Annotated in this window: 54 protein-coding genes, 2 tRNA genes and 1 pseudogene (2 of these 57 cut by a window edge); 31 read left to right on the top strand and 26 right to left on the bottom strand. The window is 33.4% G+C overall.

Annotation, left to right across the window (positions count from 1 at the left end; all coding sequences use genetic code 11):
* The 6 genes from I6760_RS03735 to I6760_RS12820 all read left to right on the top strand — a co-directional run.
* On the top strand, positions 1–603 hold the 3' portion of the coding sequence (locus I6760_RS03735; RefSeq protein WP_231036076.1) for a cation diffusion facilitator family transporter. It extends 318 nt beyond the left edge of the window; 603 of the gene's 921 nt are visible here — the last part of the coding sequence; its start codon lies off the left edge, out of view; it ends in the stop codon at positions 601–603.
* Between the two features lie 13 nt (positions 604–616).
* Positions 617–826, top strand: coding sequence for a DUF951 domain-containing protein (locus tag I6760_RS03730; RefSeq protein WP_196593152.1), 210 nt, complete (start codon positions 617–619; stop codon positions 824–826).
* 96 nt (positions 827–922) lie between these two features.
* Positions 923–1010, top strand: a tRNA-Ser gene (locus I6760_RS03725).
* 155 nt (positions 1011–1165) lie between these two features.
* Positions 1166–2383, top strand: coding sequence for an SIR2 family protein (locus tag I6760_RS03720; protein ID WP_196593151.1), 1218 nt, complete (start codon positions 1166–1168; stop codon positions 2381–2383).
* Positions 2370–4070, top strand: coding sequence for an ATP-binding protein (locus I6760_RS03715; protein WP_196593150.1), 1701 nt, complete (start codon positions 2370–2372; stop codon positions 4068–4070). The genes I6760_RS03720 and I6760_RS03715 overlap by 14 nt, the downstream gene beginning before the upstream one ends.
* A 268-nt stretch (positions 4071–4338) precedes the next feature.
* Entirely contained in the window at positions 4339–4470 is a 132-nt protein-coding gene (locus I6760_RS12820; RefSeq protein ID WP_269140272.1) for a hypothetical protein, read from the top strand.
* A gap of 294 nt (positions 4471–4764) precedes the next feature.
* Here I6760_RS12820 and I6760_RS03710 read toward each other — a convergent pair whose 3' ends face one another.
* The 7 genes and pseudogenes from I6760_RS03710 to I6760_RS03680 form a co-directional block, all read right to left on the bottom strand.
* On the bottom strand, positions 4765–5580 hold the full coding sequence (locus tag I6760_RS03710; RefSeq protein WP_269140288.1) for an IS3 family transposase: 816 nt from the start codon (positions 5578–5580) through the stop codon (positions 4765–4767).
* Between the two features lie 25 nt (positions 5581–5605).
* Complete coding sequence (locus tag I6760_RS03705; RefSeq protein WP_196593149.1) at positions 5606–5893, bottom strand: transposase; 288 nt, start codon at positions 5891–5893, stop codon at positions 5606–5608.
* A 64-nt stretch (positions 5894–5957) separates the two neighbouring features.
* Positions 5958–6386: pseudogene (locus I6760_RS03700) on the bottom strand (IS66 family transposase); the annotation flags it as partial.
* A gap of 24 nt (positions 6387–6410) precedes the next feature.
* Positions 6411–8351 (bottom strand): hypothetical protein, encoded by a 1941-nt coding sequence (locus tag I6760_RS03695; protein WP_196593147.1) that lies wholly within the window; start codon positions 8349–8351, stop codon positions 6411–6413.
* Between the two features lie 14 nt (positions 8352–8365).
* Complete coding sequence (locus tag I6760_RS03690) at positions 8366–9304, bottom strand: hypothetical protein (protein ID WP_196593146.1); 939 nt, start codon at positions 9302–9304, stop codon at positions 8366–8368.
* 14 nt (positions 9305–9318) lie between these two features.
* Positions 9319–9720 (bottom strand): hypothetical protein, encoded by a 402-nt coding sequence (locus I6760_RS03685; RefSeq protein ID WP_196593145.1) that lies wholly within the window; start codon positions 9718–9720, stop codon positions 9319–9321.
* A 21-nt stretch (positions 9721–9741) separates the two neighbouring features.
* A complete protein-coding gene (locus tag I6760_RS03680) occupies positions 9742–11841 on the bottom strand; it encodes a hypothetical protein (RefSeq protein WP_196593144.1) in 2100 nt (699 codons plus the stop codon).
* A 161-nt stretch (positions 11842–12002) separates the two neighbouring features.
* Between I6760_RS03680 and I6760_RS03675 the strand changes: the two genes are divergently transcribed.
* The 15 genes from I6760_RS03675 to I6760_RS03605 all read left to right on the top strand — a co-directional run bounded on the left by I6760_RS03675 (position 12003) and on the right by I6760_RS03605 (position 25139).
* Positions 12003–12266 (top strand): hypothetical protein, encoded by a 264-nt coding sequence (locus tag I6760_RS03675; RefSeq protein ID WP_196593143.1) that lies wholly within the window; start codon positions 12003–12005, stop codon positions 12264–12266.
* A 149-nt stretch (positions 12267–12415) separates the two neighbouring features.
* Positions 12416–12763 carry a transposase gene (locus I6760_RS03670; RefSeq protein ID WP_196592626.1) on the top strand — a complete coding sequence of 116 codons (348 nt, stop codon included), beginning with the start codon at positions 12416–12418 and terminating at the stop codon, positions 12761–12763.
* Entirely contained in the window at positions 12753–13190 is a 438-nt protein-coding gene (locus tag I6760_RS03665; RefSeq protein ID WP_196593142.1) for a DDE-type integrase/transposase/recombinase, read from the top strand. The genes I6760_RS03670 and I6760_RS03665 overlap by 11 nt, the downstream gene beginning before the upstream one ends.
* Positions 13191–13202: 12 nt before the next feature.
* Positions 13203–13541 (top strand): DDE-type integrase/transposase/recombinase, encoded by a 339-nt coding sequence (locus tag I6760_RS03660; RefSeq protein ID WP_196593141.1) that lies wholly within the window; start codon positions 13203–13205, stop codon positions 13539–13541.
* An 81-nt stretch (positions 13542–13622) separates the two neighbouring features.
* A tRNA-Ser gene (locus I6760_RS03655) sits at positions 13623–13715 on the top strand.
* 620 nt (positions 13716–14335) lie between these two features.
* Positions 14336–17287: a sigma 54-interacting transcriptional regulator gene (locus I6760_RS03650; protein WP_196593140.1), complete on the top strand. Its 2952-nt coding sequence runs from the start codon at positions 14336–14338 to the stop codon at positions 17285–17287.
* The gene (locus I6760_RS03645; RefSeq protein WP_196594749.1) at positions 17268–17735 is read left to right on the top strand and encodes a PTS sugar transporter subunit IIA; all 468 of its coding nucleotides are present in this window, start codon (positions 17268–17270) and stop codon (positions 17733–17735) included. Before I6760_RS03650 ends, I6760_RS03645 begins: the two co-directional genes overlap by 20 nt.
* A gap of 6 nt (positions 17736–17741) precedes the next feature.
* A complete protein-coding gene (locus I6760_RS03640) occupies positions 17742–18023 on the top strand; it encodes a PTS sugar transporter subunit IIB (RefSeq protein ID WP_196593139.1) in 282 nt (93 codons plus the stop codon).
* Between the two features lie 40 nt (positions 18024–18063).
* On the top strand, positions 18064–19326 hold the full coding sequence (locus I6760_RS03635) for a PTS galactitol transporter subunit IIC (RefSeq protein WP_196593138.1): 1263 nt from the start codon (positions 18064–18066) through the stop codon (positions 19324–19326).
* 88 nt (positions 19327–19414) lie between these two features.
* Positions 19415–20449 carry a zinc-binding dehydrogenase gene (locus tag I6760_RS03630; protein ID WP_196593137.1) on the top strand — a complete coding sequence of 345 codons (1035 nt, stop codon included), beginning with the start codon at positions 19415–19417 and terminating at the stop codon, positions 20447–20449.
* A 27-nt stretch (positions 20450–20476) separates the two neighbouring features.
* Positions 20477–20926, top strand: a complete 450-nt coding sequence (gene rpiB, locus I6760_RS03625; protein WP_196593136.1) for a ribose 5-phosphate isomerase B — start codon at positions 20477–20479, stop codon at positions 20924–20926.
* A 34-nt stretch (positions 20927–20960) separates the two neighbouring features.
* Positions 20961–21656: a ribulose-phosphate 3-epimerase gene (locus tag I6760_RS03620; protein ID WP_231036075.1), complete on the top strand. Its 696-nt coding sequence runs from the start codon at positions 20961–20963 to the stop codon at positions 21654–21656.
* 18 nt (positions 21657–21674) lie between these two features.
* Complete coding sequence (locus I6760_RS03615; RefSeq protein ID WP_196593134.1) at positions 21675–23042, top strand: sn-glycerol-1-phosphate dehydrogenase; 1368 nt, start codon at positions 21675–21677, stop codon at positions 23040–23042.
* A gap of 231 nt (positions 23043–23273) precedes the next feature.
* Positions 23274–23612, top strand: a complete 339-nt coding sequence (locus I6760_RS03610) for a hypothetical protein (RefSeq protein ID WP_196593133.1) — start codon at positions 23274–23276, stop codon at positions 23610–23612.
* Positions 23613–25139, top strand: coding sequence for a diguanylate cyclase domain-containing protein (locus I6760_RS03605; RefSeq protein WP_231036074.1), 1527 nt, complete (start codon positions 23613–23615; stop codon positions 25137–25139). It begins immediately after the preceding gene.
* Between the two features lie 73 nt (positions 25140–25212).
* Here I6760_RS03605 and I6760_RS03600 read toward each other — a convergent pair whose 3' ends face one another.
* Both I6760_RS03600 and I6760_RS03595 read right to left on the bottom strand, forming a co-directional pair.
* Positions 25213–26328 carry a Nif3-like dinuclear metal center hexameric protein gene (locus tag I6760_RS03600; RefSeq protein WP_196593131.1) on the bottom strand — a complete coding sequence of 372 codons (1116 nt, stop codon included), beginning with the start codon at positions 26326–26328 and terminating at the stop codon, positions 25213–25215.
* Positions 26267–27007 (bottom strand): tRNA (adenine(22)-N(1))-methyltransferase, encoded by a 741-nt coding sequence (locus I6760_RS03595; RefSeq protein ID WP_196593130.1) that lies wholly within the window; start codon positions 27005–27007, stop codon positions 26267–26269. The genes I6760_RS03600 and I6760_RS03595 overlap by 62 nt, the downstream gene beginning before the upstream one ends.
* A 192-nt stretch (positions 27008–27199) precedes the next feature.
* On the opposite strand from I6760_RS03595, the gene I6760_RS03590 reads away from it, so the two are divergent.
* On the top strand, positions 27200–29011 hold the full coding sequence (locus I6760_RS03590) for a diguanylate cyclase (protein ID WP_196593129.1): 1812 nt from the start codon (positions 27200–27202) through the stop codon (positions 29009–29011).
* A 139-nt stretch (positions 29012–29150) separates the two neighbouring features.
* On the opposite strand, the gene I6760_RS03585 is transcribed toward I6760_RS03590, so the two are convergent.
* Positions 29151–30077, bottom strand: coding sequence for a LysR family transcriptional regulator (locus I6760_RS03585; RefSeq protein WP_196593128.1), 927 nt, complete (start codon positions 30075–30077; stop codon positions 29151–29153).
* A 207-nt stretch (positions 30078–30284) separates the two neighbouring features.
* Here I6760_RS03585 and I6760_RS03580 point away from each other — a divergent pair, with 207 nt between their 5' ends.
* The 3 genes from I6760_RS03580 to I6760_RS03570 all read left to right on the top strand — a co-directional run bounded on the left by I6760_RS03580 (position 30285) and on the right by I6760_RS03570 (position 34107).
* Complete coding sequence (locus I6760_RS03580) at positions 30285–31106, top strand: MBL fold metallo-hydrolase (RefSeq protein ID WP_196593127.1); 822 nt, start codon at positions 30285–30287, stop codon at positions 31104–31106.
* A 71-nt stretch (positions 31107–31177) separates the two neighbouring features.
* Complete coding sequence (locus I6760_RS03575) at positions 31178–33073, top strand: fructose-1,6-bisphosphatase (protein WP_196593126.1); 1896 nt, start codon at positions 31178–31180, stop codon at positions 33071–33073.
* A 29-nt stretch (positions 33074–33102) separates the two neighbouring features.
* A complete protein-coding gene (locus I6760_RS03570; protein ID WP_196593125.1) occupies positions 33103–34107 on the top strand; it encodes a Gfo/Idh/MocA family protein in 1005 nt (334 codons plus the stop codon).
* Between the two features lie 65 nt (positions 34108–34172).
* Here the strand turns inward: I6760_RS03570 and I6760_RS03565 are convergent, their stop codons facing one another.
* The 16 genes from I6760_RS03565 to I6760_RS03485 all read right to left on the bottom strand — a co-directional run bounded on the left by I6760_RS03565 (position 34173) and on the right by I6760_RS03485 (position 52458).
* On the bottom strand, positions 34173–37217 hold the full coding sequence (locus I6760_RS03565) for an efflux RND transporter permease subunit (protein ID WP_196593124.1): 3045 nt from the start codon (positions 37215–37217) through the stop codon (positions 34173–34175).
* The gene (locus tag I6760_RS03560; protein WP_196593123.1) at positions 37214–38314 is read right to left on the bottom strand and encodes an efflux RND transporter periplasmic adaptor subunit; all 1101 of its coding nucleotides are present in this window, start codon (positions 38312–38314) and stop codon (positions 37214–37216) included. Before I6760_RS03560 ends, I6760_RS03565 begins: the two co-directional genes overlap by 4 nt.
* A 433-nt stretch (positions 38315–38747) precedes the next feature.
* Entirely contained in the window at positions 38748–40097 is a 1350-nt protein-coding gene (locus I6760_RS03555) for an MATE family efflux transporter (protein ID WP_196593122.1), read from the bottom strand.
* A 383-nt stretch (positions 40098–40480) separates the two neighbouring features.
* A complete protein-coding gene (rpsI, locus tag I6760_RS03550; RefSeq protein WP_196593121.1) occupies positions 40481–40873 on the bottom strand; it encodes a 30S ribosomal protein S9 in 393 nt (130 codons plus the stop codon).
* A 25-nt stretch (positions 40874–40898) separates the two neighbouring features.
* Positions 40899–41339, bottom strand: coding sequence for a 50S ribosomal protein L13 (gene rplM / locus I6760_RS03545; RefSeq protein ID WP_196593120.1), 441 nt, complete (start codon positions 41337–41339; stop codon positions 40899–40901).
* A gap of 172 nt (positions 41340–41511) precedes the next feature.
* Positions 41512–42900 carry a glucose-6-phosphate dehydrogenase gene (zwf, locus tag I6760_RS03540; protein WP_231036073.1) on the bottom strand — a complete coding sequence of 463 codons (1389 nt, stop codon included), beginning with the start codon at positions 42898–42900 and terminating at the stop codon, positions 41512–41514.
* Positions 42901–42911: 11 nt separating this feature from the next.
* Complete coding sequence (locus I6760_RS03535) at positions 42912–43874, bottom strand: lactonase family protein (RefSeq protein ID WP_196593118.1); 963 nt, start codon at positions 43872–43874, stop codon at positions 42912–42914.
* Positions 43875–44088: 214 nt separating this feature from the next.
* Positions 44089–44511 (bottom strand): F0F1 ATP synthase subunit epsilon, encoded by a 423-nt coding sequence (locus I6760_RS03530; RefSeq protein ID WP_196593117.1) that lies wholly within the window; start codon positions 44509–44511, stop codon positions 44089–44091.
* 3 nt (positions 44512–44514) lie between these two features.
* Positions 44515–45927 carry a F0F1 ATP synthase subunit beta gene (gene atpD, locus I6760_RS03525; protein WP_196593116.1) on the bottom strand — a complete coding sequence of 471 codons (1413 nt, stop codon included), beginning with the start codon at positions 45925–45927 and terminating at the stop codon, positions 44515–44517.
* 15 nt (positions 45928–45942) lie between these two features.
* Positions 45943–46947: an ATP synthase F1 subunit gamma gene (gene atpG, locus I6760_RS12675; protein ID WP_231036072.1), complete on the bottom strand. Its 1005-nt coding sequence runs from the start codon at positions 46945–46947 to the stop codon at positions 45943–45945.
* Between the two features lie 57 nt (positions 46948–47004).
* Positions 47005–48513: a F0F1 ATP synthase subunit alpha gene (atpA, locus tag I6760_RS03510; RefSeq protein WP_196593115.1), complete on the bottom strand. Its 1509-nt coding sequence runs from the start codon at positions 48511–48513 to the stop codon at positions 47005–47007.
* 19 nt (positions 48514–48532) lie between these two features.
* On the bottom strand, positions 48533–49075 hold the full coding sequence (locus I6760_RS03505) for an ATP synthase F1 subunit delta (RefSeq protein ID WP_196593114.1): 543 nt from the start codon (positions 49073–49075) through the stop codon (positions 48533–48535).
* Positions 49069–49575: a F0F1 ATP synthase subunit B gene (gene atpF / locus I6760_RS03500; protein WP_196593113.1), complete on the bottom strand. Its 507-nt coding sequence runs from the start codon at positions 49573–49575 to the stop codon at positions 49069–49071. The genes I6760_RS03505 and atpF overlap by 7 nt, the downstream gene beginning before the upstream one ends.
* A gap of 42 nt (positions 49576–49617) precedes the next feature.
* Positions 49618–49866 (bottom strand): F0F1 ATP synthase subunit C, encoded by a 249-nt coding sequence (atpE, locus tag I6760_RS03495; RefSeq protein ID WP_196593112.1) that lies wholly within the window; start codon positions 49864–49866, stop codon positions 49618–49620.
* 62 nt (positions 49867–49928) lie between these two features.
* Positions 49929–50603 carry a F0F1 ATP synthase subunit A gene (gene atpB, locus I6760_RS03490; RefSeq protein ID WP_196593111.1) on the bottom strand — a complete coding sequence of 225 codons (675 nt, stop codon included), beginning with the start codon at positions 50601–50603 and terminating at the stop codon, positions 49929–49931.
* An 808-nt stretch (positions 50604–51411) separates the two neighbouring features.
* Positions 51412–52458, bottom strand: coding sequence for a mechanosensitive ion channel family protein (locus I6760_RS03485; RefSeq protein ID WP_196593110.1), 1047 nt, complete (start codon positions 52456–52458; stop codon positions 51412–51414).
* Between the two features lie 211 nt (positions 52459–52669).
* Here I6760_RS03485 and I6760_RS03480 point away from each other — a divergent pair, with 211 nt between their 5' ends.
* From I6760_RS03480 to flgA, 6 genes are all read left to right on the top strand, one after another.
* A complete protein-coding gene (locus I6760_RS03480; RefSeq protein ID WP_196593109.1) occupies positions 52670–53197 on the top strand; it encodes a GNAT family N-acetyltransferase in 528 nt (175 codons plus the stop codon).
* A gap of 208 nt (positions 53198–53405) precedes the next feature.
* Entirely contained in the window at positions 53406–54284 is an 879-nt protein-coding gene (locus I6760_RS03475) for a GGDEF domain-containing protein (RefSeq protein WP_196593108.1), read from the top strand.
* 226 nt (positions 54285–54510) lie between these two features.
* The gene (gene mreB, locus I6760_RS03470; protein ID WP_196593107.1) at positions 54511–55524 is read left to right on the top strand and encodes a rod shape-determining protein; all 1014 of its coding nucleotides are present in this window, start codon (positions 54511–54513) and stop codon (positions 55522–55524) included.
* A gap of 125 nt (positions 55525–55649) precedes the next feature.
* Positions 55650–56486 (top strand): flagellar hook-basal body protein, encoded by an 837-nt coding sequence (locus tag I6760_RS03465; RefSeq protein ID WP_196593106.1) that lies wholly within the window; start codon positions 55650–55652, stop codon positions 56484–56486.
* Positions 56487–56578: 92 nt separating this feature from the next.
* On the top strand, positions 56579–57373 hold the full coding sequence (gene flgG, locus I6760_RS03460) for a flagellar basal-body rod protein FlgG (protein WP_196593105.1): 795 nt from the start codon (positions 56579–56581) through the stop codon (positions 57371–57373).
* 15 nt (positions 57374–57388) lie between these two features.
* Positions 57389–57671: the beginning of a flagellar basal body P-ring formation chaperone FlgA gene (gene flgA / locus I6760_RS03455; RefSeq protein ID WP_196593104.1), read on the top strand. 701 nt of this gene lie beyond the right edge of the window; the window shows 283 of its 984 coding nt (coding positions 1–283); the start codon lies at positions 57389–57391; its stop codon lies off the right edge, out of view.

Below are 57671 nucleotides of genomic sequence, written 5' to 3'. Positions count from 1 at the left end.
CGCGCACCTCACCAGATGCAGTATCTGCAATATGGTATATTAATAATGGCCGTATCGATAGTTATAAATATTTTTGTCTCCAGAAAACTTATTTCTGTAGGGAAGCAGACTGATTCCCAGGCCCTTGAAGCTGATGGACTGCATTTACAGTCAGATGTATGGACATCTGTAGGAGTAATGATAGGTCTTTTTGGTATGCACATCCTTGGCTGGTATTGGCTTGATCCAGTGGTAGCAATACTGGTAGCACTTATTATCTTTCGCGCAGGCTATAAAATGATAGTAAAAAGTACCCGTGATTTGACAGATGCAAGTCTTTCTGCTGAATACGAAAAGAAAATCAGTACAATTTTCATGAAACATAAGGATGTTCTAGGCTATCATAATTTGCGTACACGTTCAGCGGGAGCTTATAAAATGATTGACGCACATATAAGCTTTGATTCTAATATGAAATTAGGGCAAGTACATGCTGTCTGTGATGCAATAGAATTTGAAATAAAAAAAGCAATGGGGCCGACTGTGGATGTTATAATTCATCCAGAGCCTATTGAAAAAGTTGCAGAAGACACTTGTAAAATAGATAAAAAAGAAAATAATTAACGGGGGAAATAACATGGAAAAAGTTAATTATCAAAAAGGCGATATTGTTAAGATGAAAAAGAAACATCCATGTGGCAGCGATCAATGGGAAATACTGCGCGTTGGTATGGATTTTGGCATAAAATGCTGTGGATGTGGTCATTATGTGATGATGCCGCGGCCCAAGTTTGAAAAAATGGCAAAAAAAATTGTCGGAAACGCCAGAACAGAAGATAATTTATGATAACGGTCAGGAAATTTTGTGCTTCCAGTATATATCATATTTGGCAGGTTGAATTTTATTAATAAATATGGTATAATCTTAATGCTTTTTGATGATGGAGAGGTGTCCGAGTGGTCGAAGGTGATTGACTCGAAATCAATTGTACCGCAAGGTACCGTGGGTTCGAATCCCACCCTCTCTGCCATAATGAAATCAAGGCTTTGCGAATTTTCGCAGGGCCTTTTATTTATATAAAATTGTATTAAATGATGTTTTTGACAACATTTTGACAACAAATAAAAATTTAGGTACTATCATTTACAAGTTGATATTTTAATAGTATTAAAGGGAGTTGAGATAATGGAAGAGAAAAATGAAATTAGTGATGAGACACGATTAAAAGATAAATATGTAGAAATATATTATTCCGAAAATTATCATATATCATATAATAATGATAATGTCTATATTAATGGAGAAGAAATTGACGAAGATGAAATAAATAAAAATCCGAAAGAATATGCATATAAAAAAATGAGAGATAAATATGCCGAGGTTTTGTCACGGCAATATGAAAATATAGTTGTTTTGTCTGGATCTGGAACTTCAAAAGGAATAGGTGAGGGAAAAAAAGGAAAAACAATGTACGAATTGTGGACGGCGGTGGAAACAGAAATTGGAAAAGAGAAATTAGAGAAACTTGCGGAAATAATAAAATTTGATAAGAAAAGTACTGATTTAGAAGCATTTTTATCAAAAGCTATATTGTCACAAAAATTTTTGTGCAAAGATGTTATAGAACAATATATACAAAAAATTAAAAAAATTATTCAAAAAGAATGTACCTTAAAATTATCTGATGAGGCACCTCATTTAAAATTTTTAAAAAAATTAACGTCTAGAAAACTTAAATATTCAAGAGCTAAGATTTTTACTTTGAATTACGATTTGTTATTTGAACAAGCAGCATCAAAAGGAGGGTATGTAGTAATTGATGGTTTTTCGTTTACATATCCAAGATCATTTAATGGAATAAATTTTGATTATGATATAGTCACAAGAAATATTAATAGGTCACAGTATGAAGAAAATTTTTTAGCAAAGGTATTCCATTTGTATAAGCCGCATGGATCTCTTGATTGGAAAAAAAATTCTAATGGAGAAATAGTTAAAATAAGTGATGTTGAGGCATCTATAGATACACTAATGATTTATCCTAGTAGTAATAAATATGAAAGTTCATATGAACAACCATATTTTGAAATGATTTCAAGATTTCAACAAGAATTGCGTACTAAAAATGTATTACTATTAGTTATAGGATTTAGTTTTTACGATAAGCATATTAGTGCAATGATAGAAGAAGCTTTAAATGTTAATCAAAGTATAACGATTATGATTGTGGCACCAAACGTTATTGATAAAGACTCATTTCAAGAATATAAAAAGAAGGCATCTAAGATTGGCAATGTATGCCTTATAAATGAAAGATTTGAGGAGTTTGTTGATTATTATCCAGCCTCGGATATTTATAATTATTTTAATAATGAGGAGAATAAAATAAATGATACCATTTAACTCAAATTATTTTATAGGATATGTAAATTATGTCAATCCTCAATATATAAAAGTTCATTTTCCATCATCAATATTATTAAATAAATATATTTTTTCTGGTGAAGAATTTAATGGAGGATTAATTGGTACATTTGTAACAATTGAAGGAGAGAATTACGGATTTATAGGGAAAATTTCAGAGTTAAATTTACCTGAAAAAGAAAGGTTATCTCTTAGTGAAAAAGCTTTTCAAAGTTCAGATTTTCATCCTACTGCTAAAGTTGAAATTTTGCTTTCTTTTGATTATTTTGATAGTAAAAAAGTTCAACGAACATTAAATGCCTTTCCTAGCATTGGTTCAAAAGTATATATTTGTCCTAAACAATTTATTCAACAATATGTTATGAGCTTTGGAGTAAAAAGTGATGACGATAAAATTCTAATAAAATTAGGTAAATTAACATCTAATAGACATACATTGGTAAATATTAGCCAACAAGCTATATTTGGTAGACATTGTGCAATAGTAGGAACCACTGGAGGAGGGAAAAGTTGGAGTGTATCAAAATTAATAGAGTCGATGATGAAAAATCATACAAAGGCAATACTTATAGATCCAACGGGAGAATATAGCGATATAGCAAGCAATGGGGATGCAGATTCTGTTGTCCTTGGAGATGATTGTTATTTTTCGTATAGAAAATTAACAATAGAAGATTTATTTTTTCTTGTACGTCCAGCAGAGAAGATACAGGCACCCAAATTATTAGAAGCAATTAGATCGCTAAAATGTATTGAATTAGGTATTAAAGAGAAGGATGGTATTTCAAGTTTTTGTCAAAATGGATGTCTGATAAAAACAGGTCTAAATAAATTAAGTTATGAACGATATTGTTATGAAAATGATGCTGAAATTGAAAATGGAATTTTATCGTTTGATATTAATAAACTAGAATGGCAGATTAATAATGAATGTGTATGGCCATCCAAAGGTAATAATACAACATTGTATGGGAATCCTAATTCTGCAGATTTAGGAAATTGTATAAGTTTAATAACTCGTATAGGAAGTATTAGACGTACTGGTATATGGGAGTCTGTATTTGGATTTTCAAACGATAAGAAAGATAAAATTGATTTAACAGAAAAAATTGATAATTTTATAGATGATAATAAAAAATTCCTTTTGCGTATTGGATTTGAGAAATTGGGATTTGAATCCCAAGGTAGAGAAATTGCCGCAAATGCTATTGGCAAATATTTATTAGACAAGGCACGGAAAAACAAATTTAAAAAAAATCCGGTGGTACTATTCTTGGATGAGGCACATCAATTTTTAAAAAAGGATGTAACAGACAATTATTTTAATACATCTGCATTATCATCATTTGATCAAATTGCTAAAGAGTGTAGGAAATATGGATTGTTTTTATGTTTAGCAACGCAAATGCCCAGAGATATTCCAGTAGGAACTCTAAGCCAGATGGGAACATTCCTTGTTCATAGATTAATTAATTATAATGATAAAGAAGCAATTAAGCAGGCCTGTTCATCAGCAAATTCGGAATTGTTATCATTTCTCCCTGTATTAGGAGAAGGTGAAGCAATTTTGACAGGAGTAGATTTTCCTATGCCATTAACAATAAAAATTGATAAGCCTAATATTCCCCCAGATTCGAGAACACCAATTTTTAAAAAAATAGATTAATATTTATCATGAAATGAACTTTCTAGTTCGAAAATTATTCACAAAATAAGTCAATACTATTCCTAGAAAATAAAAATTAATACAATTTTGGATTATTATCAATATCATTCCTAGACTACATATACTGGTACTAGTAGGATGTTCAAATGATGAGTATATATAGTATATAAAATTTTTTATTCCAAAACAATTAAAATACATATACCAAAATGCAAAATCAAAATATATTTCAATGTAGTTTATAAAGATAAAAAACACTGATCTTATATTGCTGGCAGATGGATTTAAAAGATCTGATAGAAATAATAATTTTGCAATATATGTTATAGTTTCCAACATTAAAAATATTGATATAATTAAAATTGATATTGAAAGTGCAGTTGCGATTGATGATAAATAAGGTAATTTAAGAACTGTAATAATGTCATAAAAAAATGATGAATAGTTAGTTATAATGAGAAAAATTAGTGGGAGTATGCATTTTGTAATGGTATATTTTTCTATGGTTTCTCGTCGTTTTTCCGTAAGCGATCAATCAAATGGTGTATAGAAAAAATGCCGCTAATCCTGTATTCTACATACAAGGACTAGCGGCATTTTTATAACTTTATAATTATTGTAAAGTGAACCCCTTTGTCAAGACAGATTTTTTATAAAAATAAGTTAGGTTTTTGAAAATTAAATTTTATAAATATCACCTGCCAGATGTGAAATATATTTCCTGTGGGGTATTATAATTCAGGCTTTGATGCAGCCGTTTTTCGTTGTAATATTTCATATATTCATTGATGCCGATACGAGCTTCTCTTGGAGATCTATATTCTCTCGGATACACATTCTCATATTTTACGGTACGCCATAAGCGTTCAATGAAAATATTATCATAGGCACGTCCACGGTGATCCATGCTTATTTTGCAACCAGCATCAATAAAAATCTTAGTGTATCGCGGACTGGTAAAATCACTGCCTTGATCACTGTTCATAATCGTTGGGGTTCCTATCTGTAACGCTTTGCGACTAGTTTCTAGTACGAAACCGATATCCATTGTGTCATCTAACATCCAAGCGATGATGTACCGTGAATACCAGTCAATAATGGCTGTCAGGTACAACCATGAAGAACGAATTGGGATATATGTTATGTCAATGCTCCAGACTTGATCAGGATGTTCTATTGTTAAGCCTTTCAGTAGATACGGATATATGGGATTTTGCGGATTGGGCCGAGAGGTATTCTGCCTAGGATAAATAGCCTGTATGCCCATTTGCTGCATATGTCTCAATACTGCTTTATGATTAATGTGAATACTTTCATAGCGGTTTAACCAGGCGCATATGCGGCGGTATCCAAACTCTGGATGTGCTGTATATATTTCATCAATATGTCGTTTAACTTCCAAATCATCAGTATCCGGTAATCTGTGTCTGTAATATAACGTAGTTCTATTAATGGACAGCAGGCTGGCCTGCTCAGCAATAGAAACATTTGCATTAGACCAATCTACCAGCGATTGCCTGGCAGTCGAAGAAAAATCACAGACCAGATTTTTTTTTCAACCACTCATTTTGAGTAGTTAGTTTGCCAATTTGAGCATAGAGTTCATCAATTTCGGCCTCGTGTTCTTTTTTCTCTTTACGTTTCTGGGCAGCATCGTTTTCAAAAACAGACGCTAATCCAGCGATAGCTTCGTTTTTCCATCTTGAAAGCATGTTTGGATGAATGCCATGTTCTGAAGCAATTTCGTTGAGCGTGCGTTCACCTTTTAAGACTTCAAGAACCAGTTTCGCTTTTTCGTTAGGTGTGTGCGGATTACGTTTCATAAGAATGTCTCCTTCATCTAAAATATTAGTCAATACCTAACTTAAAAACAACTGATTTTTTGTCTTAATTTATGGGTTCATTATATTGACTACAGTTATTTTTTATTTCGTCACTCCATGGCAGATAATTTTCTATCAGCGCAGGATTATGAATAATTGGCTGGTTAGGCAGCTTTTTAAATATGTATTCAAGATATTTATAAGCATCTATTTTATTTGCTTTGCAGGTTTCTATTATGCTGTATACTGCGGCGCTTGCTTTGGCTCCTTTGGGCGAACCGGAAAACAGCCAGTTTTTCCGGCCTATGGTAAATGGACGGATGCTGTTTTCTGCTAGGTTATTGGATATGTCACAATGACCATTTTCTAGGTAGGTCTGCAATTTTTGCTGGTTGTTTAGGGCATAGTTTATTGCTTTGCCTAGTTTGGATTTTGGCAATATTTTATTTTTGTTTATTTTAAGGTATGACCAATAATAGTTTATATATTTTTTATAAATTTAAAAGGTTTCATTAGGTTATAATGCAATTCTTGGGTGGGTATCATAATAAGCGGCAAATTCATCTGTATTTGAATATGGTAGGTCAACATGCATAAAAGATGCCATTTTATATAATCCATCAGTTATATAATTAATATTATTTTCTTCAAAACCAATATTAATGACTTGATTTAATTCAACAAATCCTTGCTGTTGTTTTTTTAATAATTCAATTCCTTGTGTATTGCAAGTTTCAATAGCATAATCAATATCAGTAATTCTTGCATTAAATATTTCAATGATACGATTGCGTCGTTGTGCAGACTTAATACTAAACAAATCGACTCTATCTAATAATATCATAAATGCAGTTGATGCAATTCCAGAAAAAAATGTTGAAAATATGACAGACCATGGTTCTCCAATAGCAAGTTTTGATAATAATGCTTCAATTCCTACTCCAGCAATTGCTAGTACGCTTCCCCCAATAATTTTTATAAGGGCATCACCTTTTTCAGCAGTAGTCATTGATTTACTTTCTTTACCAAAAAGTGTTTTAAAAGATGACATAAATAATTTAATGCCTTCTTTGATAAGTTTTAATACATGCTTAAAAATACCTGTAAAAAGGCTAATGATTCCTTCAACAAAAGAAGAAAGCAAGTTCTTAATAAAATCGATTAAATTGTTTTTTAGGAATGGGAGCATGTTATCTATAACATATTTTTTTACTCGGTTAAATCGGATATAAAAGGCATCAGTAACCGAAGCTACACCTACACCATGGCTCATACCATTGATAGCTATATCTTTTACTTCATAATAAAGTGGTTTTATCATAAATAAAATTGTATTACCAATAGCATAATCTTTGGACTGAGTTGTAGCATTTTTCATTGTAGAGTCCAATATTTTTTGCTGTTTCTTTTTAATTAACCTTGCATCTATGTTTGATCGTTCTTCTCGGGTAAGCGTTCTGCCAAGTCTTTTTTCTTCCGCATCACAAGCTTGTTTTCTAGCAATACGATCTGTGTGTCCTTTACCAGTAATATTATTAAAAACAGTTTTATTTGCAGACCATTCAATGCTTTCCTGAGCATCATTGGCTTTTTTTATCATTCTTTCTTTTGTTTCAGAATCTAGATTGTTTCCCATTTTTTCAATGAATTGCTTATTGGATTTATCATTTTTTGCCGCATTTAATGAGCCAGAGGTAATAGCGAAATTAGAATCATCATTAGCTATTTTCTTGATATCATCATCACTTAATGCATAATTGTTTTTAAATTGTTTTTGTATTGTTGCTAGTGGAACGATATGGTCTGTTTCAGCTTGGAATTCTCGACTATATTCTCCATGACGCTTATCATAATTATTTTTTTTGCCAGTAATATTTATTTTTCCTGTATATTCATCTTCTAAATTTTTATTTTTGCCCGCTTCTTCTATTTTTTTATTGCGATATTTGTTCATTTCATTTTGATTCTCATATTTTTTTCGATTATATGGATCTTTCTCATGAAGATTTCGCGTAAAATTTTCTTTATAGATTTTCTCCGTTAGTTTTGTATCTTCTTGATTTGTTTTAGAGTTATTTTTTATTCCCCCACCAAAATTGCCTACATATTCTGAATTATTAACATGCTCTGTATATCCATCAGTATCACTAATTTGATCAGTAACTTGATATGAAAAATTTTCACAATCATCGATAATTCTTGATGCGGTTAGACCTTTTCGACCTGCTAGACGACCAAAAGAAGTTCCTTGAATTAGACTATCTGCAATTGATAAAAATATCGGTTTAATAATGTTAGTTTCTTTATCTTTATTAGTTGCAAATTCCTGATATACTTCATCAATAATTTGCTGTGCAGATTTAGAATCATACATCTCCATTTTTTGTATAATCTTAGCTGCATTTAATGGGGATGCATTTTCTAATTCTTGCATAGATTGATCAAAATTTTTTTTCACAATACACTTCTCCTTTATGCTGCTGCCAAAATATCATCTATTTCTGTGTATTGTTTCTTTATTGTTTTGGCAATGTTTTCTACAGTTATTTCATTGTGTAAATCTAAAACTTGCATATTAACCATGGCACTTAATATTTTGCTAGTAATATCTAAAGCTTCCAATTCTTTTTGTTGTACTCGGGGCAGATTAGATACTTTCATTTGTGTGCGAACCACTTTATGCATAAAGCTTATATTTCGAACATAAAGATAGTCTAATGCACAAGCTACCCTTTGTAGCAGCATTATATACTTATTTTCCATTGTAGTAAAATAAAACTCTATATTACTTAATGAAGTATTAAGTATATTCAACCTTGATACTTCAGCTTTCATTTTTTTAATATTTTCATCGACTACTATTTCTTGTTCTAGTACAGCATCCAAAGATTCTGAGGCTTTTTTTCTTGTATAAAATCCTAGTGTAAGAATACTTTCAACAGTTGTCTTAAATTTATGATTATCAAAGTCTATCTTAAATAATTTTGATTTATGCTGGATATTTTCTATATTAAGTTTTTTTGCAACATATTCTTCATGTGGAAATATTTGATTTATATCATAATCAGCAAATTGTTTTAATTTATCTGCCATTAAGGGGAAAAGTTGGGTTTTTATATTTACCTTACTTTTGTTAATACATTTAACATGATTTTTAATCTGGTCAATTAATATGGACGAATCATTATCAAAAGCAGCTTTTGCATCTATATATTTTTGTCTTATTTTTTCATATAGTTCTTGTGCTTCTTTTATTTTATCCTTTCCTGTAAATTTATTCCAAACATTAGTTGTTCCTTGTTTTATGGCACTAACTCCTGATTTACATTTATCAATACCTTTTTCAACAATATTTTTTACTGCACTATATGTGTTAGAAAAAAATGAACCTGCACTAGACCAAAATCCCATTATTATCCCCTGCCTTATCTTTTATTAATAAATTCACAAGCCTCTTTTACTAAATCATTAAAATCCTGTGTCCAACGAATCATTTTTTTTATTTCGGAATCACGGAACCCCCATTCTATTCCTAATTTTTTTATCCAATTCTGTTCATTTACATCAATTTCTTCATCAGCATCTAATATCCCAGATAATTCAATAATTATTACTTTCTTTACTCTTTTTGTGCTTCCCTGAAATATTGTTACTAAGCTATCATAAGATTTATCTTTTAATTGATAATTTTGTAAGTTTAATTCTGATTGGTAAGTATTAAATGCTTTTTTTTCGCTTTCTTTGATAATTCCATCTGCATCCATAGCGATTTTAGCTAATTCTAAGAAATTTTTACCTTCAGTTTCATTTAATAAATTCAAAAACATTTTCATCACTCCTTGTGATAGTTAAATTATATTTCCTTGTAAATCAAATTTTGTTATTTTATAAAAATGCTTACCATTTTTCAGTATTGTTTCTTTTCGTTGTGCAATTTGCCCATTGGGATGAAATTCGAGTTCAATAACTGGATGTCCTTCATTATTATAATTTTTACTTTTAGTTTTATGACCATTAGTATCAAACTCTATAATGTAAGTCACTCTATTGTTTTCGATCATTTCACTCATAATTAAATTATTATTTTGATAGGTGTTTTTTACTGTTTTTCCAGTATTATCATCTTTTATAGTTTCTACTCGATTTGGGTCTTTTTTATCCCATTTAGGGATTTCTTGGCTTAATCGTTTTTTGATATTATCGGAAGAGTACTTTGAGATAGTATCACTGTCTATATCATTTTTTGCTGAATGAGTAATATTCATTTCCGGATTTTTAGCAATTGTTATTGTAGAGGTCAGATCTGATAATTTTTTTATTAAAGACTCTAGTTGGTTTTTTTTGTTTTCATTATACTTTGTTATAGAATCATAATTTTCATGCAAAATATCTTGTATGCTATAATAATTTTTTTGATTATTTTCCTGTAGTGTTTTTAACTTAGATTCCAATTCTGTAAAGTTATTTCCAATGTCATGGGAGTGATTTTCAATGTTATGCGTAGTCTCATATATTAATTTTTTAAATCCTTGAGCAAGTTCTGTTATCTGTTTATCAATTTGATTAATATCCTGAATTGATTGTTCAAGATCGTTTTCTATTTTAATTGTATTTTTGTTTATAAGCTTAATAAGTGATTGGTGTGTTATTGGAATGCTATTATTAATTTTTTTTATTTCTATTTCAATAAACTTAAAATTTTTATATAAATCATTCTGTTCTATTTCTAATTTATGTAAAGACTCTTGCAGAGTTGTTTTAACTTCTAAAATAGAAGATTTAGTTATATTGATTAAATTATTAATTTCAGCAGAATTAGCTGATTGTTCTTGTCTGTTAATAATCAATTCATTTTTTAAAGTTTTTGTATTATCAATAGCACTATTCATAATAATATCTTTATTAGCATCTAATTTCTTCTGTATATTCACAATATCATGTGACTGCTTTTGGGATGCGATTTCAACTGTTTTATTTACTTCAAATATTGTAGATTCAGTTTTTGAGAGTGTGTTTAGGAAATATGTTACTATATATTCTTTACTTTTATTTACCTCTAGTAACAATTCGTGCTGGTTATTATTCAGGTGCATATTATATTCTTTTCTGAAAGTAAAGCTTTGACTTTCAAGCACATTCAAATGATCTATAATATTTATACCTAAATCGATTAATGAATCAATAAACAATTGTTTAATTTCTTGATGGTTTTTACTAATGTTATTAATAGAGTCGCGAACTATACTATTTGTTTCTTGGACTATTAAATTTAATTTTTCTGATTTTTTCTCTACAGAAGCAATTGCATTACTTGCTTCTGTTTTTATATCGTTTGCTTTATTATCAATAGCTAAAATAAATGCTTCTTTATTGTTGTTAATAAGATTGTTATTTTCATCTAAACGAGTGAGCAATATTTCTTGATTGTCTAACTGTTTTTCTATCAATATTACGATGTTGTTTTGCAACCAGTTTTGTATATCTTCTTTAGATTTATCTATTTTTGATAAAACTGCAGTAATGTTTTCAGTATTAATCTTTTCCTGAGAATTAATAAAATCATTGAGTTTCAATGTTAATGAATTTTCAAGAGTTTTAGTCATTGATTCTGTATCATTAAATTTTTTTTGCATGTAATTTTGCAGTTCATTAATTTTATTTTCATTTATATGTTTAGTTTCCGTATTATAGTTATCTATAATATGTAAAATATTTTCAAATTTAGTGCGCTGCTCATTATCTATCATTTTTTTATAGGAATTAAAGCGTTTTATCATAAAAATTGACCAAATTAATAAAAATATTATGTTATTTATTATAGTTATAAATGGCGAAATTGAATACTGACTAATAAGCCCATAATTTATAGTTAACAATACACCTAAGATAGCAGTTGCATAAAAACAATCAGTTATTCGTATATTTTTTGATTCATTTTCAGTATTCACTATGTAAATTACTCCTTAGTAGATAATTACGTAAATTATATTTTATTATTCAACAGATATTATTTATATAATATCATCTTATAGTATATTTTAAAATACTAATATATATTAAATTTCTCATTGTGCTAGTAAAAATTTAATAGTTTTAAGGTGCTATAAAAATGGTTATTGAACAAAAGTTTCCCGTTAAACAAGTTGACAAAGAATTTGGTATTTGCATAGATACTTTGCGTTCCTGGCTAAAAAAATCAGGTCTTAATCCAGTTACTGAAAATCGCAGTAATACATTAAATAAAAAAGTTTATAATTTTGAATCTCAAATTCGTATCCTTAATAAAAAACTTGATTATAACCGGCTTAGCTGTGCCGTAGAGTTTGTTATACCGATGCATTCATATTTCTCGGAGTGCTTATTATTACTATAAAATTAAAAATATCAGTAAATGCCAACAAGCTAATTCAGCTTTATTAAGAGCTATTATAACTATAATGGTCTCATAAATTAAGACATTTTCTGAACACGTTTATAATGAACCTGATATACTGTAGATAACACTCGAAAGAAGGTTCATTTATGTCTCGGAAAAGAAGAAATTTCACAGCAAAATTCAAATCGGATCTTGTTCTTGAACTGCTCAAGGGTGAGAAAGATCTCAACTCGGTAGCTACCGAAAATAGCATACAGCCAAATCTTTTGCGAAACTGGAAAAAGGAATTTCTTGATAAAGCCTCTGTTGTATTCGATGATTCCCGTGAGGAGAATATCAGAGAAAAGCTTGATGAGGAACGCAAAGAGAAAGAAGAATATGCGAAAAAGGTTGGCCAGCTCACCATGCAGGTGGACTGGTTGAAAAAAAAATCTACAGAACTCCTTGGACCTGACTACGAAAGTAAATTTAGTCCGAAACCTTTTGACGACTAAGGAACTTCCAGCTCAAAAAGGCGCTGAATTACTTGAAGTAAATCGTACTAGCATTTATTACAAAGGAACGCCAGTTTCAGAAGAAGAGCTTGCATGTAAGGCCATTATAGACCGTATTCATACGGATAATCCCGCTTGGGGCGCACGTCAAATATCATCTCAACTTAAAAACCTCGGTTATTTAGTAGGGCGCAGGAAAGCACGCCGATATATGACGGAAATAGGAATTGACGCGATATATCCGAAGATGAATCTTTCAAAGCGCATGCAGCAGGCAAAGGTATGTCCTTACTTAATGCGTAATGCCGTAATATCTCGGCCAAATCAAGCCTGGTCAATAGACATCACCTATATTCCCATCAAGCGAGGATTCCTTTATTTGACTGCTGTCATCGATTGGTATAGCCGATGTATTGTTGGCTGGTAAGTAGATGATACATTGGATACAAGAATGGTCATTCATGCACTTGGAAAAGCTTTTAGAGTTGCCAAGCCACTAATTTTAAATTCAGATCAGGGGTGCCAATTCACCAGCAATGAATATATTGAATTTCTCAAGGGGAATAATATCCGTCAAAGCATGGATGGGAAGAGACGATGGGCTGACAATATTATTATTGAACGTTGGTTTCGAAGTTTCAAGTATGAAGAAGCTTATCTGACCCAATATGCCAACCTAAAAGAGGCGCGTCAAGCAATTAAGAAGTATATCTATTCAAAGAAAATGCCCTTAAAAAATCTGTTTAGTTTACTGTTGACAATCCAACAGATTCCATAAAAGTGTTTAGTATTGTTGGGGAAAAAATAACAACTAAATGAGTATAAACATTGATGTATTAATAGTTATTTAGTTGTAAATGGAGTAATTAAAGATAGATAAAAAGATTCATATACAACTCGAAATCAATTGTACCGCAAGGTACCGTGGGTTCGAATCCCACCCTCTCTGCCATAATGAAATCAAGGCTTTGCGAATTTTCGCAGGGCCTTTTCTTTTTATGTCACTTGTATTCTCTGACGGTTTACTTTTTTATCTATAAACATCAATCTAGTAGTGGATTAATAGTCACTGCTATTACAAAATGTTGCCGGATGAATACGAAAAAATAATATATTTGTTGATTTATCTAAAAAGGGCTGTTCCACATTTTACTTATGTGGAACAGCCCTTTTTTATTTGTTGTCAATAAACTTTTAAAACATTTAACATAATCAATATTTCTATTAAGTACATAGTGAACTTTTTAATAATATATAATTTTTTTATGTAGTTTCTGGTTACCTAGATTAAGCCATAAATATAGGCAATAAATTATAGATTTTTTTCTTTCTTATAAAATACTATTTACTTTATTTTACAAGAAGGTTATTTAATGTAAAAAACATAAAAAATGTAACAAAAAAAGTAAAAAAACAATAAAAAAACAATAAAAAAAATAATTATATAATATATAATGAATTATTATATTATAATATAACGATTGAAAATAAAAGAAAAGCGAGGCATAAGAAAATTATTTACTATTTTTTGGCATCTTATTTGCATATAAGAATATATAGAAGGAGGAAATTATGAAAAATGAAATCCAAAAATTGATTATGCAGGAAGATCATAATAGTCCCTACAAAGATATGGATTTAGCAAAGCATTTTTCAATTAGTAGAGAATATATAACAATTTTGCGTAGAGAGTTACAAATCCCTGATTCACGAGAACGAAAACAAAAATATATATTGAGTGAAATTCAGGAAATATTAAAAATCAGACCAGAAATTGCCTTAAAAGAACTAAAGATATCACTAAGAAGTAAAAATTATACAATATCTGATTATTTGCTGGGAAAATATTTGCAGATTATAGATAGGCAACATGCTAGTAAAAAAATGTTGTTATCTAAGGAGGATGAAAAACAAAAGAAAGATATAAGAAGGGGAAGCTGTGCATTTGAAAATCTTATTGGAGTACATGGTAGTTTATATGCACAAATACAACAGGCAAAAGCAGGAATGCTTTATCCACCGCATGGGTTGCACTGTTTAATAGTTGGAGAGACTGGAGTCGGTAAATCCGAATTAGCGGAATCAATGTATAAATTTGCTTTGGAGTCTGCAAGTATTTCGACTAAAGCACCATTTAATATTTTTAATTGTGCTGATTATGCAGATAATCCTCAATTACTTATTACGCAATTATTTGGATGCGTTAAAGGAGCATATACTGGAGCAACAGTTGATCGTAAAGGTTTGATAGAGCAGACAGATGGAGGAATTTTGTTCCTTGATGAAGTTCATCGACTTTCTTCAGAAGGCCAGGAAATGCTATTTCAACTTATTGATAGAGGTCACTTTCGTCGACTAGGAGAAACTGATGCAATTCATAAGGCAAATATTCAACTTATTGCAGCAACTACGGAAAATATTGAAACTAATCTCTTGGCTACGTTTAAAAGACGTATTCCTATGCTGATTTCTTTACCAGCATTATCTGAACGACCGCTTACTGAACGATTGCATCTTATTGAAAAATTCTTTAATAATGAAGCAACTAGAATGAATGTTGTTTTACATGTAACGCTTGATACAATGAAAGCTTATCTTTTATATGATTGTATGGGTAATATTGGACAGCTTAAAAGTGATATTCAAGTAGCTTGTGCTAAGTCATTCTTGGACTTTGTAATGCATAAAGATGAAATTGTACATGTTGATGTATCTAATTTACCACTTCATGTGAAAAAAGGATTGTTAAAGTTATCTGGTAGGCGTAAACAAATTGATAGTTTAATTTGGAAAGATGGTTGGTTTGAGCCAGGAGCAGAAACTACAGAGTCTAAAATACTTACAGAAGACATATATAGTTTTCCTAAAGAATTTTATATATATATTGAACAGCTATATGACAACTATGAAAAGCATGGGATAACATCAGAAAAGATAAATAAGTTGATTGGTGCTGAAATTGAAAAAAAACTGCAAAATATTATTGCGCATAGTCAAAGGCGTATGGCACCGTTAACTTTAGATGAAGTTGCTAAAGTAATAGGTAGGGATGTTATTAATTTATCGCAGGAAATTCTTCAAATAGCTGAAAAAGAATTAGGAGAATTTGATCAATCCTTAGTGTATTGTTTAGCTGTTCATCTCAATGCTGCGTTTACTCGTTTAGGACAAGGAAAGAAAATTATTAATCCTAATCTTGTGGCAATAAAAGAAAAATTTTCCTGTGAATATGCAGCTGCATGCAAAATGGCACTTGCTATTGAGTATCGTTATAAGATTGAATTGCCAGATGACGAAATTGGTTATATAGCACTTTATTTGCATAAAACTGAAACAGAAGAAGAAGGGCGAGTTGGTGTAGTAGTGGCAGCACATGGCAGTGTTGCTAGTGCCTTATTAGATGTAGCATCAAAGCTTTTAAATGTAACACATGGAAAGTCTTTTAATATGAGTTTTGAACAAGATCCAACAGATGCATGTGAAGATTTGCAGAAGATAGTATATGAAGCGGATGAGGGTAAGGGCGTTTTATTATTAGTTGATATGGGTTCATTACTTACTTTTGGTGAGATTATACAAGCTAGAACTAAAATTCATGTCGAAACTATTTGTCGTGTTGATACTATGATGGTAATAGAAGCATTGCGGCGTAGTATATTACCAGAAGCTACTTTAGGTAATTTAGTTGAAACAATTGAAGGAATGTTAGAAACTTTTCCTAAATTGCCTGTAGAAAAAAGTGAGCAGTTTAAAAAAGAAAAAGCAATTATTACTACATGTTTTACTGGTGAAGGTGCGGCGGTTTATTGTTCACAGAGACTTAGAAAAATTTTTGGTAAAAAAATAAGTAATATTTCCTTACTGCACATGGGAGTAATTGGAGAAAATAATATTGATCAGCAATTTGCCGATATAATAAAAAAATATGAAATATTGGTAATTATAGGAAGTGTTAATCCTAGAGTAAAAAATGTACCATATATTTCTTTGCGTGAATTGATGACACAAGAAGGGCTAGATCATTTATCAAGAATAATCAATACTCCGTTAATAAATATACCGACTTTCTTACAATTGAAAAAAGAAAAAATTCCTAAAATTATAAAATCAATGAAATTTTTAATATTACAGGAAGAAAATACTAAAAATAAGGTAATCCACAAAATGTGTGAATATTTAGTTAAAACTGGTTATGTTGAATTGAATTATGAACAGGCTGTTTTAAATCGGGAAAAATTAGGACCGTTTTTGGTAAATAATAAAGTAGCATTACCTCATGCAGATAGTTCTTATGTTAAGTCTCCAGTAATATTATTTGCAAAACTTGCAAAACCAATAAATTGGGGTAATAAACAATCAACAACACTTGTTTGTATGTTGGGATTAGATATTGATGGTAAAGATAGTGTGCAATATTTGTATAAAAAATTTCTTGATAAAAAAATTATTCAACAACTGGAAAAGGCAAAAACAGAGAAAGAATTAAGGGAGGTCCTAATTGGCAATGCAAATTACAATAAATGAAAAATTGATTTTATTGGATTTGGTAGGAGCGGATAAAACAATTTTGCTGGGGAAAATGGCAGATAATTTATATGAGAATAAATTTGTAAAAAATACTTTTAAAAATGCTATTTTGGAACGAGAAAAAATATTTCCAACAGGATTACCTACACAACCATATGGTGTAGCAATTCCTCATACTGATATTGAACATGTGAATATACCAGCAATTAGTATAGCCCGGTTTAAAAAACCAGTAAAATTTATAGTCATGGGAGAAAAAGATGCTACGGTACTTGTGAAATTAGCATTTATGCTGGCAATGAAGGAAAAACATACACAGCTCAATATGTTGCAAAAATTAATGGCAGTTTTACAGGATAAAGATGCATTAGATTTTTTAGTTACAGAACAAAATAGTCGGTTGGTTAAGATATTTATGCAGGAAAAATTAAAATTGAAGGGATGAATAAAAATGGCTGAAAAAGTAGTGTTAGTAGCATGTGGTACAGGTATTGCTACATCAACAGTTGTTTGTAAAAAAGTAGAAGAATTATTGAAGGAAAATAATGTTTCAGCAAAGATAATTCAATGTAAAATTGCTGAAGTTGGTAGTTATGAAGAACAAGCATCACTTCTTGTAACAACTACGATTCCACCACGCGAATACAAAATACCAGTTGTTAAAGCTTTAAATTATTTAACGAATATGAACACGGAAAAAACAGATAAAGAAATACTTAATGTACTGAGATAAAGGATTGTTAAAATATTTAATATTTTAGGAGGGGACATTAATGATTTTAGAAGCAGTGAAATTTATATTAGGGCTTGGACCTACAGTAATGCTGCCAATAGTTATTACAATTATTGGTATGGCTTTTGGACAAGGGTTTAAAAAAGCATTTCGCTCCGGTGTAACAATTGGTGTTGGTTTTGTAGGAATTAATCTTGTTATTGGATTACTTACATCAAATCTTGGTGATGCTACACATCAGATGGTCACTCGCTACGGTTTAGCGTTAAACATTATTGATGTAGGTTGGCCAGCAGCTGCGGCTATGACATGGGCATCACCTGTAGCGGCATTTATGATACCTATTTGCATGGTAGTGAATATTGCAATGCTTGTAACTAAAACCACCAATGTTGTTGATATTGATATTTGGAATTATTGGCATTTCGCAGCAGCATCAGCAACAGTTTTTGTATTAACTGATGGAAATTGGCTATTTGCTATTTTGGCAGGTATTATTTATGAAATTGCTGTATTAAAAATTGCTGATTGGACTACACCAATTGTAAAAAATTATTTTGGTATGGAAGGACTTTCGTTTCCAACAGGTTCTACTTGTGCCCAAGGGCTTATTGGTATTCCAATTGTAAAAGTTATCAGTAAAATTCCTGGAATAAGAAATTTGCATGCAGATCCTGAGGCGATACAAAAGCGTTTTGGTATTTTTGGTGAACCTCTTATGATGGGATTAATATTGGGGGTTTTATTAGGAATTTTAGCAGGTTATCCAATAGGTAAAATTCTTCAAATTGGGATCATTATGGCTGGTGTTATGTTCTTAATGCCACGTATGGTAAAAATACTTATGGAAGGACTTATACCAATATCAGAATCAGTTAAGGAATATTTACAAAAGAAAAATTTTGGTAAGGATAGAGAACTTACTATTGGATTAGATGCAGCAGTGGCAGTTGGACATCCAGCAGTTATTGCTACTGCACTTGTACTTGTTCCATGTACATTGTTCCTTTCAGTTATTATACCAGGAAATAATGTGCTTCCTTTTGGTGATTTAGCAACAATATGTTTTTATGTAGCGTTTATAGTTGGTGCAGCAAAAGGAAATATTGTACATTCTGTTTTGGCAGGCATAGTTGTAATGGGATTGGCACTTTTAATGGCAACAAATATCGCACCATTCCATACATCAATGGCTATTGCAGCGCATTTTCAAATGCCGCAAAATACAACGATGATATCTAGTCTTGATCTTGGGGGTAATTTCTTAAATTGGATTATAATTAAAATTTTTCAGTTTATCTAAGTTTTGTTTGTGAATAATATGAAATTTATGGAGATAATTTCTATAGCTTTGGTTATATTAACAAGTGATATTTGAAAGGAATTTTGCAATGAAAGCTTTAGTAAAAATGCAAGTTGGCGCTGGTCATTGGGAAATTATTGATAAACCAGAACCACAAATTAATGATGATCAGGTTAAAATTAAGGTTGAGTATATAGGCGTATGTGGAAGTGATATTCATACGTATGAAGGCCATTATAATACGGACGCAGTTGGATTAACAATAGGACATGAATTTGCTGGAATTATATCAGAAATTGGGGAAAATGTTACAAACTTTAAAATTGGTGATCGCGTAACTTCAGAAACGACTTTTTATGTGTGTGGAAAATGTAGATATTGTAAGGCACAAGAATATAATCTTTGTCCGCACCGTAGGGGTTTAGGTACACAGCAAGATGGAGCTGCAGCTAAATATGTTATAGCTCGCAAAGAAAGTGTACATATTTTACCACAAAATTTATCTACACGTGAAGCATCAATTACTGAGGCTGCAGCCTGTGCTTATCATGGAGTGAATAAAGCTAAAATTACAAAAGGCGATATAGTGTTGGTTTTAGGACCAGGGCCGATAGGATTATTGGTAGCTCAGATAGTTATGTCATATGGTGGGCATGTTATTATGACAGGGTTGACCCAGGATGCTAGACGATTACAAATTGCTAATAAAAGGTTTGGTATTGAACATATAATTGATGTGCAAAAGGATGATCCACAAAAATTAGTAAATCAATTAACAGGTGGATATGGTGCTGATGTTTGTTATGATTGTACGGGAGCGGTTCCCGCTATGCATCTTGGTATGGAACTTTTGCGTAAAAAGGGGCAATATGTGCAAATAGGGCTTTTTGCTAAAGATATAGTACCAGTAGATTTTTCTAAAATTATTCAAAAGGAAATTATAGTTTCTGGAAGCCGCAGTCAAAATACCCATGATTGGGAACCAACACTACGACTTATGAGTGAAGGAAAAATTAATGCCGATAAAATGATTACGCATGAAGTATATATTAATGAATGGGATAAAGCGTACACTTTTATAAAAAGTGGACAAGCAATAAAGGTTGTAATGAAACCAATTTAAGTTTACCTGAAGGAGGTTTATTTAACAATGACTATTGTTATTGGTTCAGATCATGCAGGATTGCATATGAAGGAATTTCTCAAAGGAAAATTACATGATGCTGGATATGTAGTAATTGATAAAGGTACTCACGATGAAAAATCTGTAGATGCAGGAACCTATGCTATTTCTGTAGGAGAGGAAGTAGCATCTGATACGATAGGAAAAAAAGGTATTTTAATATGTGGAACAGGGATAGGAATGTCTATTAATGCAAATAAGATTAATGGAATTCGTGCTGCATTAGTAGGTGATTTGTTTTCAGCTAAAATGACAAGAGCTCATAACGATGCCAATGTTATTTGTATGGGAGCTAGAGTTATTGCAGAAGCAATGGCATGGGAAATAACAAAAACATGGTTATCTACAGAATTTTTGGGTGGAAAATATGCTAAAAGAGTTGCAAGTATAGCTAGATATGAAAATATGCGGATATAAAAGATCTTTCTACGAGAAGGGACTGTGAGCAATAATGATAGCACCAGTTTTTTCAGCGTCCGTTTCTTGTATGAATATTGGTGGTTTTGCTGCTGCAATAAAAGAAGTAGAAAAATTGGTGGGATTTTTACATTATGATATAGTTGATGGAAAATTCAATAAATGTTATGTCTTGGGGGATATAGCATATCAATATTTAAAGAAAAATAGTAAACTACCTATTGAATTGCATTTAGCAGTTGAAAATCCAGAAGAATATATTAATATTTTTGCAGGATACGGTGTGGATTATATTGCTGTACATTATGAAGCGATGACTGATCCCCAGAAAACTTTTCAATTGATAAGAAGAGTTGGAGCTGTACCAGTATTGGCTTATCGTGCAGAAACAGCACCTCAAGAAGATTTTTTTGCATTAGCTCAGAATTGTGCGTGGATATTAAAACTTACGGTTAATCCAGGCTTTTCAGGACAAAAAATTAATACACAAGCTATTGACCATATACGATTAATGGCTAAAATATTAAGAAAAAATAATAGTACAATTCGTATTCAGGCAGATGGTAATGTAAATTGTATAACAATAAAAGCTTTATACATTGCTGGTGCAACAATTTTTACATGTGGGACTTCTGGTTTGTTTAGGCAAGGGCGATCATTGCGGCAAAATTTAAGAGAATTACGTAATGCCCTGCCTATTAAAAATTACGGCAAATATTCGCTAGTTTAATATGGAGGAGCAGGTATAGTGATTAACTGGAATAAGTATTTAAATAGGGAAATAGTTTGCAGTTGTGGGAAAAAACATCAATGTAATATTAAGCATGTAGACATAGGTTTTAATGTTATTAAAAAATTGGCAGATTATGTACAAGAGGAAAAATTTAAAAATATTTGTATTGTAGCAGATAAGCATACTATAAAAATAGCCGGGGAAAAAGTATATACAGCATTAAAAAAGATTGGTATATCATATAATGAATATATTTTTACAGATGAAGAACTTATACCTAATGAATTAAATTTAGGAAAGATTTTCACTCACATACCAGTTGATTGTGATTTTATTATTGCAATAGGATCAGGGGTAATAAATGATTTAGTGCGATTTGTATCAAAAAAAATATATATTCCATATGCTATAGTTGCAACAGCACCGTCTATGGACGGTTATGCTTCAGCAGTATCACCATTAATTATAGATGGTTTTAAGGTAACATATGAAGGATTAGGTTTTCCATGGGCGATAATTGGCGATGTTGATATATTAAAAGATGCACCAGTAAATATGATAGCATCTGGAGTAGGTGATATATTTGGCAAATATGTTTGTTTAGTGGAATGGAAATTATCACATATAGTAAATAACGAATATTATTGTCCAGAAATTGAGAAATTGATGCGTAGAGCTGTTGATATAGTGGCAAAAGCTGCTGATCATGGTATTGCTGAAAGGGATCCGCAGGCAATAGCTTCAGTTATGGAGGGTTTGATATGGGCGGGAATAGGTATAAGTTATTGTGGAAATTCACGTCCAGCATCTGGGTGTGAACACCAAATGGGCCATTTTTGGGAAATGATGTTTTTACAAAATTACCATCGGCATGACATTGAACATGGCACGTTTGTAGGGATAGCAACAATAGTGGCACTTTATGTATATAAAGAAGCAGTAAATATTTTAGAAGTTAATAATAATTTACCAACTATTTTATTTGATAAAGAGAAATGGGAAAAAATGATAGTTGATGTTTATGGGAAATGTAGTTGTAGTATTATTGATCTAGAGAATAAAGTGCATAAAAATGATTCCCAAAAGGCTGTTGTAAGAATACGAAATGTCTTGTCTAATAAAATGCAGATAATAAAGCTTATAAAAAGTTTACCAGATATAAATATAATGATAAAACGGATGAAAAAAGTACAAGAACCATTTTTACCAAGACAAATAGGAATTACTCCCCAGCTTTTGCGAGATACAATAATATATGCTAAAGAAATGCGTAATCGTTATGGCGTATTACAATTATTGTTTGATTGTGGAAAATTAGAGGAAGCAGCAGATAAAGTTTGCAGAGAAATAGACATGTTATCAGAAAGTAATATAGGAAAATAAGGTTTTTTTATTTGTTAATTGAAATTATAAATATTAGAATGTATTAACAATATTTGCATGTAGTACGTGAAATGCAGGATATTGTTTAGATTTACATTTTTATATTGATACGGAAAAAAGTCAGCTTTTGATATATAATATAATTATATATCAAAAGCTGACTTTTATTTGCAGTATAAATAAGTCATTGGAGCCGACGATACTGTAAAAAAGGTTATGTAAGGAGAAGTTATGGAAAAGCAGCAGGAGAAAAAAGTAAAGAAGTTCGACATAGAAAGCTATAGAATTTTGGCTGAATTAAGTCAGTCCGTTATATTTGAGTGGGAGATAGAATCTGATCGTATATATGTATCAGATAACTGGAACTTGATTTTTGGTAGCAAACCGGCAGCAGATAATTTCAGCAGCAATATTAATAAAGTGTTTTTTCTTTATCCGGATAGCCATGATTTTTTAACACCGTATATTGAAAAAATAAAGAAAAAAAATAAATTTCTGACGCGGCATTATGAAAAATTTGAACTGCGGCTGCGGGTCAAGACTGGAAAATATTTGTGGTTCCAGCTGTGATTGCTGCTGCGCTGTAATAATAAGGGGATTCCTGAATATGTTTTTTGTATGATGACGGATATAAACAGACAGAAAGAGGAATATGAGCATCTTTTGCATCAAGCGCATAATGATGTATTGACAGGATTGTTTAATAAGGCTACAACGCAAAAGTTTATCACTAATTATCTTAAAAATGCGCGCTTAAAAGATAAAAAACAAGCTCTTTTTATAATAGATATTGATGGTTTTAAAGCTGTTAATGATCATTTTGGTCATTTATTTGGTGATGCAGTTATAGCGGAGTTAGCGCATCATATTAAGGATTCTTTTAGAAAAACTGATATTGTTGGTCGTGTTGGTGGTGATGAATTTATGGTTTTATTAAAAAATATAAGTGATAATAATATTATATCTGATAAGGCACAGGAATTGATCGGGCAGTTGCAGCGTGAATATAATGCGAAGGAAGAAATCTATAAGATATCAGCTAGTGTAGGTATTGCTGTTTCACCAGAATCAGGAATTGAATTTGAAGAACTGTTTGAAAAAGCTGATAGAGCACTTTATCATGTCAAAGCTGAGGGGAAAAATAATTATTATATATACCATGATAAAATGCCAGTCAGCGAATATGTGAATAATAGAATAAATTCTGAACTACAGGAAAAGAATCAAAAGTCTTTTTATGAAAATGTGATTGAGTATATTTTTCGCATTTTATATCGGAGTGAAGATGCTGATGCGGCAACAAACTTGATTTTGGAAGTGATTGGTCGCCGATATAGTATCAGCCGTACATTCATTTTGGAAAAGAAAAAAAATCAGATGTACGCTAACACGTTTGAATGGTGCAATGATGGTGTACAGTCACAGCAGGGTAAACAGCAGCATATTTTGTCCATGGTGGCAGAAAAATTTTTCCATTATTTTGATGAAAACGGTGTATTCAGTTGTGAAAATGTAACACTATTACCGCAGGAGTTGCGAAGATATTTTAATAATAGTCCAGTAAAAGCACTATTGGAATGTGCAATGGTGGACAAGGGAAATTTGGTTGGACTGATAGGCTTTGAATATCATCCACATCCACGGGCATGGAAAAATGAGGAAATAGAAGCACTGTCATTTACTGCTGAGATTTTAGGGACATTTTTACTTCATAGACGCTCAATGGATGAAGTGAAATTATCCCGTATGCAGGCCTTGGAAATATTGGATCATATAGAATCATTTATATATGTAATTGATAAAAATACGCGTGAAATATTATTTTTAAATGAAAGTGCAGCGGAATTTTTTGGTACTGATAAGATAGGCAAACATTGCTATGACAGTGTTTGTTGTGAAAGTATGAACTGTTCTTTTTGTCCTGCGGTATTGTTAACAGAGGTTGTTAAATCGGCGAAACAGGATATATATATACCTAAGCGGAAAATATGGCTGCATGTTTCTGTATCAAAAATCCAGTGGGACGGAGACAGAGATGTGTGTATGGTACATTGCCATGATATCACGGCAATCAAAAAGGGGGAGTTGGGTAATTAGCTGATGCATCATGTTATAGAATAAAGTTTTATGACTATGTTTAAAAGATAGCTAAAAAGTACAGTAAGCATTTTTATATTACGGTAAAGGGATCAACAGAAGCTTTATCGTGAAGGACTTTTATCTGCCATTTGTTTTTAGTGGCTATGGTCTCTAATTTTTTTGCAAGATATTTTACAATAGGGAATTCTGTGCCGAAATGTCCGGCATCTATGAGGTTCATATTTAGTTCCTGTGCCTTTTGAGCTTCATGGTATTTAACATCTCCAGTTATATATATATCAGCACCCATAAATTTTGCCCTATTTATAAATTCGGCTCCGGTACCACTGCACAAGGCGGCTTTTTTGATTTTTTTATTATTGCTTTTGACAAGACGAATATTTTTTACGGGTAGGGTGTTTTTTATCATTGCTGTAAAATCTTCCAAATCAATAGCGGTAGATAATTCTCCAATGCGGCCAAGTCCTGTAAATATATTTGTTGGTTTTAACGAATGCAATTCATAGGCCGCTTCTTCATAGGGATGAGCCTTGAGCATTGCTTTTATGACTTTTGACTGTATTTTAGCGGGGAATATAGTTTCAATTTTAGTTTCATTTACTGATGCTGTTTTGCCAATTTCACCAATGAAGGGATTGGTTCCAGGCAGCGGGAGAAAGTGGCCTGTACCATTGGATTCAAAGGAACAGTTGGAATATTTACCGACAAAACCGGCACCGGCTTTACCTATTGCCAGACGAACTTTTTCGGCATAATCTACTGGTACAAAAACGATCAGCTTTATTAATTCTTCTGTGGAAGCTGTATTTAATGGTATAGTATTATGTAACCCCCATAAATGGCAGAGGTAATCATTGATACCACCCAGGGCACTGTCCAGATTGGTATGGGCAGCAAAGACGGCAATATTATTTGCTAATAGTGTTTGGATAGATTTACCCTGTGGCAGGTCAGTACGTATTTTTTTTAGCGGATGGAAAATGAAAGGATGATGTGAAATTATCATATCGCATTTTTCTTTTAGGGCTGTGTTGATTACGTTGTTATTGACATCAAGACAAACAATCAGTTTATTTATTTTTTGTGCGGGATCACCAATTAAAAGACCAGGATTATCCCATTCTTCAGCTAGATTGTGTGGGGCAATTTTTTCCATTGCTTCTATTATCGTTTGACAGCTTATCATTGTATATTACCTCCAGTTTTTTTACTATATCAGATAAGTTTTTTAATTGGACATTATTTTTTCCGTGTGTTGAGGCTTTTTTCAATCCGGTAAGTATTTTATTATTGCGGCGCAAAAGCTCCTTTATATGAAGGTTAAACAAAGGGGGTCTTTTATTTATCAGGACAGGGCCAACTTCAAGTTCGATAGGAGTGGGCATTTGTTTTTTCCCTGGAAGAGCATAAATTATCTGATATATATGATTTTGTTCTTTGGCTAAAGCCTCATCAGTAATGTGCCAGCCTATTTGATAAAGATAGTGACGCAGTTTATCGGCAGCCAGCTGTGGTTGTAAGATAAGATCATTCAGGGAAGATACTATATGAGTAGATTCTTTTAGTAGGCTACTTATAAGGATTCCGCCCATTCCAGCAAAAACAGCTGTAGTAATTTCACCTGTCTTTATGGGGGAAAGACCGCTCCCGAGCCGTACGTCAATTTTGGTAGTCATATTTTTGGCTTTAACGGCTTTTTGGGCAGTTATATAAGGCCCTTTATTAATATCTATTGCTATAGCGTGATTTATTACATGCTTTTTTATTAAATAGATAGGCAAGCAGGCATGATCAGTACCTATATCTGCAATAACAGCATTGACAGGAACAAAAGCTGCTACAGTGCGTAGTCGGATTGATGGCATAATAGATTCCTTTTTGTATTTATTTTGGATAATATTATTTGTATAAACATAATAATTATAACATATTATATTTATAGTGATACATTAAGCTTCATATATAGAAGGAAAATATTTATGTTTGATAGAAATATATTATTAAGTAAAAGCGTATCCTGATTTTTAATAGAAATAAAGAGAATAAGAGGGATGATTATGCTTAAATTATCAGATAATTCAATAAAAACACAAATGAGATATTTATTTATTTCCAGCTTAATAGTTACTATATGCATAATTAGTTTTATCATTTTCTATTATTGGAAGATGTCAATTAATGAAACTATGCTTTATACTCAGGCAGAAACAACGCAGTCTGTATTATATGGGATAAAAAATTTTATGGAAGTACCACTGCATATGAATGAATGTAATAGATATTTTTTAGAAAAGGGATTAATTGATATAAAAAAGGACAATAATGCGGCAAAGTTTTTTGGCGGGGCTATGAGTAATGCTGATGATAATGTTTATAGTTTTAGTTTTGGCACGGCTGATGGGGAATATTACGGTGTGCGCCGCTATCATGATAGTCTTGAGTTTATGAAAAGTGATAAACAGACTAATGGACGGTCTACGTATTATTCCATGGATAAAGATTTTAAAATAGGACGGATAACAGATCAGTTGGGGAAATTTGATCCTCGTACGCGTGATTGGTATATATCGGCACAAAAGAGTAGGTATCCAATTTTTTCTGATATTTACCGGCATTTTGCCATGAATGATTTAGTTATTTCTGCATCGTATCCGATATTTGATGAAAATAAGAAATTTTTGGGTGTATTGGGGACACATATCACTTTAAATAAACTTAATGATGAACTAAAATATGTTGTTAAAAATCGTAATGCCAAGGCCTATATTTTTGAAAAAAAAACAGATGATTTGGTTGCTAATAGTGAAAATGAACCTAATTTTATTATTGATTCAAAAGGAATATTTCATAGGACTAATGCAGCTTCTATAAAAGATTCGATAATAAGAGAGGCTTATATGGACTATAAAACCAACCATGCTGATGATATAAAAACGTTTACTGGTATGGAGGATTTTTATATAAAAGTATCTGAATATAAGAAATATGGAGCTGACTGGATACTTGTTACGGCTGTCCCAGAGAGCCCCTATATTTTAGTCATTAAAAAAAGTGTATGGATTGCCTTGATTTTGTCGATATTGATTTTATTGGCAGCAGCGTGGATATCGTCACAGAAAATCAATAAATATCTGTTGCCAGTATACGATCTTATTGGGATAACAGAAAAATTTTCTGCGGGAGATTTTTCCCTGCGTGCCGGTGTTTCAGAAAAGAATGAAATTGGTATTTTAGGACATTCTTTTAATAATATGGCTGAGCATTTAGAGCTATTGATAAATAAACTGGAGCAAAAGGTAAAGGAACGAACTAATGAACTGGAGGAAAAAAATAGAACACTAGAAAAAACGAAGGAAAAGTTGGAATACTCATTGCAAATAGACTTTCTTACAGGGCTATATAACAGAAAATTTTTGATTACTAAAATAGATGATAGTATTAATGATTTTTCTCAAAATGGTACGATTTTTTCTATAATTATGATGGATATAGATTTTTTTAAGAAAATCAATGACACATATGGACATGACTGTGGTGATTTTATTTTGCAGGAAATAGCAAAAATATTTAAAACATGTATAAATGGCAAAGGATATATTTCTCGCTGGGGTGGAGAAGAGTTCCTGATTTTACTGCATGGTACGGTGGAAAAAGAAGGATTGGCAATAGGGGAAAAAATAAGAAGAACGGTTGAAGAATATGAATTTATTTATCAAAAGTTTGTTATACAAGTTACTATAACATTGGGGATGGCAGTATATGAAACAGAAATTTCAGTGGATGATATAATAAAACATGCTGATATAGCTGTTTATAAGGGAAAACGAAATGGGCGTAACCGCTTAGAAGTATATACTGAAAATGAATAAAAAAATAGGGCTGTGGCACATAGATATTTTTCTTTTATAATAGGTAAGCTATCTTCCTCGCCTGTTGTTATAGAGATGGGGAAGCACATATATAATGGCAGGATGTATATTATAAAGTTAATATTATTTTTGCAACAGCCTATTTTTTATTTTGCGGCATAACGCTCATGGAAATATAATGTCTTAATTTTTTTATATAATTTTTGGCTAGAGAACTTAAATGAGTGTGCTTATTATATACATATCCGACACGGATTATTTCACTGCTTGCCAATGGGACAGATATTATATTGCTGCCATTTAAATCTTCACTTAATACACCGGTGGAGATGGTATATCCGTTAAGGCCGATCACGAGGTTGAATAATGTGGCTCTATCACTTACGCGGATACTTTTTTTGTGGGATATGGTACTATGTATTTCCTCAGAAAAATAAAATGAATTGTGTGTTCCTTGTTCAAAGGACAGACAGGGATAAGGTTCTAAATCAGAAAAGTTAATGCTTTTTTTGTGTGCAAGAGGATGGCGGGAACTCATAAAAATATAGGGGCTGGTTCGGAACAGTTCAATAAAGATTAAGTCGTTGTCATGGAGAATTTTATTTATCACCTGTTCATTAAAAGAACTAAGATAAATCACACCAATTTCACTGCGCATATCTTTTACATCGTCTAATATTTCATGTGTCTTTGTTTCACGCAGGGTAAATTCATATTCATCTTCGGCATAATCCCTGATTAAATTTACGAAAGCATTTACTGAGAAAGCATAGTGTTGTGTAGAAATTGCAAATAAACGACGAGACGGTTTTTTGTTAAGGTAATGTTTTTCTAACAGGTCTGTTTGTTCTAGTATCTGGCGGGCGTAGCTTAAGAAATTCTGTCCATCGGAAGAAAGTGATACGCCGCGGTTAGTACGAATAAATATTTCAATACCGAATTCTTGTTCTAATGATTTTACAGCGTTGGAAAGACTGGGCTGTGATATGAAAAGTTTTTGTGCTGCGGTACTTATGGAGCCGGAATTGACAATTTCTATTATATATTTTAGTTGCTGTAGAGTCATTATTACACCTCATTAGTATTTATGTTAAACGTATGTGGTAAAGTAATTTATTTCATTTTAATGAAACTATAAAATTATGAGAAATAATAAATTTATTTATGTATAAAAGATTTTTTTATAAAGAAAAACAATTGAAAAATTACGTTTGTAATTGTATTATTAAATTAATGGCATAATATTATTGTTTCATGAAAAAGGGGAGCGATTATGAACTTAAGAGTCCTTGTAGATAATAATACCATAATTGATCAATATTTTTTAGGTGAACCGGGAGTTTCTTATTACATAGAAGCTGATGGGAAAAAAATTCTTTTTGACGTAGGGTATAGTGATGTTTTTATGAAAAATGCTGCTAAAATGAAAATTGACTTAACCAGAATAAATGCTGTAGTTTTTTCTCATGGACACAATGATCATACCGGTGGAGTAAAATATTTTATTAGTTCTATTGCGAAAAAATTTAAACAGGAAGTCCGATTAATAGCTCATTGTGGTGTGTTTGAAGATAAATATGAAAAAGATGAGTCAATTGGAAGTTGTTTGAAAGCGCATGATTTAGAAAAGTATTTTACCCTTTCTTTGAAAAAAGGTCCGCAGTATATTACGAAAAATTTATTGTTTTTAGGGGAAATTGAGCGGATAAATAACTTTGAAAATAGCATTCCAATAGGAGTAGTGCAAAGTGATAATGGTATGAAACCTGATTTTGTTATGGATGATTCTGCTCTGGTGTATATGACAGATAAAGGCATGATAATTATTACTGGCTGTTCCCATTCTGGTATATGTAATATTATAACTTATGCCAAAAAGATATGCCATGAAAAGCGCATAAGGGCAATTATAGGAGGTCTTCATCTTTTGGATGCACCAAAGGAATTATTGAAGCATACTATAACTTTTATTAAAGAAAATAATGTTTTGGAAGTATATCCCTGTCATTGCACAGACCTAGCTGCCAAAATAGCATTGGCTGAAGATTTAACAATAAAAGATATTGGTGTGAATTCAATGATTAGTTATGAATAGTAATATAATTAATATCAAATATAATAGTTGTATTTTATGAATTAAATAACGGAAAAGTATAGGAGAATAATATGAACGCGGAAGAACAACGTTATAAATATTTAAAATTATTGTCGGAAAAATATCCGGCACGCCAATCGGTTTATGCGGAACTTATTCATTTGAATGGAGTTTTAAGCCTACCAAAGCCGACAGAGCATTTTATGAGCGATTTGCATGGGGAATATGAGTCTTTTTTTCATATATTGAATAATTGTTCAGGCGTTATAAAAGAAAAAGTGGAACGTGTTTTCTCTCGGAAAATGTCAAAAGAAGAAATGGCTGATTTTTGTACACTTATATATTATCCTAAGGAAAAATTATCGGCATTAAAAAAGAAAAATATGCTGACGCCAGAGTATTACAAAAAAACAATTCTGAACCTTCTGGATTTAGCGAAATTTATGTCATATAAGTATCAGCCTAGGGAAATAAATAAAACTATCCCCAAAGGATATGGTTCTATCATAGATGAACTTTTACGTGGTCGTCCTGATGCTGACTATGTACCACGGGTGTATAGAAAGAAAATGCTTGATACATTGATCAGTATTGGCAGTGGTAATGATTTCATATTTGCCTTTACGGTACTTATCAAAAGACTGGCTGTAGCGAGATTACATATAGTAGGTGATTTTTTTGATCGTGGTGGTCGTCCTGATGCTATCTTAAATATGCTTATGAAACACCATAGTGTAGATATCCAATGGGGCAATCACGATGTATTATGGATGGGAGCTGCTTGCGGCAGTGAAACATGTATTGCAGAAGTAGTGCGCATCAGTCTAAAATATAATAATATTGATGTTTTGGAACGTGGGTATGCTATTAGTGTAAGGCCATTGTTTATTTTTGCTGCCGGTCTTTATCCTGATGATACGCCTGAAGTGGCAGCGCAGAAAGCTATTTCTATAATATTATTTAAGGAAGAAGCTGCACTTATAAAACGAAATAAAGATTTTAATATGGATGCAAGAGTTTTGTTGGATAAAATTGATTATAAAAAAAAGGTATTGATTTTAGGTGGGAAGGAATATGAGCTTACTATTAAAGATTTTCCAACAATTGATTCGGCAGATCCTTTAAAAATATTGCCAGAAGAGGAACAAATTATAAGAAATCTGCGTTCTTCATTTATGGAAAGTCAGCAACTGCAGCGGCATATACAATTTTTATATCAAAAGGGAAGTTTATATAAATGTTATAATGGTAATTTATTATTTCATGGATGTGTACCGGTTGACAGCCAGGGTAGATTTAAGAATATAAGGATAGAAGGGAAAAATTATGCAGGGAAAACTTATCTTGACTATGTTGATCAAAAGATACGCCAGGCTTATTTTGGGGGAAAAGATAAATTTACTATAGATTTTATGTGGTATTTATGGTGTGGGATAAATTCTCCGGTATCTGGAAGAGAAATGAAGATTTTTGAACGCATTTATCTCAAGGATAAAAAAACATGGCAGGAACCATCTGACTATTATTTTTCCTATTATGATAAAGAATGGTTTTGTGAGCAGGTTTTGCAGGAGTTTGGGCTTGATCCTGTACATGGGCATATAATAAACGGGCATGTTCCCATAAAAGTAAAAGATGGCGAAAGTCCTATAAAAGCAGGGGGGAAAGCTATAGTTATTGATGGTGGCTTTTGCCGTGCATATCATAAAAAAACGGGAATTGCAGGATTTACCCTGGTTTCTAATTCCCGGGGACTGCGGTTGATTGAACATCGTGATTTTACTAATGTAAAAGCGGCAATAATGAATAATAAAGATATTGAATCTGTGTCCAAGTCTATTGAAGTGCAGAGCTATCAGACTACTATTGCCGATACAGATGAAGGCCGAAAAATTCAGGAGAAAATAAATGACTTGTATCATTTGATGCTGCTTTATAAAAATGGTATATTAAAACCAGTAGAGTAAAATTTAAGAACCAATTAAAAATAAATTTTATGATAGGAGGCAGTGGAATATTGATAAACTGGGCAATATTAGGAACAGGTGTAGTAGCCAATGAGATGGCACGGGCTTTAAAAAAAGCAGGTAAGCGTATTTATTCGATTGGGAATAGAACACATTCCAAGGCAGTAGCTTTTGCAGAGAAATATGGTATAGAAAAAGTATATGATGATTTCCATGCGATGTTTTATGACGAAAATGTAGATGTTATCTATATAACTACACCGCATAACACCCATATTAGTTTTTTGCGCGAGGCATTATCAGCGGGAAAACACGTACTTTGCGAAAAATCGATTACTCTTAATTCAGTGGAACTCAGAGAGGCAGTAAAAATAGCTGCCGAAAAAAAAGTAGTCTTGGCTGAGGCGATGACTATATATCATATGCCGCTTTATAAAAGATTGCTGGATATGTATGAAAACGGTGATTTTGGCAGAGTTAATCTTATCCAGCTCAACTTTGGCAGTTTTAAAGAATATAATATGAAAAATAGGTTTTTTAATAAGTCGCTGGCAGGAGGGGCAATCCTAGACATAGGAGTATATGCTCTTTCGCTGGCAAGGTTGTTCTTGACTTCCAAACCGGTAGATGTTTTGTCGCGGGTGGAATATGCGCCTACAGGCGTCGATGAAAAAGTCGGCATAGTAATGACTAATGAGCAAAAGGAACTGACAGTAATATCGTTATCGTTACATTCTAAACAGCCTAAACGGGCTGTAATATCCTGTGAAAGATGTTATATAGAAATAATGGAGTATCCTCGTTCCTGTGAAGCTGTTATAGTTGATGCGGTATCAGGGAAAAGAGATATTATAAGTTGTGGAGATAAGCAATGTGCTTTGCAGTATGAAATGGAAGATATGGAAAGAGCAATAAACGGTGATAAAAAAATTATGCATTTAGATGATACTATCGATGTTATGGCGTTAATGTCAAAAATGCGTGATGAATGGCAGATGTATTATCCCGAGGAATCGGATGGAAAAATTTTATAAGTAATAACTAATATTAGTTTAAACACAAAAAAGGAGCCATATGGCTCCTTTTTTGTGTTTAAAGATCATTCTTTTTTTACTTTATATAGAGCAGCGTACATCGTAGGCAGTACAAGTAGCGTTAAAATCGTTGCTACGAAAAGTCCGCTGGCAATGGCTACAGCCATTGGTCCCCAGAAAGAGCTGGTCATAAGCGGCATCATCCCAAGAATTGCTGCGGCAGCAGTCAGCATTATAGGACGAAATCTCAAGACAGCTGAGTCTATGATGGCATTCCATGGTGTTTCACCAGCAGCCATGTGTTTTTGTATTTGATCAATGAGAATGACAGAATTTCTTATGATCATACCACTCAATGCTAAAATACCTAATTGAGCAACGAATCCCATTGCTTTATCCAATAGAAGCATACCGAAAGTTACGCCAATTATGCCTAGAGGAGCGGTAAGCAGGGTAAGCATCATTAGTTTGCCGCTTCTCAGTTGTAGCATTAATAATGTCATTATGACGAATATCATTGCTGGGATAGGGACAAGTAAAAATTTTACAGCATTTTTACTGTCAGATAAAGCACCACCAGCCTGTATTGAATAGCCAAGCGGAAGAGTACTTCTAAGTTCCTTTGTAGCATCAAAAGCTTTTTTAGTTGCATCATTTGCTGTACCGGATTTTATATTAGCTTCTACAGTTATTGTTGGTTTTAAGTCACGTCGCCAGATTAATCCGTCTTCAGCATCATATTTTATCTTGGCAATTTGTCCTAAAGGTACATAACCTGCACTACCTAAATAAATAGGGAGATTTTTGAGCTCAGAAAGGTTTTTTCTGTCAGTATCTTTCAGGCGCAGGGCAATGTCGATAGTACGATCTTTATAATAATACTGAGCAGCAGTAGCACCGGAAATTTCTGTATAAAGTGACTGTGCTGCAGTCTGGCCGGAAACACCCATGGCACGCAGTTTATCCTGATCCAAAATGAGATGCATAATTTTGCTTTTTTCATTCCAATCGAAATGAATGTTTTCGTTATTTGGATCTTTGGCAATAATGGCGGCTGTTTTATTGGCAATTGTGCGTACTTTATCTTCATCATAGCCGGATACTCGTAGCATAATAGGATAATCAGCCGGTGGTCCTGTCTGAATGAATTTTATATTACTGCGTACGTTGGGAAAATTATCATTTAATTCTTTTTCGATTTGTTTAGTTAATTTTTTACGGGTATCAGGATCTTTAGCCACGACTACAAATTGACTGTAATTATCAAGTGGCAGTTGCGGATTAACTGTAAGGACAAAGCGTGGAGCACCTTCGCCTACGTAGTATGAGAAGTTTTTAATATCATTTTTTTGTGTATTTAAAAATGCAGCAAAGCGATTAGCTGTACTTTCCGAAGCTTTTAGGGAAGAACCATCAGGGAGCTGCATATCAATGAGTATTTCTGGACGTAGAGAAGGGGGGAAGAATTCCTGTTTGATAAATTTTATAGAAAAGATAGAAAGTGCGAACAAACATACAGTGGAACTTATAACTATTTTTTTATGCTGCAGGCACCATGTCAGTGTTTTACGGAAGATGTTATAGAATTTACTTTGATAAGGTTCTATTTTTTCTGTACCATCTTTTTTTACTTTAGTGCGGATAAAATAATAGCCTAAAAGAGGAGCAACCATGACGGAAACGATCCACGAAGTACATAGGGCAATACTTATTACTGGAAACAGGCTGTTACAGAATTCAGAAGCATCTCCTTTGGCGAAAGCTACGGGGATAAAGCCAGCACAGGTGATTAAGGTTCCTGTAAGCATAGGTTTGGCAGTGGCATTGAAAGCATAGCAGGCCGCTTTGAACCGATTTAAGCCTGCTTCCAATTTGACGCTCATCATTTCTACAGCTATTATGGCATCATCAACGAGTAATCCTAAGGCAATTATAAGTGAACCCAGGGAAACTTTTTGGAGATCTATGCCCAAAAGATACATCATGCAAAACACAGCAGCTAAAACTAGAGGAATACAACAAGCGACAACAAGACCAGCTCTGAGTCCCAGACTGAGAAAACTAACTGCCAGTATAATGATAATAGAATCCCTAAGTGTATCTATAAAGTCACTTATGGATTCTTTAACTACAGTAGGTTGATCAGATACCTGATGAATTTCCAGTCCCAGAGGCATGGATTTTTTTACTGTAGAGATCAATGAATTAAGGTCTGTTCCCAATGTTAAAATATTGCCGCCGGGTTTCATTGATACAGCGATACCAACAGCGGGTTTGCCATTAAAGAACATTTTGGGATCAGCGGGGTCACTATAGCCGTGAGTTACAGTGGCAATATCGCCCAGCCGGAAAATTTTGCTGTTGGCATTAATGGGAATATTTTTTATAGCATTAATATTGTCAAAGATACCAGTAAAACGCAGATAAACATTGTCAGATGAAGTTTCCAGCATGCCAGCTGGGGTTATTATGTTTTGTTTTTTCAGCGTGTTAGCAATCGTCTGGGGACTTATACCAAGTTCAGCTAATTTTTCATTTGATAGTTCAATATAAACTTTTTCCGTTTGTACGCCAAGCAGTTCAACTTTTTGCACATTGGGAATGTCAACGAGCATGCGACGAATCTTTTCTGCATGCTGGCGCAGTTCTTCATAAGAATAGCCATTCCCGGTAACTGCATAAATTGAGCCAAATACATCATCAAAACGGTCATTGTAAAAAGGGCCATATACACCACTGGGCAAGGCAGACTTTTCATCTTCGCATAAATTGCGTACTTCACGCCAAGTTGGACGGATTTTACTTTCATCCACATCTTGGCGTAGTATCACGTAAATAATGGAAGTCCCCGGACGGGAAGAACTTTTTAAATAATCTAGTCCCGGAGTATCCTGCAGTTTCTTTTCCAGTTTGTCTGTTACCTGTTCTTCCATTTGCTTAGCTGTTGCACCTGGCCAGTTTACAGTTACAACCATTTCTTTTATAGGAAATGCTGGATCTTCCATGCGCCCAAGCTTAAAATAGGAAAATATACCAGCTATGAAGATAACAATAATAAAATACCAGACAAGTGTTTTATTTTTTAAGGAGATTTCTGTAAGATTTTTCATACGGTATCACCTGAAGCGTTATCAAGACGGATTTTTTGTCCTTCATGCAGTTTTTGTACACCTGCTGTGACTACTACATCACCATCGGCTAGACCAGATGCCTTGACATTATTATTGTCAAAGGCAGTTACACTTATATTTTTTAATGATACGGTATTGTTGGTTTTATTGACGATCCACACTTGAGGTTTTTTTCCTGTTTGATAAATAGCAGAAAGGGGAAGGATATAAGATGACTGTCCCAAGGTATTTTCAGCAGTGCTGTTTAATACACTGGCAGTCATACCAAGCTTTAATCCTTTGGGTGGATTAGAAAGAGCTATTTTTATTAAATATGTACGGGCAACAGGATCAGCAATAGGAGATACTTCCCTTACAATACCATCAATAATGGAATTATTAAGAGCCCAGAAAGATACTTTTACATGTTTGCCTACGGGCATGTTCTGGATATCATTTTCAGGGACATTTATTTGTACTTCTAATTCATTGTTTTGAACTAAAGTCAATACTGTTTGTCCGGCAGAAATTACCTGTCCTGCTTCTGCTTTCACGGCTGAAATGACACCATTGGCATTGGCCCGCAGATTAGTATAGGAAAGGGCATTATGTTCCTGATATGCTTGGGCTATAGTCTGCTGATAATCAGCTAAAGCAGCTTCATAAGAGGTCTGGTATTGATCAAGAGCTGCTTTGGAAACGGCATCCTGGGAATATAGCTGTTTATAACGGTTATAATTTGCCTGAGCTAAGGATAGCTTAGAGTGAGCAGCTTCTACGGCAGCCTCACTTTGATTTACCTGCTGGATGATATCTTTGCTGTCTATTAACATTAGTACATCACCGGCATGAACTGTGTCACCTATTTGAACGTTACGCCGCAGAATTTTACCACTTACCTGGAATGATAAATTAGTTTCATAGCGACCATGCACTGTCCCAGCATATTTAGCAGTATTAAGATTATCAGCAGCTGAGATTTTTTGTGTTTTTACTAGAGGTGGTATATCAGCAGTTTTGTCATTTTTTCCACAGCCAGCAGTAAAAAGAATAGTAATTAAGCTTAAACATAAAAGTTTTATAATCCGATTTTGCATAAATGAGCCTCCTGAGTAACTTTTGCAAATACTTAAAACATATAGCTTGAAATATTTTGTTTGATTTCTTTGTTTGATAGCCAACTTATTTTTATCACAATATTTTTTATATTGTGAGTGTATTTAGTGTAATATTAAAATTAGTGAATTTTGGTACATCGTAATTATTTTATATTTCTGTAAGGAAACAAAATAACATATCTTATATTATATCACTTTTAAGCTTAAGAAGATAAATGAAGATAATATAAATATATTATACTAAAAAAAATATAGTTTATATATGAGCAATATTTTATTCTCATGATCACTTTCAGAAGATGAAAAGATTATGTTGATAAATTATATTTTTATGAAAGTTAATACCATTCATGTGATTGTTTTGTTTTATAAAATATTAATTATGTTTTTATAGTATAATTAAGGTAAAAACCTATATATATAGATATTTTTTTTCTACTATTTTTAAGCGTATGTTCAATAATATTGCTCCACTTAAAATGCCAGAAATAAGACCGATCCAATAGCCATAAGGTCCCATGTTAAAGTAGTTAGCTATTATCCAGCCTAAGGGTAAGCCAATTATCCAGTAGGATAATACAGCCAGATAGAAAGTAGTTTTTACATCTTTATAACCGCGTAATGTTCCTTGCAACGGGGCATTGATGCCATCGGAAACCTGCATGCAGACAGCATAGATTAAAAACACAGTTATTATTTCTTTTACGGCAGTATCATTAGTGTATAATGAAGCAATTTCTGCTCGAAAATTTATTAATATTGAAGCAAGAACAGCAGCAAAAATAAACGAAAAAATTCTTCCCATACGACTGTATGTTAATGCATCTGTATAACGTTTGGCACCTAATTCATAGCCAATGATAATTGTAAGGGTCATGCTTATACTAAGAGGTATCATATACACCATTGTAGTAAAATTCATTGCAGCCTGGTGAGCAGCAATGATGATAGTACCATAGCTTGTCATGAACAGACCTACTGCCCCAAAAATACTTTGTTCACAAAACATGGTGCAGCCAATAGGAATGCCAATGCTGAGCTGTTTTTTCCATTCATAGATAGATGGTTTGGGGAATTTGTTAAAAATGTTATATTGGCAGAAAGGTTTTATATGGGTGATTACAAGTATATTGAGTAATAAGTTGACATAATAGGTAATAGCTGAACCAACACCGGCGCCTATTCCCCCTAAAGCTGGGCAGCCCCAGTTGCCAAAAATAAAAAGGTAGTTTAGAAAAATGTTCACTGGAACGGTAACTACAGTTATTAGCATTGTAAGTTTAGTAAATCCCAGCGCATCAATAAAATTTCTGAGGACACCAGCTACAAATATTGGACATATGCCAAAAGCAATAGCTAAAAGATAGTGTGTGAATATATATTCTACATGTGAGGTTAAATGCAGATGAGGTATAATTGACGGAATAAAAATATATCCGGCTGATATAAAGATTAGTGATAGTAGTATTGCCCAGTAAAATCCCTGCTGTACAACAAATTTTATCATATTATAACGTTGTGCACCGAAAAAGTGCGCTATAGAGGGTGTAAGACCAGAAATAATGCCAAGACTGCTGCCAAAAAAAGGGAAAAATATATTAGAGCCAATAGCAACACCTGCCAGGTCCTGTTCACTTACGTGACCAGACATCACAGTATCAAAAAATCCAGTTGATATTATTGCCAGCTGGGTTATAAAAATAGGAAGTAATACAGAGAAAAATTGTATTGTTTTTTGCGAATAAGAGTGTGTTTGTTTCATGATACCTCCAGAAAATAAGAGGAAACAGGGCTGACGCAAGTTAATAGCTCCATGAAGATATATATTCCTCACTACTAAATTCGTGCTTTTTAGTGGGAAGATGGATATTTCTATGGATGAAAATGCTTGTATCTAAGAGCTGTATGACCTCTCTGAGAATTTTTGGTTTATGAATATATTACTGTATATGGGTTGGCTACAAAAATAATTTTGTCTGTTAAGTTTATGAATGTTGTTATTATTTTAATAATATTCTAGTGTAAGAAGATTAAATAGTTATTAATTCGATGATATCATAGCAAAAAAAATTTTACAATACATTCAAAAGTAAAAAAACCCACAATCGTGAGATTGTGGGTTTGCAATATGATATATGCATGATATTAACGTTTTGAAAATTGAGAAGCCTTGCGAGCTTTTTTCAAACCATATTTACGACGTTCTTTTTCACGGGGATCACGTGTCAAGAAACCAGCTTTTTTCAAAGACTTACGTAATTCACCATCAACTAATAACAAAGCTCGAGAAATACCATGACGAATTGCACCTGCTTGACCAGATGCACCGCCACCCTCAACTTTAGCTATTACATCATATTTTCCTTCAGTTTCAGTTAAAACAAGCGGTTGCTTTACAATCAATTCCAATGTTTTAAGGCCAAAATAATCATTCATATCCTGACCATTTATTTTTATGTTGCCTTCACCTGGAACCAAGCGAACTCTGGCAACCGAAGTTTTTCTACGGCCTGTACCATAATAAGTAACTAATGCCATTTAATATGTTCTCCCTTCCAGTTTATTAACGAATATTGAATGCAAGTGTTTCAGGTTTCTGTGCAGCATGAGGATGCTGTGCACCTGCATATACACTGAGTTTTCTATACATTTGAGCACCAAGACGATTTTTTGGAAGCATACCGCGAATAGCAGATTCCAAAACCTTAACAGGTTGTTTTTCCAACATTTGACCTGCTGGAGTAAATGTTGTACCACCTGGATACCCAGAATGGCGGAAATAAGTTTTCTTTATTAATTTTTTGCCGCTGAATACAACTTTTTCAGCATTTATTATAATAACAAAATCACCGGTATCAACATGCGGGGTGAAAGTCGGTTTATTTTTACCACGGAGAACTTTAGCAACTTCAGCAGCAAGACGACCTACTGTTTGTCCTTCAGCGTCCACGATGTACCATTTACGTTCAACATTTTGGCTGTTAGCCATGAATGTGGTTTTCATCAATATCTCCTTCCCTATAATGCGATTAACTAAAATAATTTATAAAATAATTATATAAAGCCTCATCGCGATTACCGGGGCTTTGGAAATCACAAGAGAAAACTTCATACTCGACTATTATAATAAAAGAAAGACATACAGTCAAGGATATTTTTTTCTTTATCGTAAATAATTAGTCAATCCAGCTGTGTCCAAATTGATTCAATAGTTCATCGGCTTGTTCTGGTCCGCTGGTGAAAGGTTCATACTTGAATACAGGGAGGTGTTCCCATTTATATAATTCATGTAGTTTATCAATAAAATTCCAGCTCAATTCTATTTGGTCCCATTGGCTGAACCACAATTTGTTGTTATTAATACAGGCTTTTATTAGTCTTTCATAAGCTTCTGGTGTATTTAAGCGTTTTACATATTCACTTTGTGAAAAATCCATTTTGGCCTGGATGATTTCATCAGTATCACCGGGTTTTTTTATATTGAATTGTAAATAAACACCCTCACTGGGCTGTATTTTTATAATCAAGATGTTTTGTGGGGCTTTTTCTAAAAATGAAGGACGAAATACTATGGCTAGTTTTATTTCTCTGCGATTAAGTTTTTTACCAGTTCTGATATAAAAGGGAGTTCCCCACCAACGTTCGTTGTCAATAAATAAACGAAGTGCGGCGTAAGTTTCTGTAGTAGAGTTTGGTTTGACCAGACGCTCTTGGTGATAGCCTTTATATTGGCCTAAGACTAATGTTTCGCGGATATTTTTTACCGGTCGCAATGCTCGTAAAATACGAATCTGGGCATCATGCATAGCTGTACTGGAGAGCTGTTCCGGCCATTCCATGGCTACAATTGACAATATTTGGAATAAATGATTCTGTACCATATCACGCAAGGCACCACTGGCATCGTAATATCCACCGCGTGATTCAATGCCCATATCTTCTGGAGCAGAGATCTGTACTGATTCTATATATCGCGAATTCCATAAATTAGAGAAAATAGGGTTACTGAAACGCAGTGTCTGAATATTGCGGATCATTTCCTTGCCTAAATAATGATCTATACGAAAAATATTTTCTGCTGAAAAAAACTTCTCTAGTTGTATATTGAGAAGTTTAGCTGAATCTAAATCTGCCCCAAATGGTTTTTCTAAAATAACTTTGCCATGGCAGGCATGAGAAACATTAGTTAATCCCTCAGCAATGGTACTGAAAAAACGCGGAGCAACAGCAAAGTAGAAAATATGCTGTGACAAGTCATGTCTTTTATAGTATTCATCAAGCTGGTCATAAGATGACAGATTAGTAAAATCCATTTTATAGTAAGTTATTCTCTGGGAAAAGTTTTTAAAATCTTTATCAGTATAAGGCAGTCGGGAAAATTTTTTTACCCAGTCCTGAGCTATAGAACAATATTTTTCCGTAGTATAATCACGACGGCCGATAATAATTATTTGACGGTCGGCAGCAGGGCCTTTAGTGGTATTCATATTATAAAGTGCAGGCAATAACTTGCGAAAGGTTAAATCTCCTGTTCCGCCAAATATTGTAAATGCTGAATTATTCATATTCATACCTCCTAATTTAATGCTATGCCGATCCCTTCAAAGATCGGGACTTTGTCAATAATATTTTCTATAAAACCAGTATTTTTATTTATCTGCATGCTAAGCAGATCATTAGATAAGCGATTAACTACTAACAGATAGCAGCCATCAGGACTGAGCATAAAATCACGGGGATGATCTCCGCCGCATGATTTTTGCTGAATGACTATAGGCGTATTTTTTTCTATGGAAAATACGGTTAAAAGATTGCTGCCACGGGTTGATATATAGATATATAGTTCATCTTTTGATAAGCGAATAGCGGCAGAAGCACTATTTTTAATAGCTGTTTCTGGTAAAAAAGATACAATATCAGTTAAAAGCCAGTTGTTTTCTATGGTTAGTGTATAATGGAATAGTTGATTGCTGAGTTCACTTACAAGATACATATGGGTATTGTTTTTACTGAACACACAATGACGCGGTCCAGTTCCTTTAGGAAGAGTAATGCTTTTATATAATTTAAAATCATTTGTAATGTCATAGATATTGACACAGTCAAGATTAAGGCAGGGAACAAAGATAAAATTATCACAAAAAGCTACTTGATGGCAGCCTGCTTCATGGCCCATTTCCAGTCGTTTTACCAAATGAAGGTTTTCATTTATTATTTTATAAATTAAAACAACTCCGTCATGATAATTAGCAGTATAGACCATATTATCATAAAAGCCAGTAAAACATGGTGTGCTGTTTTCTGTAAAATTTTCGGATAAAGTATTTCCGTTGTGATTGAGTAACACTATACCGGCTTTTCCGGATATTTCTTTGGTGGCAATAATGAATTTGCCAGCTAAAGTAATGCATTTTCCTCCTCGGGTTTTATAAAATAAAGCAGGAGAAGATAATTTTCCGGTTGCGTCATCAAACTTGAATTTATAAACTCCATGACTGTTTGCTGAATCATATGTTCCGATGTAGCCGATATGTTCCATAATAAACATCCTTTCAAAATGGTAACTGTGTAGATTGATATAAAATACTCATGTGTTAATAATATAATTAAAGCGCATTTTAAGATGGAAAATTATTTGAATAATAAATTATAGCAGTTTTTATTACTAAGATAATAGTATAGTATCTTAGTAATAAAAGCAAATAAAAGCTGTAGTATTGTAAAAAAATACTACAGCTTTTATACAAAGTCAATCAATCCATTGTCTTAGTCGCTTTTAAACGGGCTATAGCGCGTTCTAATGCTGCACGGGCGCGAAAAGAGTCTATATCTTGATGTGCATCAGGAGCTTTTTTAAAAGCATCAAGTCGTTCCTTAGCTCTGTCATAGGCTTTTTTAGCTCGATTTACATCTATATTTATGGGTAATTCTGCCGCGGAAGCTAAAATAGTAATTTTAGCAGGGTTTACTTCCATAAAACCACCTGCAATAGCAATTAATTCTTCATTGTCATCTTTTTTTATATGCATAGCATGGGGAACAAGTCCAGTCAATAAGGGAGCATGTTTGGGTAATATACCCAGCTCCCCGCCTGTAGATCGGACTATTGCCATGTTAATGTCTTCAGAATAGACTATTTTATCTGGAGAAACAATTTCCAATTTGACGGTTGCCATGGATTATCCCTCCTGCTTAGCTTTTTTTGCTGCCTCTACAACTTCATCGATGCCACCGACCATATAGAAAGCACTTTCTGGTAAATCATCATATTTACCGGAAAGAATTTCTTTGAAACCACGGATGGTTTCTTTTAACGGAACATATTTTCCCGGTGTACCAGTAAATTGTTCGGCTACGGCAAATGGCTGGCTCAGAAATCTTTGGATTTTACGCGCCCTGGTAACAGTAAGCTTATCTTCATCAGATAATTCTTCCATACCCAGTATAGCAATAATATCCTGTAATTCTTTGTATTTTTGTAGAACTTCTTGTACGCCGCGGGCAACTTCATAATGTTCTTGACCAATGACATTAGGATCAAGAATACGTGAAGTTGAATCGAGTGGATCAACAGCCGGATAAATACCAAGGTCAGATATTTGACGGGAAAGTACTGTTGTAGCATCAAGATGGGCAAACGTAGCCGCAGGAGCCGGGTCTGTTAAATCATCTGCCGGAACATATACTGCCTGAACAGAAGTTATAGATCCTTTTTTTGTAGAAGTGATGCGTTCCTGTAATGCACCAACATCTGTAGCTAGTGTAGGCTGATAGCCAACGGCTGAAGGCATACGCCCCAGTAATGCGGAAACTTCTGAACCTGCCTGAATGAAACGGAAGATATTATCAATGAATAGTAATACATCCTGATTTTGTACATCGCGGAAATATTCTGCCATGGTTAGTCCGGTAAGTGCTACACGCATACGAGCTCCAGGTGGTTCATTCATTTGGCCGTATACTAATGCCGTTTTATTTATAACACCTGATTCTGTCATTTCCGACCAAAGGTCATTACCTTCACGGGTACGTTCACCAACACCGGAAAAAACAGAATAGCCGCCATGCTGTGTAGCAATGTTATGAATTAGTTCCATTATTAGGACGGTTTTACCAACACCGGCACCGCCAAACAGTCCAATTTTACCGCCACGGGCATAAGGGGCAATCAAATCAACAACTTTTATACCTGTTTCTAAAATTTGAGTAGAAGTTTCCTGTTCGTCAAATTTTGGTGCAGTACGATGAATAGGCCAAAATTCCTTGTTCCCAACCGGTTTGGGATTATGGTCAACAGTTTTTCCTAATACGTTGAATACGCGACCCAAAGTTTCTTCACCTACAGGAACTTTTATGGGAGAGCCCGTGTCAACAGCCTCCATTCCACGAGTCAATCCATCAGTAGAACTCATGGCTATACACCGGGTGATACCATCACCCAGATGCTGCATTACTTCTACAGTAAGATCAATATCAATATCACCAGACTTACCCGTTATTGTTATTGCATTTAGAATTGCTGGCAATTCCTCAGCGGGAAACTCAATATCTACGACAGGTCCTATGACCTGTACAATTTTACCTTTAGCCAATGATTAAAAACCTCCTCACTTCAGTGCTTCTGCACCGCCCACGATTTCGGTGATTTCGCGGGTAATGTTGGCTTGACGTACCTTATTATAATGTAAATCTAATTTAGCCATTAGATCCTGGGCATTGTCTGTAGCGTTGCTCATCGCTGTCATTCTGCTAGATAATTCACTGGCTGCAGCCTGTAATAATGCAGCATAGATCATTGTTACAAAATACTGTGGTAGCAGAAAACCAAGTACAGTTTCGGTTGATGGTTCATAAATATATTCAGAATGCGGCTTAGAAGCTTTTTTATTAATATTTTCAAATGGCAGCAATTTTACAATTTCCGGAGTAGATGATATAGCGGAAACAAATCGTGTATAGATCATATATACATTTTTATACTGACCTTTTTTGAACAGCTCCATTATTTCTCCCGCAATTTCGCGGGCATTATCATATTTAGGACGTTCAGTAAATCCAATATAACTATTTATAATATTATATCCGCGGTTTTTAAAATGGTCCAATGTTTTTCGTCCGATTGTGATAATATCAAGATCATTTTTATTAACAGTGTGTAATACAGCTTTTTGTAAAAACTGTTGTGATTTTATATCAGAATTAGTCTGCTGCATAGCAGCAGCCATAGTAATTTTATCATTAGAAGATTTGTGCGGGCGGCTTTTTTGCTCTAATGCAAAATTCTGGGCTTCATTAGTTCCAGAAATATGTATTTTAGCTTCTTTGAATACATTACTAGCATAAGCGCCAGCCAGACCCTTGTCGGAGGAAATAATAAGAAATAATGTTTTTCCGGTTTCATGCACTTCTAATAATGGATGGGAAATTTCCCCAGTATTAGAAGCAATATCACCAATTACCTGATACATTTTTTCTGCATATGGTTTATTGGCAACTGCTGCAGCTTGTGCTCTGCGTAAACGGGCAGAAGCTACCATTTTCATGGCTTTAGTGATCTGCTGGATATTCTTTACGCTTTTTATACGATGGCGTATATCCTGTAAACTAGCCAAAAGTTAATCACCTCGCCTTTATGTTGGCTTATTCTTGAGATAAAAATAATAAATATTTTAGAGAGAATAAGATGCTTTAAATTCTTCAATAGATTTATTTATTTGATTTTCTAAATTATCATCAAGTTTTTGCTGTTTATTAATAGTTTCAATAATTTCACGATGAGAAGAATTAATAAATTTAAGATAGTCATTTTGGAAAGTAGCAACTTTACTTATTGCCACATCAGTAAGAAAACCACGAACGGCAGTATAAATAACTAAAATTTGTTCAGCAACGCTCAAAGGAGAATACTGAGCTTGTTTTAATGTTTCAACCATACGGGCTCCGCGGTCTAGCTGATCTTTGGTTGCCTTATCAAGGTCAGAACCAAATTGAGAAAAAGCGGCAAGTTCGCGGTATTGGGCCAAATCAAGACGCATACGGCCGGCAATTTGTTTCATTGCCTTTATTTGGGCACTACCGCCAACACGCGAAACAGAAAGGCCTACATCAATTGCTGGTCGAACACCAGAATAAAACATTTCTGTCTGCAACATTATCTGACCATCAGTAATAGATATAACATTTGTAGGAATATAACCAGATAAATCACCAGCGAGTGTTTCAATTATAGGAAGAGCAGTAATTGATCCACCGCCTAATTCATCGGATAACTTAGCAGCACGTTCCAATAGTCTGGAATGTAAGTAAAATACATCACCGGGATAAGCTTCACGTCCTGGTGGTCTGCGAAGAAGCAAACTCATAGCACGATAAGCAGCAGCATGTTTTGATAAGTCATCATAAACGCATAGTGCATGTTTGCCTTTATACATAAAGTATTCAGCCATAGCTGCTCCCGCATATGGAGCAATATATTGTAATGGTGCACTATCAGCTGCTGTTGCAGCAACTACTATACTGTATTTCATTGCACCACGATCTTCTAAAGTTTTTACTACACGGGCAACAGTTGAAGCTTTTTGCCCTATGGCAACATATATACAGATACAATTCTGACCTTGTTGGTTTAGAATTGTATCAACAGCAATGGCTGTTTTTCCGGTACCACGGTCGCCAATTATAAGTTCACGTTGTCCTCTGCCAATAGGAACAAGTGCATCAATAGCTTTTAGGCCTGTTTGTAATGGTTCATTTACAGATTTTCTATCAGCTATACCAGGTGCAGGATATTCAACAGGACGATAATTTTTAGTATCTATAGGACCCTTACCATCAATTGGGCGGCCTAAAGCATCTACAACACGACCTATCATTGCTTCACCAACAGGAACCTGCATTATCTTTCCAGTGCGTTTTACGGTAGCACCTTCCTTTATTTTATATTCACCGCCGAGCAGAACAGCACCAACGCTGTCTTGGTCTAAATTTAATACAAGACCGAATATATCACTGCCGAAATCTAATAGTTCGCCAGCCATGGCTTTATCAAGGCCATGAATATGGGCGATACCATCACCAATTTCCATAACAGTGCCAACATCATCAACATTCAAATCAACATTGTAATCCTTGATTTGTTCTTTGATGATGGCTGTTATTTCTTCAGGATTAATTTTCATAAAAAGTTAGTCACCCCAATCAACAATTTGCCACCAGTTGTTTTTTTATAGATTTTATTTGACTTGTTACACTGCCATCAATAAGACGATCATCTATTTTTATAATAATACCGCCAATAATCGATTTATCAATATGTGTTTTTAACTGTATGCTTTTTTTTGTGATATTTTCTAATTTCTTTATGAGGGCGGCTTTGTGCTCATTTGTTAAAGCGGCAGCTGTCTTTACATAGGCAATTTTTATTCCCTGCGCTTCGTTGGAAAGAGTGTGGAAACATGTAATAATTTCTGTGAGCAATGATATACGATGTTTATCAATAAGCAATAAAATAAAATTGCATATTGATTGCTCAAATCCATCAGATAAAATTTTAGTCATGAGATCTTTTTTAGCTTGTGTTTTTATTTGAGGGTTATCCATAAATGCAGTTAAATCATGATTTTTTTTAAATAGTTCACAGAGTAATAATAATTGTTTATCACATGTTGATAATATATTTTCTTCTTTGGCCAGTTCAAACATGGCTGCAGCGTATTTTTTAACCAGCTGGATATTTAACATGACAAATCACCTAATTTATCTTTATCGAGCTTTTCAATAAATTCACCAATTAATTTTTGGTTAGCAGCGTTATCCATGTTGGCTGCAACAATTTTACTAGCAGCTTCCATAGATAAAGAAACAACCTCACCTTTTAGTTGCATAGCGGCATGCTTGCGGTCACGTTCAATATCTTCTTTGGCATTTTGACGCATTTGTTCTATTTCCTGCTTAGTCTGAGCAATAGAAGCATCATATTCTTCCTGTGCTCTTTTTGCGGCATTGTCAACTATTCCCTGAGCTTTAACGCGAGCATTAGCAAGCTGCTTTTGATATTCGCTTAAAGTTTTCTTAGCTTCTTTTTCATCATTTTCTGCTGATTCTATGGAATTGGCAATTTTAGCCTGACGAGCTTGAAGCATTTTCATTATAGGCTTATAGGCAAATTTCTTAAGCAGGATGACCAGTACAATAAAATTGATAAGCTGCACTATAAGTGTTCCTGGTTGAAGATTAATCAATTTATCTGTCCCCCTTTTACTATAAACTTTATTTAGTTCGAATCAGAGAACCTTTATAGCCATTAAAATAATAAACGCAACAACCAATGCAATGATAGGCATAGCTTCAATCAAACCTACGGAAATCAGTGTATTAACAAACAAAGTATTTTTTGCCTCCGGCTGGCGGGAGATCCCTTCAATCATTCTTCCTGTGACAAGACCATCACCAATAGCAGCACCAAAGGCTGCTAAGCCGAGCATAATACCGACTCCGAGTAAAGCTCCTGCTGTTGCAATTGTATTTTCCATTAAAAAATCCTCCTTAAAGATGTAAAATTATAATTATGTCTTTAAAAGACATATGAGCATATTTATTCTTTTTCGTCCTTAACTCCGTCAGCCAGATATGCGGTGGAAAGCATTGTAAAAACAAAAGCCTGTACGGCACCGACAAAAAGGCTGAATGCAAGCCAAACAACACCTGGAATTAGTTCAGCGATGATGTTTGGCAATAATTTAGGAAGAATATGTATCAAAAGTTCACCAGCCAAAATATTGCCAAACAGACGAAAGGACAGTGTAATAGGTTTAGCTATTTCTTCAACCAATTTTATTATGACAAATGGAGCAAATGGTTCAAAAAAATGTTTTATGTATTTTGGCCCTTTATAGTAAAGGCCTAATACATGGATCATAATTACCACTAAAAGAGCTAATCCTAGATTAGTGTTCAGGGTATTGGTCGGTGATGCCATTCCTGGGATGAGGCCCCACCAATTAGAAATTAATAAAAATAAAAATAATGAGATTAGAAATGGTGCAAATAATGACCCGCGTTTACCGAGCGTCACATCGATTTGACTATTAAGACCGGTTATAATCATTTCAAATATATTTTGCAATCCAACAGGCACTAATCTCAAATTGTGTGTAGCAATTATAGAAATGATAATAATGGCCGCCATGACCATCCATGTCATTTCCAAAGTTTTCATGTCACAATATAAACCAAATAACATGAACCCATGAGCTGCACTTTCAGGCATAAAATCACTCCCTATACTGGATTTTTATAGCAATCTCCTAAGAGAACTATAACTAAATTAATAATTCTTTTTGTGATAAGAAAAAATTATGAGATTAATAAATATTACGATATACATAAGGGAAAAACCTGCAATAAAAAATATAAAAATTTCTTTAGATAAATTTATCATAATAAGTAGAAGTAGCAACATAAATAAAATACGCAATAATATTCCTGTCTGGCGGTGGGGTTTTCTAACAGATCCAGATAATAAAATCAATTTTTTTATACGCGTTGCAAGCATAAAAAAATAATAAGCAGCTGTTATATAGCCGCATAAGAGAGCTGAAATTAAATATATTTTACCATGTAATAACAAACTTATAGAAATTAACAAAGCTAGTAATATTATCACTATGATGATAGAGCGACCACGTTGAGCCGCAAAACTTTGCATATATTCCAACCTTTCATGAAAATAGTATAAACTAAAATAAATATAACATATAATAATAGTTATAACAAGAAATTCATTTTTAAAATTAAAAAGTTAAATCCAGCAATGATTTTTATATAAGATTAGCTGCTATTTATTATTTTACGCAGTTATTTTTTGTTTTTCAAGCAAAAATGAAAAGAAGTAATTAAAAACTGTAGTCACCTATAAAAGACAAGAGAAAATAAAAATGCCCTTGTATTGTATATCTATATATTAAGAAAGAATTAGAAAAAAAGAAAGATTTTATATCATAACTATCCTGCTGTATTTATTTGTTAATGATATAAGTTAACCTGTGTAGAAAAGAAGCTGATTAAATTGCATACGATTATTTATTGTTGCTTATGATAGTACGGATAGGAAACGGAATATCTATATTTTCCTGGCGGTATCGTTTCGTTAATGCTTTTATAAATTCATGCTTGATTACATATTGATTTAGAAAGGTATTAGATTTCATTATTATGCGGAAATTAATGCTGGAGTCAGCAAATTCAAAAAATCTTACTATTGGTTCAAAGTCAATTTTATGCTCAACCTGCTGCAGTACCTGACGAGCAACATCTATAGTTACTGATTCAACCTTGTCAAGGTCACTGTCATAGCTTACACCTACAGTGACATAAATTGATATTTCCTGCTTAGGCATATTATAGTTAGTTATAGTTCCTGATGCTATATCTTTATTTGGCACAATTATGATGTTATTAGCTGGAGCTTGGATTTTAGTGAAACGCCAGGTTATATCAACGACTTGTCCAACATCGCCATTACTTAATTTTACAAAGTCGTATATTTGCAATTGTTTTGACAGGACGATATATAGTCCTGAAAAAATATTAGTCAGTGTGTCTTGTAATCCTAAAGCAACTGCCATGCCACCAACACCTAGTGCGGTAAGTAGTGGGGTAACAGAAATACCTAAATACTGTAAGATAATAATAAATCCAGTAGAATAAATAATAAATGAAATTATATTAGTTAATAATGAAGTTGCCTGAGTATTTTCTTCACCGCGTTTGATGCGAAGTTCCAACATGCCGGATATAGTACGGGCAATAACGCGTGTTAATGAAAATACAATTACGGCATAGAGAATAGAGGATAACAGGGTTGTTATTGTTGAATTTGTCAGCTTTAACGAATCTATAGTCCAATACAGTCCAATGCCAGAACACCATGCTACTGGCAGTCCCTGCACAGCGTTGGCGAAAACATATGACAGAGAATTTTTTTCTATATGATTATGGATTTTTTTGTTGATAAATTTATTTAATAATTTCCCTATGATAAAGGCAGCTGCCTGAATAAAAAAAGGAACGATTAATAATTGCAGCCAGTAATGCCAGTCAGTCCAGAGTCCGGTTGAAAACATAATTCCTCCTGCTAAAAAGAAACTGTCTGCCAATATACATATAGCAACTTGATTCATGAGAAGATGCTAGATAGCTATTATTTATATTGATAACGTAGTTACTTTCCTTAATTATAATTTACTTTAATATTACATTGTATTATACTATATACTATAAATTGATAGCAATAATATAGATGAATTTAACATAAATAAGGTTGGAAGTGGAATAATGGAAGAAAAAAAAATAATAAAAAAGGGTAACCGTCTTTATTTTCGCCAGGCTGGTGTATCTGATATGGATTATATAATGGAAGTCGAATACAAACCGGAAAACGCTAAATATGTTATTCCGTATACACGTGATGTCCATATGCAGACACTTAATACTAAAGATGCCATCCATATAATAATAGAAACAATTGATACCCATGAAAAAGTAGGTTTCCTGATGATTGCTGGATTGGATAATCCAGCAAAGGAAATAGAATTTACACGTATTATTCTAGATGTAAAGGGTAAAGGATATGGACATGAAACTTTGCAGATGCTCAAATCATGGGCTTTTGATGATTTGAAATTTCATAGAGCTTGGCTTGACTGTAAGGATTATAATACAAGAGCACTTCATGTATATGAATCAGAAGGACTGGTGCGTGAGGGGCTTATCCGTGAGACTATTTTAACGGATGGTGTTTATGAAAATCTGGTAATTTTAGGAATTCTTGCCAGAGAATATTTTTCTTCTAAAAAAGCATAATATTAATGGTGCTGGATTCTCAACAGGATAGTTGTTGTATAGAGTTTGGCACTACTTTTATATTACTCCTGAGTTTAATGAATTATGAACTATTGATATAGTCTTATAATATTTTATATTAACAAAATATTAAGAAAAATTATATATATTATCTATAGGGATTAACGAATGTAATTGTAAAATAATCTTAATTTAGGAGGAGATTGAAATGACAAATGACGAATGTTCCATATTACTAGAATTATTAACTAAACGATTAGCGGCATTAATTTATGATTATGATATTGTAAATGATATTATGATGTTGACAGACAATGATGGAAATGAACGTACGATTGAAGATTATCGTAAAAAAATGTGTAGAGTACAGAAAATAGTAGTGCATCCAGATTTTTTAGCAGTGCTTTTGTCGATTTATGCAGGCCATTCCACAGAATCAGGACCGATTTTACTTGATATTTCACATAGGCCATCGGGAAAATTTTCTTGGTATGAAATAGCTAGTAAGCCCTTTTTTGATGATAATAAGCATATAATGCGAACCATTGGTGTTATTTGGAAGGTGAATCCTCCTTATAATATGATAGAAGAACATATACATTTTCGTTCGGACCAGGATCCTATAACGGGATTGCTTAATGTACAGGGAATGAAAAAAGCTGTAGACAATTATTTGAGTAAAAGTGGCAGACATTTTATTCATGCAGTTATTATGATACAGTTTTGTTGTATTCCGCCTTCAGATAATAGTGAAGATGAAAGAAAACATGTATTGAGTGAATATGCTTTAAATAGTTTTGGACAAAAAATAAAAAGCGCATTCAGGTCAGAAGATTTGCAAGCTTATGCAGGCAATAAAATATTTTTAATATTTATGAAAAATATTAAAAATGACATTATGGTAAAAAATAAAATAAATGATATTGAAAAAATATTAAAATTGTCTAATAAATCAGTATGTATTCCAGAAGCTGATTACTATTTAGGTGAAGCAGTATATCCGACAGATGGTTCCTGTTATGAAGATCTAATAAAAATGGCAGCTGAAAAAATTAAAAAAAGTAAAAAAAACGATAGTGACGAATAAAGTTTAAAATACGAAATTTTTCTTGTAAAATATGAGAAGTTTCGTATTTTATTTTATTGATATTTATTTGTTGAGTGCAGATGGGAAATTTGTTAAATGTATAATAATAATATAAAGTTTTAGTGAGAAAGAAATATTACATAAAGATGCTAAATATATATTGATAATATGGAGGGAATATTATATAGTTATACACGTGTAGTCTTTAGTTTTAGGGGGAATATTAATGTTTGGAATGTCTAAGGATATTGGTATAGATTTGGGCACGGCCAATGTTTTGATATATGTAAAGGGAAAAGGCATTGTTTTACGTGAACCATCGGTTGTTGCTGTGGACAGAGATACTAATCGTATTTTGGAAATAGGTGAAGCGGCAAGAAAAATGATTGGACGTACTCCTGGCAATATAGTAGCAATAAGACCGCTGCGTGATGGAGTCATTGCTGACTATGATATAACGGAAAAAATGATTCAATATTTTATTGAAAAAGTCATTGGACACAGTTTGATTAGTAAACCACGTATTATGATCTGTGTTCCATCAAAGGTGACAACAGTTGAAAAGAGGGCAGTACAGCAGGCAGCAAGGCAGGCTGGAGCAGCTTCATCTTATTTGATTGAAGAACCTATGGCGGCAGCATTGGGAGTTGGCATTGATGTTTCGGAACCTCAGGGAACGATGGTTATTGATATTGGTGGAGGAACAACAGATGTTGCTGTTATAAGTTTGGGAGGAATAGTAGTCAGTGAATCTCTGCGGGTAGCAGGTGATAAATTTGACGAAGCGATAATAAAGCATATAAAAGCTAACCATAATATAATGATCGGTGAACGCACAGCAGAAGATATAAAGATGAATGTGGGCACAGCAATAAAAGGAGCTCGTAGTGTTGAAATGGATTTTCGCGGCAGAGATTTGCTGAGTGGACTGCCAAAAACGATTAAACTTACATCTGATGAAATCGCAGCGGCTTTAAATAAGTCGGTTATTGCAATAGTACGCTGTGTAAAGAAAACATTAGAAGATACACCACCAGAATTAGCTGCTGATATTATGGATCATGGAATAATTATGACAGGTGGAGGGGCTATGTTGCATGGACTGGATAAGCTTATCCAAAAGGAAACGGCAATTCCTACATATTTAGCAGAAGATCCTTTGTCATGTGTGGCATTAGGCACAGGAAAAGCACTGGAATGTCTGGATAAATTGACAATTCGGGCAAAGCATAGAAGATAATCTATTTTGCTTAAGCAGAACATAAAATAATTTTTTATGAATTTATAAAAGGTATGTATCTTTTTTTATAGAATATATGTATTATTGCATAATAATAGTCTGTATTTTTTTTAGGAGTGATAAATATGCTGCGTGGCCTGTATACTGCGGCTGTAGGAATGATTACAGAGCAAATACGCACTAATACTATTGCTAACAATTTAGCTAATGTTAATACTAATGGTTATAAAAAAGATGAAACTATCAGTGAGGAATTTCAGTCGGTATTATTACATCGAATTAATGATAGCACACAAAAAGGCAATATATTTGATTTGCAAAATATTGATACAGCGAGAAATTACCTTTTAAAAGGAACTGTTGCAGATACTGGCAGCGGTGAAGCTGTTATTGGATCTTTAGGACGCGGGGCTAAGATTGCTGAAATAGCAGTTATTCGTGACCAGGGACCTATGGAAAATACGGGAAATAAACTGGATTTGGCGATTACTGGACAGGGATATTTTGCTATTAATACACCGCAGGGAGTACGTTATACGCGTGATGGAAATTTTTATCGTTCAGCTGCGGGGCAGTTAGTGACGGCAAATAATCAGGCTGTTTTAAATACGTCAGGCGGGGCAATAAACCTGCCGGCTAATACTGATAATATTGCTATTGGAGCAGATGGAACTATTACGGCAAATGGTAATTCCTTAGGGAAAATTGAATTAGCAGGTTTTTCTGATCGGGGTGCATTATTAAAGGAAGGCGATAATTTATATCGGCCGCAAAAAGGTGCTAATCCACAAACTGCAACTGGTTCGATACAGCAGGGATGGTTAGAAAAATCTAATGTTAATGTTGCACGAGAGATGGTTAAACTGATTAATAATTATCGTACTTATGAAGCAGACTCGAAGGCTTTGACGACACAGGACTCCTTATTAGATAAGGCTGTTAATGATGTGGGTAGAGTATAATGTTTTAAAAAGTAGTTTTTAGTTAATGTCAAACTTGAGATTATATTACAGTTTTATTTATATAATGTATATTTGGAAGGAGTTTTAGTGTTATGATGAGAGCACTTTGGACTGCGGCGACAGGGATGACTACGCAGCAGCAAAATATGGATGTCATTTCTAATAATTTAGCTAATGTGAATACTACCGGTTATAAAAAACAACGTGCAGAATTTCAGGATTTAATGTATCAGACACTACGTCAACCGGGTGCTACAAGCGGCCCGAATACTATTTATCCATCGGCTATGCAGGCTGGGCATGGTGCTAAGTTATCAGCTACAAATAGAATTTTTACACAAGGCAGTTATCAATCTACTGATAATAAAACTGATATGATGATTGATGGGGATGGTTTTTTTCAGGTTACAATGCCGGATGGAACAATTGGCTATACCCGTGATGGTTCATTTAAACTAGATGAAACACGGCGTTTGGTAACTTCAGATGGGTATCCGTTGGAACCTGAAATTACTATTCCGGAAGATGCACCATCAGATACAATAACTATCGGTTCAGACGGAACAGTATCGGCAACTCCTGCAGGGGCAGATACACCTGAAGAAGTAGGACAGATAACAGTGGTTCGTTTTGTCAATCCAGCAGGATTGTCAGCACAGGGGAAAAATATATTTTATCAGACTAATGCCTCAGGCGATCCTATTGAAAGTACACCGGGGGAAGACGGGGCTGGAACTATAACCCAAGGATATTTGGAAATGTCTAATGTACAAGTAGCTGATGAAATGGTGAATATGATAGTGGCTCAGAGAGCTTATGAATCTAATTCAAAGGCAATAACGACTTCTGATGCGATGCTGGAAATTGCTAATAATCTTAAACGGTAATGGGAAGTTATGGAAATGATAAGAAAGATTATCATTGTTACTTTTGCTTTACTTAGCCTATTTTGTACACAGACCTTGGCCGCTTCAGCACCTGCGCAGGTTGTTATTCATAGCAAAGGACTAATATGGGGAAAAGACATACTACTGGGGTCTATTGCAGATATTAGCTGTGAAGATCCGCAGCGATATCAGGATCTTGTAAATATGAAACTTGGTTTTATAGGAAAACCTGGTGGTGAAAAGATACTTACAGCATATGTTTTAAGATTGCAGATACAATCATCAGGTGTCGACAGCA

Origin of the sequence: Pectinatus sottacetonis, assembly GCF_015732155.1 — a bacterium.
Classification (GTDB): domain Bacteria; phylum Bacillota; class Negativicutes; order Selenomonadales; family Selenomonadaceae; genus Pectinatus; species Pectinatus sottacetonis.
This window is presented reverse-complemented; position numbering and strand designations above follow the sequence as displayed.

What these genes read in the sequence shown, in the direction of transcription:
- I6760_RS03730 (WP_196593152.1), top strand. Translation starts at nt 617, where the DNA reads ATGGAAAAAGTTAATTATCAAAAAGGCGATATTGTTAAGATGAAAAAG.
- I6760_RS03720 (WP_196593151.1), top strand. Translation starts at nt 1,166, where the DNA reads ATGGAAGAGAAAAATGAAATTAGTGATGAGACACGATTAAAAGATAAA.
- I6760_RS03715 (WP_196593150.1), top strand. Translation starts at nt 2,370, where the DNA reads ATGATACCATTTAACTCAAATTATTTTATAGGATATGTAAATTATGTC.
- I6760_RS03705 (WP_196593149.1), bottom strand. Translation starts at nt 5,893, where the DNA reads ATGAAACGTAATCCGCACACACCTAACGAAAAAGCGAAACTGGTTCTT.
- I6760_RS03690 (WP_196593146.1), bottom strand. Translation starts at nt 9,304, where the DNA reads ATGGGATTTTGGTCTAGTGCAGGTTCATTTTTTTCTAACACATATAGT.
- I6760_RS03685 (WP_196593145.1), bottom strand. Translation starts at nt 9,720, where the DNA reads ATGTTTTTGAATTTATTAAATGAAACTGAAGGTAAAAATTTCTTAGAA.
- I6760_RS03675 (WP_196593143.1), top strand. Translation starts at nt 12,003, where the DNA reads ATGGTTATTGAACAAAAGTTTCCCGTTAAACAAGTTGACAAAGAATTT.
- I6760_RS03670 (WP_196592626.1), top strand. Translation starts at nt 12,416, where the DNA reads ATGTCTCGGAAAAGAAGAAATTTCACAGCAAAATTCAAATCGGATCTT.
- I6760_RS03650 (WP_196593140.1), top strand. Translation starts at nt 14,336, where the DNA reads ATGAAAAATGAAATCCAAAAATTGATTATGCAGGAAGATCATAATAGT.
- I6760_RS03645 (WP_196594749.1), top strand. Translation starts at nt 17,268, where the DNA reads ATGCAAATTACAATAAATGAAAAATTGATTTTATTGGATTTGGTAGGA.
- I6760_RS03640 (WP_196593139.1), top strand. Translation starts at nt 17,742, where the DNA reads ATGGCTGAAAAAGTAGTGTTAGTAGCATGTGGTACAGGTATTGCTACA.
- I6760_RS03635 (WP_196593138.1), top strand. Translation starts at nt 18,064, where the DNA reads ATGATTTTAGAAGCAGTGAAATTTATATTAGGGCTTGGACCTACAGTA.
- I6760_RS03630 (WP_196593137.1), top strand. Translation starts at nt 19,415, where the DNA reads ATGAAAGCTTTAGTAAAAATGCAAGTTGGCGCTGGTCATTGGGAAATT.
- rpiB (WP_196593136.1), top strand. Translation starts at nt 20,477, where the DNA reads ATGACTATTGTTATTGGTTCAGATCATGCAGGATTGCATATGAAGGAA.
- I6760_RS03620 (WP_231036075.1), top strand. Translation starts at nt 20,961, where the DNA reads ATGATAGCACCAGTTTTTTCAGCGTCCGTTTCTTGTATGAATATTGGT.
- I6760_RS03610 (WP_196593133.1), top strand. Translation starts at nt 23,274, where the DNA reads ATGGAAAAGCAGCAGGAGAAAAAAGTAAAGAAGTTCGACATAGAAAGC.
- I6760_RS03600 (WP_196593131.1), bottom strand. Translation starts at nt 26,328, where the DNA reads ATGATAAGCTGTCAAACGATAATAGAAGCAATGGAAAAAATTGCCCCA.
- I6760_RS03595 (WP_196593130.1), bottom strand. Translation starts at nt 27,007, where the DNA reads ATGCCATCAATCCGACTACGCACTGTAGCAGCTTTTGTTCCTGTCAAT.
- I6760_RS03590 (WP_196593129.1), top strand. Translation starts at nt 27,200, where the DNA reads ATGCTTAAATTATCAGATAATTCAATAAAAACACAAATGAGATATTTA.
- I6760_RS03585 (WP_196593128.1), bottom strand. Translation starts at nt 30,077, where the DNA reads ATGACTCTACAGCAACTAAAATATATAATAGAAATTGTCAATTCCGGC.
- I6760_RS03580 (WP_196593127.1), top strand. Translation starts at nt 30,285, where the DNA reads ATGAACTTAAGAGTCCTTGTAGATAATAATACCATAATTGATCAATAT.
- I6760_RS03575 (WP_196593126.1), top strand. Translation starts at nt 31,178, where the DNA reads ATGAACGCGGAAGAACAACGTTATAAATATTTAAAATTATTGTCGGAA.
- I6760_RS03570 (WP_196593125.1), top strand. Translation starts at nt 33,103, where the DNA reads ATGATAGGAGGCAGTGGAATATTGATAAACTGGGCAATATTAGGAACA.
- I6760_RS03565 (WP_196593124.1), bottom strand. Translation starts at nt 37,217, where the DNA reads ATGAAAAATCTTACAGAAATCTCCTTAAAAAATAAAACACTTGTCTGG.
- I6760_RS03560 (WP_196593123.1), bottom strand. Translation starts at nt 38,314, where the DNA reads ATGCAAAATCGGATTATAAAACTTTTATGTTTAAGCTTAATTACTATT.
- I6760_RS03555 (WP_196593122.1), bottom strand. Translation starts at nt 40,097, where the DNA reads ATGAAACAAACACACTCTTATTCGCAAAAAACAATACAATTTTTCTCT.
- rpsI (WP_196593121.1), bottom strand. Translation starts at nt 40,873, where the DNA reads ATGGCATTAGTTACTTATTATGGTACAGGCCGTAGAAAAACTTCGGTT.
- rplM (WP_196593120.1), bottom strand. Translation starts at nt 41,339, where the DNA reads ATGAAAACCACATTCATGGCTAACAGCCAAAATGTTGAACGTAAATGG.
- zwf (WP_231036073.1), bottom strand. Translation starts at nt 42,900, where the DNA reads ATGAATAATTCAGCATTTACAATATTTGGCGGAACAGGAGATTTAACC.
- I6760_RS03535 (WP_196593118.1), bottom strand. Translation starts at nt 43,874, where the DNA reads ATGGAACATATCGGCTACATCGGAACATATGATTCAGCAAACAGTCAT.
- I6760_RS03530 (WP_196593117.1), bottom strand. Translation starts at nt 44,511, where the DNA reads ATGGCAACCGTCAAATTGGAAATTGTTTCTCCAGATAAAATAGTCTAT.
- atpA (WP_196593115.1), bottom strand. Translation starts at nt 48,513, where the DNA reads ATGAAAATTAATCCTGAAGAAATAACAGCCATCATCAAAGAACAAATC.
- I6760_RS03505 (WP_196593114.1), bottom strand. Translation starts at nt 49,075, where the DNA reads ATGTTAAATATCCAGCTGGTTAAAAAATACGCTGCAGCCATGTTTGAA.
- atpE (WP_196593112.1), bottom strand. Translation starts at nt 49,866, where the DNA reads ATGGAAAATACAATTGCAACAGCAGGAGCTTTACTCGGAGTCGGTATT.
- atpB (WP_196593111.1), bottom strand. Translation starts at nt 50,603, where the DNA reads ATGCCTGAAAGTGCAGCTCATGGGTTCATGTTATTTGGTTTATATTGT.
- I6760_RS03485 (WP_196593110.1), bottom strand. Translation starts at nt 52,458, where the DNA reads ATGTTTTCAACCGGACTCTGGACTGACTGGCATTACTGGCTGCAATTA.
- I6760_RS03480 (WP_196593109.1), top strand. Translation starts at nt 52,670, where the DNA reads ATGGAAGAAAAAAAAATAATAAAAAAGGGTAACCGTCTTTATTTTCGC.
- I6760_RS03475 (WP_196593108.1), top strand. Translation starts at nt 53,406, where the DNA reads ATGACAAATGACGAATGTTCCATATTACTAGAATTATTAACTAAACGA.
- mreB (WP_196593107.1), top strand. Translation starts at nt 54,511, where the DNA reads ATGTTTGGAATGTCTAAGGATATTGGTATAGATTTGGGCACGGCCAAT.
- I6760_RS03465 (WP_196593106.1), top strand. Translation starts at nt 55,650, where the DNA reads ATGCTGCGTGGCCTGTATACTGCGGCTGTAGGAATGATTACAGAGCAA.
- flgG (WP_196593105.1), top strand. Translation starts at nt 56,579, where the DNA reads ATGATGAGAGCACTTTGGACTGCGGCGACAGGGATGACTACGCAGCAG.